This window comes from Salinibacter altiplanensis (assembly GCF_002894645.1).
GTDB classification, from domain to species: Bacteria; Bacteroidota; Rhodothermia; order Rhodothermales; family Salinibacteraceae; genus Salinibacter; species Salinibacter altiplanensis.
The window spans coordinates 1-57,671 of record NZ_NCQY01000003.1; the positions used below are offsets into that span (position 1 = coordinate 1).

The following is a 57,671-nucleotide window of genomic DNA, read 5'->3' on the forward strand; positions in this document are numbered from 1 at the left end:
AACCCCCCGAAGCCGCCTCCACCCCCAAAACCACCCCCGCCCCCGCCGAATCCGCCGTCGTGCGAGCCCCCGCCACCCCAGATGAAGATCGGCGCGGTCCCGCGGCGGCGTTTCGACACCTGGGCTCCGTTCCCCTGGCCTCCGCCCCTTCGCCAGAGCGAGCTGCCGATGAAGTAGGCAAAGATCAGGAAGATGTAGACGAGCGTGGTGGAGATGCCACCGTCGTCGGAAGACGAGGCAACGGTCTCCGCCGTGGCGGTGTACTCCCCCGCGGTGGCCTGGATGATGGCGTCGGTGCCCCGATCAAGCCCCGCGTAGAAGTCGCCGGTCCGGAACGCCGGCGTGATGACACGCTCCACGATGCGGTTGGCGATGGCGTCCGGGAGCGCCCCCTCCACGCCGTAGCCCGTGGCGATGAACATCTTGCGGTCGTTCTTCGACACAAGCACCACCACGCCGTTGTCCTTCCCCTCCTGCCCCACGCCCCAGTCGCGCCCCAGCGAGATGGCGTAGTCGTCCACGGGCGCCCCGTCGAGGGAGGACAGGGTGACCACCACGATGGACGTCGACGAGGTGTCCTCGTACGCCACCAGCTTGCGGGCCAGCGCGCGTTCTTCTCCCCCAGAGAGCATACCGCCCCGGTCCAGCACCGGGCCACTCGGCTTCGGCGGAACGTCGTAGCGCTGGGCCACGGCCGGCGACGCCCACGCCACGGCAAGGAGCCCGAAGGCGGTGAGAAGGAGCAGAATGTGGCGGAGGCGGTGTGGCACGGACCGGGGCAGGTCGAGTACAGAATTGCGAGCGGAACGGAAACGTGACCCGTAAGACGGGATGCGCAAGAGTTTCTCTGTCACGCTCCATTCCTTTCGTTTCACGCGTGACGCATCACTCATCCCCAAAGTTCACGTCCGGGGCCTGGTCTGCCCCTGTCTCCGCCTCGAACGGCGTCTTTGGCTGAAAGCCCATAAGGCCGGCAAAGATCACGGTCGGAAACGAGCGCACCCGCGTATTGTACTGGCGCACGCTGCTGTTGTAGTCGCGCCGCGCCACCGTGATGCGGTTCTCCGTCCCTTCCAGTTGCGCCTGCAGGTCGCTGAAGTTCTGCGTGGCCCGCAGTTTCGGGTAGTTCTCGGAGACGGCCAGCAGGCGGCCCAGCGACTTGCCGAGGGCCGACTGGGCCTCCTGAAATTGCCGGAGCTGTTGCGGATTGTCGAGGTCGTCGGCGCTGACCTGAATCGAGGTGGCCTTCGCCCGGGCCTCGGTCACGGAGGTCAGGGTCTCCTGCTCAAAGTCGGCCGCGCCCTGCACCGTCTCCACGAGGTTCGGAATGAGGTCGGCCCGTCGCTGGTAGGTCGTCTGCAGATTGGACCACGCCTCCCGTACTCGTTCGTCGTTCTGCACAAGGCGGTTGTACGAGCTCGTGGCCCCACAGCCGACGAAGCCGAGGACGACCACAAGGACGGCGAGGGTGATGGCGCCTTTGCTTCGCATGGACGCAGGGAACGTTGAGGGAAAAAGAGCAGGTCGCGTATGGAATCGCCCTTACGGATCACGAGGCTCGGAGTTGCGGCCCTGACTTGCATCCGCGACCGTACGTCCACGGGAAACGTGTTGGCCCCAAGATACTCGGCCTTAGGGTACAGTTCCTATCGGGCACGCCCCTCGGCATTTTGGGAACAGATTTTGCTGCCTCAGAGGCAAGGAACCTTTCATCTTTTTCTTCTAGAACCTACACTTTTTCTACGGGCACCAGTGGCCCCACCGGTTGGCAGACAAGCAGGACGAAGCTCCCCCCTTCACGCACGCCCCCCGATACGCTCCGCCATGGAGTCAGACGAGCCCCCACACGCTCGCGCCTCTCGTCCTCCGTTCCCGGCGTCCCCCTCTCCGTTCTCGGCGACGGCCCCCTCTGCGGAGGTGCCTCCCTATCAGGGGCTTGACGAAGAGGGTGAGCGCGCGTTCGACCGTGCCCTCGACCTTGCCACCCGCCTCTTCGAAGCCCCGATGGGCATGGGGACCCTTCTTGCCGACGGGTCCCCCCAGGTCGTGGCCACCAGCGGACTTCGCGAAGCGGGATTTGAGGCCCAGGACGACAGCGTCAGCCCCCGGTTCTGCACGCAGACGCTTCAGTCACCGGGAACGACAGTCGTCACAGACGCCACGAACGATCCCCGGTTTGCCGACCACCCGTGGGTGACAAAAGAGTCCGGGCTCCGGTTTTACGCCGGCGCGCCGCTGGTGGGCCCGCAGGGCCGCCCGGTTGGGACCGTGTGCGTCTTGGGGACGGCCCCACAGTCTCCCGCCCCCGCCGACCTCGACCGGCTTGAGGGCCTTGCCGAGACGATCGTCAATGAGCTGGAGCTACACCGTCGGACTCAGGAGCGGGAACAGGCCCGGCAGCGGTACACCGCCATCTTCAACCAAACCTATCAGTTTACCGGGCTGCTGACGCCGGATGGCACCCTCGTCGAAGTGAACGACACGGCCCTCGACTTTGGGGGGCTGGCGCGGGCGGACGTTCTCGGCAAGCCGTTCTGGGAGACACACTGGTGGCAGACCGGTCCGGACGCAAAGAAGAAGCTCCGAGAGGCGATCGAGCGCGCCGCCCGCGGCGAGTTTGTGCGGTACGAGGCGGAGGTACAGGGGACGGAGGAAACACGAACGATCGACTTCTCCCTCCGTCCGATCACCGACGCGGACGGAGCGGTCACGATGCTGATCCCCGAAGGCCGGGACATCACCGAGCGGAAGCGGCAGGAGCGACAGCTCCGACGGGAAAAGCAAAACACCGAGGAGGCCCTTCAGGCTCGGGACACCCTGCTCGGGTCCATCACCGGAAATATTTCGGAGGGCATCTACCGGTCGACGCCCAACGAGGGCCTCGTCTACGCCAACCGGGCCCTCGCCGACATGCTAAGGTACCCGAGCGTCGATAGAATTTTGGAGGCCGATCCGGTTGACTTCTACGCCGATTCGAGTCAGCGGGCAGACGTCCTTCGACGGTCCAACCGGCATGGCGGAATCGACGGGGTGGAGGTCGAATTTCAGCGGAGGGACGGGACGACGTTCACGGGTCTCCTGAGCGGGACGACCGTCCGGGGCCCCGACGGGAAGGTGCAGTGCTACGACGGGGTCGTGACCGATATCACCGACTGGAAACAGCAGGAGCAACGGCTCCGGCGAAGCCGCGAGCGGTGGCGCCGCCTCGTCGAGAAGCTCCGGGACGGACTTCACATCTCCGTCGACGACGAGATTCGATACGTCAATCCGGCGGGGGCCGAGATTATAGGGGCGGACGAACCGGAGGACGTGATCGGCCACTCGCTCTGGGATTTTCTGGCCCTGGAGAACACACAGCAGGGCACCATTGAAGATCGTCTCCAACAGGTCTACGGGGACCGGGCGTCGACCCCTCCTCGGGAACTAACGATTACCGACGTAGACGGAGACCACCGCATCATCGAGACCTACACGGTCCCCATCGAGTTCGACGGAGAGGCGGCCGGGCAGACGGTGTTTCGAGACATCACCGAACAGAGGGAGATGGAGCAGGAACTCCGCGAACGGGAGAAGCGGTTCCGCTCGATCACCGAAAACGTCTCGGATGGCATCTACCGGTCCACCCCCGATGAGGGACTTGCCTACGTCAATCGGGCCTTCGCGGAGATGTTTGGATACGAGAGCGTCGAGGAGCTCCTCCAGATTGACCCGATTCAGTTGTATGCACACCCCGAAGACCGACGGAAAAGCCGACGCATCACGCAAGAAAAGGGGCACATAGACGCGGTGGAGGTGCTGTTCGAGCGCAAAGACGGATCGACATTCACCGGCCTCGCCAGCGCCACCACGGTCCGCGACGAGGACGGCGAGGTGGTGTACTACGATGGGGCCATCATCGACATCACCGAACAGAAGCAACAGGCCCGGACGCTCCAGGACCGGCAGCAAAAGTTGGAGTCGCTGTACGAGGCGACACGCCGTCTTCTGAAGTCCGAGACCGCCGACGCGGTCGCGTCTCGCATCCAGGACGTGCTCCGGGACGTGTTCGACTATCCCGTCGAGGGCGTTGACCTTGTCCGCGAGGGACAACTTGCCCCCGTCGAGGTCGCGACCGCAACCACCCATCAGGTGCCAACGATCTCCCCAATCCCGGTCGATGGGGACAGCGTCCGGGCTCGGGCCTACCGGTCCGGGGAAACGGTGGTGGTGGAACATGTGGAGGCCCTCGACAACGACCCGGAGTACGGCGACCTGTGCTCGGTGGCCTGCGCGCCGATGGGCGAACACGGGGTCGTGTTCATGGGCCAGGTGTCGTGCGACGAGTTTCCCCCGTTCGACCTGCGCCTCATCGAAGTGCTATCGACCTACGCCGCTGTGGTGCTCGACCGCCTGGCCCGGGAGCGGGAGCTCCTCGCGGCGAAGGAGAAGGCCGAGCAGGTCAACGACATGAAGTCGGCGTTCCTGGCCAACATGAGCCACGAGATTCGCACGCCCTTGACCTCGATCATCGGGTTCGCGGAGGCCATCGGGGACGAGGTGGGAGGCGGGGACACGACCGTGTCCCAGTTTGCGGGCCTCATCGAGCAGGGAGGCCGCCGCCTGCTCGAAACGCTCGACGCGGTTTTGAACCTGTCAAAGCTGGAGGCCGAGGAGATGGAGCTCACCTTCGCGCCTCTCAACCTGGCGGCGCAGGCCGCGGACGCAGGGGCCCTGTTTGAGCAACAGGCCGCGAAGGCCGGCATCACCCTCCAGGTTGATGTCCCCTCGGAGCCTCTTTGGGCACGGGCCGACGAGGGCGCGCTGCGCATCGTGCTGCGCAACCTGGTGTCGAACGCGGTCAAGTACACCGGCGAGGGCGGCCGGGTCTGGATCCGCGCTCGCAGGGCAGAGGACCAGGCGGTCCTGGAGGTAGAGGACACCGGCCAAGGCATGGATCCGGCAGCGGTTTCGACCCTCTTCAAAGCCTTCAACCAGGCCTCGAAGGGCAAGGGGCGGGAGTACGAAGGAACGGGCCTGGGACTGGCCGTCACCAAGCAGGCCGTCGACCAGATGGGGGGCACCATCGAGGTCGAAACGGAAAAGGGAGTGGGCAGCCGCTTCGTCGTGCATCTGCCACGGCCGGACCAGGACCCGGCGGACGCGTAGACCAGATCTACGCCTCTGATGAATTGGCGCCGTTCCCCCGGGTCTCACCCGAAGCGGACGACAAGGTCGACGTGCTCACCGGCCCAATCAACGTGGGCCTCTTTTTGAAACGCAATGATGACGACGCCCTCGTACGCCACCACGCGGTCGAAGAAATATTCGACGGTGGACGGCACGGCCCGATCCTCCCCGTCGTCGGGCGTGTCGACGTGCGAGTGCACAAAGAGGGCGTCCGCGGCGTCAAAATAGACGAGCGCCGATTCCTCCGCCGCGTGATCGAAGGCCTTGCGAAGGGCATTTTGGGTCTGCATGCGCTGCTCGTTCAGCAGGGACGGCACTCGGAACTGGTGCACATTGGCGGGGGTGTGGCGCGTGAGCGTGGCCAGGGCCTGCTGCCGCGTCTCGCGCGCACCACCATGAAAAAGGATCCGGGCCGTAGACGGCTCGCCCCCCTCGCCCAAGAGCGCCTGGAGGGCTTGCTCAAACGCATCGGTGTCGTGTTGGACGAGAGAGACCCCCTCTGCGTCGGGCGTCGAATCGGAATCGGCCATGGCATGCCGAACGCTGGACAAGAGAACTGGACCGCTCTTAGTTCCGGAGAAACGTGCTTGTTCCCCGGTCGGAGCGGAAAGGCGCGGGGGAGTGTGGGCGTGGGAGAGACGAGAAAGGGGAAGGGGAAGGGGAAGGAGAAAAGAAACACGCACACGTCCCCGCGCGCCCCGTTTTCCCCATCCGCCCTTTCGCCTGTTCGAAGCTCCCCCGTGCTCTGCGCGGCGACGCCGTTGATGCTCAGAAAGACGGCCTCGCAGAGGGCCTCCCGGTCGGCAATCTTGAGAATGGACTCTTCGGCCCGCTCGTAGTCGTTCACGACGGAGGCGTAGAAGGCGGTGCCCGCGTTGGTGAGGCCCCGTACCGCCCGGCAATGGGACGGCGAGTGCGAGCCCTCTCACGCTGAGCACCGCCGGCCCCCCACGGCCTCATTTCCAAAGCGGGTCGTCCCACGAAAGAAAGTACCCGAGTGTGAACGTCGAGCTCGCAGGAAGACGGTTCGAGCGGGTCGACTGACCATGCACGGGAATGCGGACGCCGGCCTGCAGTGCACCCGGCCCGAGGCGCCATCCCACCGTCGGAGTGATCTGCACGAGCTCACGGGGCGCAAACGCGAACCCCGTTCGGGTATCGAGCGCGGACTGTCCAAAGAGCCCGTCGACCGCGATCTTCCATTCGAACCGATCCAGAGAGCCCCCGGCTGCCGCATTGAAGACCCACTCGTTTCCGGGGTCGCGGGCAATCGCTTCGTTCTCCTCCCGCCACCGGTACCCGGCCCACCCGGACACGTACATCGGCCACGGATGCAGGCTCTTCCCCACCTCCAGCAGCACACTCCAGTCGCGCTGTCCCTGCGAGAGAGAGATCGTCTCGGCGTCGTTTTCGAAGGTCCCGGTCGTGAGCGTAACGCCGCCGCGGAGGGCGACCGCCACCGGCAGACTGCCCACGCCAAACAGGCTCGGCCCTGCCCGAAGAAAGAAGCGCGGATCGCCCAGCCCGGTGGACAGGAGGTCGGTCCCCGCCCCGTTGAACTCTTGGCGGTGGAGGGGCAGGTCGACCCACGTGTCGAGCCCCCGGACGAGGCCGAGCGCGCCGGTCAGCCGCGCCGTCGTGATGATCGACCGCGCACTCGGGTCAAGCTCATCGAGGGGCACGACCGTGCCCGTCTGCCCGAAGCCTTCCTTCGTGCTCTGATGAGCCACCTGGAGCTGCACCCATCCCGTGCCCGGCGCCTCCACCCACTGTCCGTGGCTGGGGGCCGGGAGGACGGCACCGAGAAGGACCGCAAGTCCGAGGACAACTGCGTGGCGCATGGCACTACCCCTGGTCGGTCCAAAGGGCCGTCTCTGGTTGAAAGACCGGCCACGCGAACCAGAACGACATGTAGGCAGTCTCGACCGGATCGAGCCGGGCGGAGCCGTCCAGGGCGCGGCCGTCGAGCGTCCAGGTGCGGCCGGTCTGGTCGTCGACGAAGCGTCCCTCCCCGGTGACCGAGAAGGACAACGACTGTCCGTCGAGCCGCGGCCGGTAGGCCATCGCCCCGCGGGCGTCCTGGTTCCAGAAGACGACGACCTCTCGTCCCCCCACGGTCACCTCTACGGCCCGGGCCGCCGACCCGTCGTCGAGCTCGCCGAAGGGAATCGCAAGCCCTCCGTTCTCCACCGGAAGGCCGAGAACCCGCTCCTTCGGCGGGCGGCGGCCGTCGATGGGGGTATCGAAGAGCAGCCGCTCATTGCTCGGGGCGTTGTAGTTGCCGTAGGGGTAGCCGCGTGCGGTGTAGTCGCGGCTGTGGCCGGTCTCCGACGAGACGACCTTCGTGTCGGGGTGGAGTTCTTTCCAGTGCTCCCAGGTCATCCCCGTCACCGGCAGCTGGTTCAGGTCCGTGCCGACGTCAGCCCCGCATCGCGCCCCCCGGCTCATCTGGGGCCAGAGCGACTCGTCTTCACCGCGGTCGAACATCAGGAGGTTGTTGTTGAACAGGAGCCCGGACACCCCGAACTCGGCCCCGTCTACCGTGCTCCGGTCGAACGCCAGCGTGCTTCCGGTAAGGGGACAGAGCGTGACCGCAAAGGTGCGCCCGGCAAAGTCATCGATGTTAATAATCTCGTGGTGCCACAGGATGTTGTGCGGAACGGCCAACGGCTGATCCCCGAAGAGGAGCCCGATTACGCGGTCCCCATCGGCCAGATAGCCGGCGTCCTCGGAGCCCGGCTCCACGAGCCGATCGTCGCCGGTCGTGTAGCCGTTGAGGGACGGAATCCCGTTTCGGGGAACCCCCCCGTCCGCGAGCTGGCCCGTGGGAATGGTGCAGTTGCTGAGATTGAAGTTCGACCGGTCGCCGCCCCCGTCCCTCTCCACGCCGCCCGCATCGCAGCCGACGAGCAGCCCTCCCCCCAGGAGCAGTCCAAGGAGAAGCCGGGGCGCCGCACGAAAAACCATCATGGGAAGTCGAAATTGTCATCCAACAGTCAGTGTGAAGGACACGGGGCACGGATGGACTCAGGAGTCCCCGCGGTCGTCGTAGAGCGCGGCATCGGGGCGAAAGGCCAACCAGGCGAACGCGAAGTAGTCGCCGTGCTGGAGGCGGTCGAGCTGTGTGCCCTCCAACGGCCCGTCGAGGGCCGTGCCGGTCACCGTCCACGTGCTTCCGGTCTCTTCGTCTCGGAAGCGCCCGTCGCCTGCGTAGGCAAAGTGCAGCGTGCGCCCGTCCACCTGACGGTCAAACACCCCGGTCGAGCCGGTCTCTTTCGAGTTCTCGATCCGCGCCGCGTCGAGGGCCGAGACGGTCCCCGGCGCATGAAAGACCGCCAGGGACTGGTCCCCAATCGTGTCGTGAACGACACGCTGCTCCTCGGTTGTCGAGTGGGGATAGGCCTTGTGGCGGTCCCCGACGCTCACCGCCACGACCTTCTCCATCGGCGGGAGGCGGTCATCCGTCGGGCCGTCGTAGGCGAAGGGCTTGCTGTCGATGTCGTCGTAGCCGGCGTACGGATTGCGGCCGTAGGGACGGCTGTGGCCCGTGTCGCGGGAGAGCACCTCGCCGTCCGGGTGAGCCTCTTCAAACTGGCGGAAGGAGACGATCTGAGACGGGAGCTGCTCCAGGGTTTGGCCCGTGAGGTCCCCGACGACGGCCGTCCCCGTCAGCTGCTGCCACAGCGTTTCGGTCTTGCGGTCGTACATCACGAGGTCCGAATTGCGAAGCAGGCCCGACACCCCAAACTCAACGGCCTCCCCATCGAGCGTGCGCTCGAACACCAGGGCACTGTAGCAGAGCGGGCAGAAGGTGACCGCCACCGGAGTCCCCGCCACCCGGTCGTTCACGATCTCGTGGTGGGTGAGAATCTGAAGCGGATAGGCCCGGGCCACGCCGTCGTGCTCGAAGGCAATCACCGGCTCCTCCGGGGCAATCCAGTCTTCGGCCGCCCCCACCGACACGAACGACGGAGCGTCGACCGACGGGATGCCGTCCTTCGGCGGCCCGCCCGACCTCAACGTCGCCAGGTCAATGCTGTGTGCCGAGTGGTCCGTGTCGAACTGCTGCAGCGCCGGCGGTGCCCCGGCGGGGAGCGACTGGGCCTGTCCGTTCGGCACGACGACAAGTGCCCAGAGGCCCATCGAGACCAATGCGAGAAGCAACGGGTGTTGCATAAAGAGACAAGTATCCGTTGGAGGAGCGCACGAGACAGGCAGCGAGCCGCGCTGGGGCTTAGGAGGCCTCCGCGCAGGAAGTGTTACGCACTGTGAGTAGATCGCGCCAGGGACACCCTCTCAACGGCGCGCGCACTCGAAACCGCCCCGGATCGGCAAGCCCCCGTCCGGGACCGCAGCACAAACGTGGACGCCCCGACTTTTCCCAGCCCTCCGGCGGACACCGGGGGCCTCTGGGCCCGTCGCCGCCCCCCTAGACGTCCGGCCGTCCCTGGGCTGCACTGAAGAAACGCCCCCGGCCGCCGATAACCTACGACGAGTGGAGATTGCAAAATGACCCGATGGCGCGAACTTCGGGCCCGACGCTCAACCACCAGGAGGCTGAATTCTCCCCCTCTCAGCGCCTAGGCCCGCCCCCCGCCAGACCACCGGGCCGCCGGGCCTCGCCCTGCGTCGCTTGGGTAATCCCGCTTGGGCACTCCCGTGTCGTCACGTCTGCTTTTTCCTGCACACACGAGAACATGCACCGGACATTAAACCCAAGTGGACTGGTCATCGCCCTTCTGGGGTTTGTGTTGACCCGCTACACCGTCACGTTCGCCCACGTGGAGGCACCGATGACCTTCGTGGTCGGGGGAGTCATCCCCCTCGTCCTGGGACTGTCGCTGTCGGTGTGTGGGGTAGCCCTCACCATCGGCTCGTTCGAGGCCTGGTACGTGCGCACCATCGTGCAGTGGACGGTGCTCGGGACCGTCGCGATTAGCGTCCTCATCGTGGCGACCCTCTACGGAGGACCGACGTCTTTCTTGGAAGAGGTCCGGACGGTCGGCATCTTCTCGAATGTACTGATCGGGGGAAGTGTAGGAGGAGCCCTTACGGGCCTGTACGCCGCCCAGAACAGGGCCGTCCGACGGAAGCTGCTCAATCGTCAAAATCGCCTCGTCATCCTCAACCGCCTATTGCACGACCGGGTGATGAATGCCGTGACGGTCATCAAGGGAAGCGCCCCGTTGCTGCGAGACGGCGCGGACTCGGGCCTGGAGCCGGTGGACGCCATTCTGGAGAAGTCCGAGTCCCTTGAGGCCGTCATGAGCAGCGTGCAGGACCTGGCGGAGCCTGGCACCGAGGCCGAGCGGCAGCCGGTGGACGCCACCGATGCCATCGAAGAAGCACTGCGGCGGGCACGGGCGGATCATCCCAACGCAACATTTGTGGCCCCGCCGCTCCCCTCTGAACTTTCGGTGTACGCCAACCACCGGCTGGCAGACGTGGTCGGTCAACTGCTCAAAAACGGGGCGGAACACGCCACCGTGGACGCTCCCCGTGTGGCCCTCACCCTCGACACGGCGCCCGACACGGTGACGATCTCCGTCTCCGACGAGGGACCCGGGCTTTCGGATCGGAACCGGGAGGCCCTGGAGCACGGCACGACCATCTCCGAACATGGGGACCCGACGACGGGGCTTGGGCTGTACCTCGTGCGGCTGTTCGTACGCACGTTCCGCGGAACCGTCCACACCGAGGTGACCGACGAGGGAACCACCGTCTCGGTCTCTCTCGAGCGGGTTCCCGACTCCACACCGGCCGAGTTCACCTCCCCGGTGGACGCCGTCGGCGTTGCGCCGACGCGGCTCGGGGCCCTCGCCCTCTCGGGCCTAGCAGCAGGCGTGGTCATGGGGGCGTACATGCATCTCACGACCGGAGCCGTGCCGGTGATCGGTGCCCTCTACGGCACGAAGAGCCTCCTCATCGGCGTCCTGACCCATGAGTTTCACAGTCTCGTGTTTGGTCTGATCTACGCCGGCATTCTCACTGCTCTTCCCCACTGGTGGCAGGCAGATTGGCGTGGAAGCGTCGGCGTGGGCGCCGCGTGGGGGGGCGCGCTGTGGCTCGTGGCCAGTGGACTGGTCATGCCGATCTGGCTCAATCTCGTCGGGGTCACGTCCCCGATTCCAACCCTCCGCCCGAACAGCTTACTGGCCCACCTTCTGTGGGGCGTCGTGCTTGGGCTTGGGCACTACGTGAGTCAGAAATGGCTCTTCTCGTAGTGGTCTCTCGTGGTGGTCTCCCAGGGCCGCCGGGCCCGCCCCGACCGCTCATCGCCCCCATTCTCGTGGCGTCTCCGGATGGCGACCGCAGTGGGACCAGCGTGCCTCCGTCCACTTCGCCGTGAGGGCCAGGGCCTAAGGACGGGCCCGGTCTCCGCACGCGTCCTGCTCAGTGCGCCGGGGCGGGCGCGGGGCGAGGCCCCCCAGCACGATGAGCGGGGTGGGCCACGGTGGCCGCCCCCACCACGCCGGCCTGTCCGCCCAGGTCCGACGCGACGACCTCAAGGTCCGTCACGGCGGCGCCCAGCGCCCGCCGGCGGACGACGCCCGCGGCCCGGTCGACGTACGGGGGATGGCCCTCGATCATCCCGCCCCCCATCACCACGCGCTGTGGGTTGAAGGCATTCACCACGCCCACCAGCCCGAGCCCGAGATACTCGGCCGTCGCGTCAACGAGACGCTTCGCGAGGGGGTCTCCTTCCTCGAAGGCCGCGTGGACGGTCCGGCCCGTGATGTCCTCGACGGCCCCGCCGGCCCTGTCGAGAAGCCCGGCGCCCGCATCCGGGTCCGTCCGGACGGCCTCTTGCGCTCGCTCTTCCAGGGCCCACCCGCCCGCGTAGGCCTCCCAGCAGCCCCGGTTGCGACAGTGGCAGGCCCGCCCGTACGGCATGATCGTCGTGTGTCCCAGTTCGCCCGCCAGGCCCCGGTGCCCCGCCAGCACCTGCCCGCCACTCACGACGCCTCCCCCGATGCCGGTGCCCACGAACACCACGACCAGATCGTCGATGCTTCGACCGGCGCCGTGGCGCCACACCCCCCAGGTAACGGCGCGCACGTCGTTGGTGACCGTTACGGGCAGGCCGAGCGCATCGTGCAGGTGCGCCTGGAGGGGCACATCGGTCCACCCGAGGTTCGGGGCCGACCGCACAACCCCAGACTCGGCGTCGACCTGTCCGGCCACCCCGACGCCCGCGGCGACGGCCTCGCCCGCGGACTGCGAGAGACACTCCTCCACACACGTCGCGATGCCCTCAAGGACGTGCCGGGCCCCCTGGCGGGCATTGGTGGGATGGCGGTGGCGGGCCTGAATGGCACCGGACGCATCGACCAGGGCGGTCTCAATCTTTGTCCCGCCGATGTCGATGCCAAGTGTAGAAGCCGAGGAAGACGAAGACACGGTGTCAGAGGGCGATGGGGAAGAACACTCGTCGACAGGGACGGACCGCAACTGGGGCCACCCGCTCACGGAGACGATGCGGACGCGGCACAGCCAAACAGGGCGTCTACGCCGTCCGCCCCCACGATCAGGAGCTGCTCCGAGGCATCCCCCGCCCGGACGAAAATGGCCTCCTCGGCGTGACACTGAAGGCACGGCAGCACCTGAGACTCCGGCAGGCCGAGCCGATTTGCGAACTGGCGCACCGTCCCGATGGCCTCGCCGTCCTCGGCGAGCGTGACGTCCTCTTCGGGGTGGGCTTGATGGGAGCGCTGTGCGGTAGGCATGGCACGATTGGGGATTGGGGAAACAGATGCGAAGGCCCCGGGCAGACGTTCGTTCACGCCGCCATTTCGTACACCTCCTCGTAGGCCTCATCGAAGCGCGACTCCAGCTCATCGCGCAGGGCCGTGCGGGCCCGGTGCAAACGCACGCGGACGTTGACGCGGGTGAGCCCGAGGGCCTCCGCCACCTCCTTCGTCGACTGCTCTTCAAGGTCCCGAAGACGCAGCACTTCGCGGTACGACTCAGAGAGCTCCTCCATCGCGTCGTAGAGGAGCCGGTGCTCCTGTCCCCGCTCGGCCTCTTCCACCGGCCCGCGGTACGAGGGAGCTTCTCCTCCCTCCGCCCTCGCATGCATGTGTTCGAGCGTGTTCTCGTCCAGGCAGCTGCGGCGCTGGTCATCCCTGTAGCGCGCAAGCGCCACATTCTTCGCGATGCTGTGGAGCCACGTCGTGATCTTCGCGTCGCCCCGAAAGTTGGGGAGACTGCGGAGGGCCTGAAAAAAGACCTCCTGCACCAGGTCTCGGGCCGCGCCGGCGTCGTTGGAATACCGGCGGAGCACCCCCTCGATGTAGTCGCGATGCCCGTAGATCCATCGCCGAACGGCATCTGGATCGCGGTTGCGGAGGGCCTGGAGGGCGGCGTCGCCGGGCGGACTGTCGGGCGCGCCGGCGCTGTCGGAAACGGAGGAAGGAGACGAGTCGGGCATGGGCACGGAGACAAGAACGATCGGGAGTAGATGCGGTTGGTAGCACAGCGCTTTTGCCGGCACTCCATGTACGGGTCAAAGACTGTACCAGGCGTTCATCGCGTCGTCCCTATTTCTTGTAAGTAGTTCCAGGACAACGAGATACGGCATTCTCGCTTCCCTCTAGGCGTCTCGGTAGTGACGATATATAGACACTAAGTCGATATATCGTCACTATGCCCTCCCCCTGTGGTCCCGCACCCGGCGTCCGCCGGCGAAACGAGAACGGGCCCGTGTGCGCTCAACTGGGACACACAAGGGCCAGCGAGGCTCTCCGGCCCTCGTAGGTTTCCCTTGTAGGTTTCCCTTGTAGATTTACGGGCGGGCTTGTAACACTGGCTCGTGCTCTTCGACCGCAAGGATGGGCCACAGGCCCTCTCTTTGCGCCCCTTGTCCTCGTTTTGCTCTCCGCACGCCCCATGCTCGACGCGCTCGCCCGCTACGCCAACTGGCTCCACCTGCAGTGGCCCGCCGGCACGCCCGAAATGCTTCCCAAGGTGGACGACCACTTCCGCACAAACATCGACGGGGTGTACGTCGTGGGGGACTTAGCAGGGGTGCCGCTCCTCAAATTCTCGGTCGACGGCGGGGCACGGGCCGTCCGGGACATCCTCGCGCAGGGCATCGATCCGGTGGAGCCGGAGTCGGAGGACGGGCCCTACGACATCGTCATCGTGGGGGCGGGGGCCGGCGGCATGGCCGCGGCCCGGGAGGCCGAAAAGAGCGGGCTTTCCCACTGCGTGCTGGAGTCGCAACGCCGGTTTGCGACGATTAAGGACTTTCAGGCCGAGAAGCCAATCTACACCTATCCGGAAGCGATGACCCCGGAGAGTGACCTTGACATTACCGCGGGGGTCAAGGAGGCGCTCGTCGAGGAGTTGGAGGCACAAACCAAGGATCTTCCGGTGCGCCACGCGACGGCCCACCGGGTCGACCAGACCCCCGAGGGGCACGCGGTGGTGACCACCGACGGCGATCGCATCCGTGGCCGGCGCGTGATCGTGGCCATCGGGCGGAGCGGCAACTTCCGCAGCCTGGGCGTGCCGGGCGAGGACAAGGATCATGTGCAGCACCGCCTGCACGACCCCACCCGGTGCCGCGGCGACCGGGCCCTGGTGATCGGCGGGGGCGACTCGGCGGCGGAGGCGGCCACTGCGCTGACGGAGGCGGGGGCCGACGTGACCCTCTCGTACCGCCGCGACGACTTCGTGCGGCCCAAGGAGGAGAACGTGGAGCGTCTCTACGAGCTCGCGACCTACCACGACGGTGAGGGCTCGCTGACCCTCAAGATGCCGACCGACGTCGAGGAAATTCGGGAGGGCGAGGTCGTGCTCTCCGACGAAAACGACGCCCCGGAAACGGTCGACGCGGACCATGTCTTTGCGACGATCGGGCGGGAGGCCCCGCTCGACTTCTTCCGTCGCTCCGGCATCGAGCTGCGCAACGATTGGGGCAGGGTGCCGGACTCTCTTCAAGACGCCGTGTCGGGCCTTGCGTGGCTGAAAGACCTGCGCTGGGACCGAATCACAGCCTTCGCGGCCTTCTTTTTCTTCATGGCGGCCGTCTACAGCTGGAAGGACGGCGGCTGGATTGGCCAGTGGGCACAGGCGACCGGCTTTTTCCCGTTCGGCTGGTCCCCGGACACGAGCGGGACGGGCGCCTTCGACATTCTGCTGACCTCGATGCAGAAGCCGGGCTTTTACTACACGTTCGCCTACTCGGCGCTCGTCGTGGTCTTTGGGTTCAAGCGCATCCGAAGGCGAAAAACGCCCTACATCAAGGTGCAGACGCTTACCCTGATGGGGATTCAGGTCCTGCCGCTCTTCATCTTGCCGGAGTTCGTGCTTCCCTACCTCGGGGCGAACGGCCTGCTGCCGGTCGGCTTTCTCGACGCGCTCTTTCCCACCAGCGAGTACGCGGTGCACGGGCGCCAGTACTGGCGGGCCTACGGGTTCATCCTGGCGTGGCCCCTCTTTATCTGGAACGTGTTCACCGCCGACCCGCTCTGGTGGTGGCTCGGCATCTGCTTCGTGCAGACCTTCGTGCTCATCCCCGGAATGATTTACTTCTGGGGCAAGGGGGCCTACTGCGGCTGGATTTGCACCTGTGGGGCCCTGGCCGAGACGCTCGGGGACCAGCACCGCGAGAAGATGCCGCACGGGCCCGGCTGGAACAAGCTCAACCTGGCAGGGCAGGTGATTATGGGCGTGGCGTTTGCGTTGCTGTTTCTGCGAATTGGGGGGTGGATCTGGCCGGGCGGCTGGGCGGCGGAGACCTACCGCGCAGTGCTCCACGGCGGGAGCACAGGGCTGGGCTACAGCTGGGTGGTGGATGTGCTGCTGGCCGGCATGGTGGGCTTCGGGGTCTACTTCTGGCTCAGCGGGCGCTTCTGGTGTCGCTTCTTCTGCCCGCTGGCGGCAATCATGCACATCTACCACCGGTTTAGCCGCTTCCGCATCCTGGCGGACAAGAAGAAGTGCATTTCGTGCAACCAGTGCACGAGTGTCTGTCATCAGGGGATCGACGTGATGGCCTACGCCCAGAAGGGCGAGCCGATGGACGACCCGGAGTGCGTGCGCTGCTCCGCGTGCGTGGAAACGTGCCCGACCGGCGTGCTGGAATTCGGGCAGGTGCGGCCCAACACCGGCGAGGTGATTCACCGCGATGCACTGGAGGCGTCGCTCACCCGCATTCAGGAGCACGAGAACGGCACCGCGGCGTAGTCGCCGTCCACCCGGCCCCTCTCTGTTCCTCGTCTTCGTCCCTCACACTCCGACACACCCCCCCCAGGGCCGTTGTCCAAGCGGACTGTTTTTTATCTCTGTAACGTGCTCGGTCCGTCAGAAACACATCTTCTCCCCGGAAACGAGCCGCGGGCCCCCGCTTCCAACGGATCTTACAGGGACGACGGTTTTACACGTTGTGTGCCTTTTTCCCTCTGGATGTCAGCCCTCCCCCGTTGCCATGCACACGAACGCTGGTCCGAATTCGTCCCCCGACTCCGACGACGCGATTCCCCTCGGTGTAGGCGGGGTGGAGGCCGCCGTCGGCGACCACATTGCCCACTTTTTCCGGGGGGAGGACCAGCGGTTTTCGGTCCTCGGGCCGTATATTGAGACGGGGCTTCGGCGGGGCGACCGGTGCGTGTTCATCTCCCAGCCGGAGGTGGGAATAAGCCTGTGCGACTGGCTCTCGGAGCGGGGGATGGACGTGGGCAGCGCCCGCGAGGCCGACCGACTGATCCTGGACCCGGGGCGGGACACGACGGGCGACATGAAGCGCCTCGCCGACCGAATCGACGCGAGCGTCGACGAGATGGACGATTCCTTCGTGCGGTGGTCCGGCGACGGCGAGTGGTGCCTAGCCCGTGATATTACAGTGGAGGAGATGCTCCGCTGGGAGGCCCTCTACGACGAACATTCGTCCCAGTGGCGCATGCTGGCGCTGTGCCAGTTCGACCTGACCACATTCGAGAGCGACGTCATCATGGATGCGCTCCGTACACACCCGTACTGCGTGATGGGCGACGTGGTGGTCCCCAACCCGTTCCACGAGTCCCCGGACGCGGTGCGCGAGGCCCTCACCAGCAGCACGTAGCCCCCCGCTCTTGCCCCACCTCCCCTCAAGGACCGTCGCGGACTGGGGCCCCACCGCCGCGTCCGGCATTGACTACGAGCGATTAGTTCCGGTAGCATGGAGGCTTCCCACCACACATCCAACCTCGACCCCTCGTCGGTTCTCGGCTTCGGGTCGGCCCTGGCCCTGCTCGACTCTACCGAGGAGGTCGCCCGCCTCCTCACGGGCGCCCTCCGGTCGATGGGCCTCGCGGACCTGCAGGCGGTGATCCTGACCGGGACGGACGGGGAAGCGCCGTGTGTGCTGGGCAGCACCGGCACCCACCCACTGCCCGATCCGGTCGTCGACGAGCTGCGTCACGGCCTCCCCTTCGACGACGCCGCGGACGAGGGCACGGCCCCATCCAGTCGCCGCGTGGCGGTGCCTGCGGAGAGTGCCCTCGCCGCTCAGGGAATCGACCGCCTCGCGACCGCCCGCCTGGGCACCCTCGATCAGGAGTTCGGGGTGGCCGTGGCGGGCCTTGTCGAGGGCCATACCCACACGCCCCTGGAGCAGTCCTCGCTGCAGATGATGGCGGCCCAGACCTCAATGGCCCTGCACCGGATCGAGCTCGACCAGGAACGAGCGAGCCAGGCGGAGGCCCTGCGTGAAAGCGAGGCCCGCTACCGGGAGCTGTACGAAAACGCACCGGTCGCCTACGTCTCTGCCACCGCCGAGGGCGAGATCCGAATGGCAAATCGGCGCGCCACCGAGCTGTTCGACGTTCCGGAGACGGCACTCGTGGGGCGATCGATTCCCAACTTCTGCGCGGACACCCCGAAGGGCCGCGAGGCCGGCCGGCGGCTGGAAGAGCGCCTCCGGAGTGGGGCACCGGTGCGCGACGATGAGGTGGAGCTGTGCCGCCTCGATGGGACGCGCATCTGGGTAAGCCTCACGATGCGCCCCATCGAGGCGGACGATGACAGAAACGATCGCCTCATCATGATGGTCGACGTGACCGAGCGGCGACGCATGCAAGCGGCCCTGCGCGAGGCCCGCGATGAGCTCGAGGACCGGGTGAACGCCCGCACCGCCGAGCTGGAGCAGGCCAATGAGCGACTTGAACAGCGCACGCAGCGGCTGAAGGCCCTTCGCAACATCGATCAGGCCATTCTCGCCGCCGAATCGCCGGAGGAGATTGCGTCGGCCACCCTCCGGCGCATCCGCCGGATCGTTCCCTTCACCCGGGCCAGCGTGTCGGTAATCGACTGGGAGGCAGACCGCGCTCACGTTTTGGCCACCCGCCAGGACGACGAGGTCCTGGCGGGCGGGACGACGATGCCCCTCGATGACTTTTACATGACCGACGCCCTGCGGGCCGGCGAGACGGACGTGATTCCCGACCTCGCCGATCGGCCGCACTCCGGCACCGCGGAGACGGTGCAGGACCTCGGCGTCCGGTCGGTTCTCTGTATCCCCATGACCGTGGGGGAGGACCTGATGGGCGTTTTGAAGGTGGGGCGTGCCCAGCCCGACGCGTTCACGGACATGGACCACCGCGTGGGGGCAGAGCTGGCCACCCACCTCGCCATTGCCCTCCGGCAGGCCCGCCTGCAGGGACGCGTGGAGGCCCGCACCACCGAGCTCGAACAGGCAAACGAGCGCCTGGCCCACCAGGCCCACCGGCTGCGCACCCTCCGCAACATCGACCAGGCCATTCTCGCGGCGGAGTCCCCGGAGGAGATCGCGACGGTCGCCATCCGGCGCGTCCGGGACATCCTTCCGTACAAGAGCGCGACCGTTACGGATGCGGACTGGGACACCGGAACGGCCCGTGTGCTAGCGGCCGAGGACAACGTGCTGGATCCCCCCGCGACGCTGCCCCTCGAGGAGATCTACCTGAGCGATGCCCTGCGGGCCGGGGAGACAGAGGTTCTCTCCAGAGCAGACTACGCGCCGGTGCCGGAGGCCCAGGCGCGCATGGACGAGATGGGCCTCCAGTCCATCCTCTGCGTGCCGATGGTCGTCGAGGACGAGGTCATCGGGATCGTGCACGTGGGCCGCTCCCAGCCGGACGCGTTTACGGACGACGACTGGCGAATCGGGCGCGAGCTGGCCGACCACATGGCCGTCGCGCTCCGGCAGAGCCGGCTTCTGGAGGAGGTGCAGACCCAGCGCGAGCAGCTCGAAGAACGGGTGCAGGAGCGGACCGAGGAGCTGGAGTCGTTTACCTACTCGGTGTCGCACGACCTGCGCACCCCCCTCCGTGCCATCGACGGATACACGCGCATCCTGAAGGAGGACCACGCCGATCAGCTCGGCGAGGAGGGCCAGCGCCTCCTGAACGTGGTCTACGAGAGCGCGCAGACGATGGGCACCCTCATCGACGACCTGCTCACGCTCTCCCGGCTGGGCCGCCACGAAATGACCCACGGGACGATCGACATGGAGGCCCTCGCCCGGGAGACCATCGACGAGGTGCGGCGGGCCCACGACGTGGCGGCCGAAACGTTCAATCTCGCCGCTCTCCCCGACGCGGCCGGAGACCGGTCGATGCTCCGTCACGTCTTTTCCAACCTCTTCTCCAATGCCGTCAAGTTTACTCAGAACGAGGACTCCCCCCAGATCGACGTGCATGGCGAGGTGCGCGACGGCACGTGCGTGTACGCTGTGAACGACAACGGCGTGGGGTTCGCTCCGGCCCGGGCGGAGGAGCTCTTCGGGGTGTTCGAACGGGCCCACGAAGCAGACGCCTTTGAGGGGACGGGGGTCGGGCTGGCCGTCGTTGAGCGCATCGTCCGTCGTCATGACGGCCGCGCATGGGCCGAGGGCCGCGAAGGCGAGGGCGCGTCGTTCTTCTTTTCTCTCCCCCCGCCGGAGGCCGCGTCGTAGCGTGCCCTCGTCGCGCTCCTCTCATGTGTTCCCACACTCTCGCTCGATGATGTCCGTGGGCCCCGGCGCGTGCTCCCGGTCCCCCCGACGCTTGCGGCCCCGGCAGGCACCGATGCTCAACCTCCTCCTTTTTTCCGTCCTTCCCTTTGCGGCCCTTCTCGGAAGCGCCGCCTACACGCTCGTGGTGTCCTACCGGCTTCGGGACTGGCGCCCGGGGCTCTTCGTGGGGGTGCTGGTGCTGATGGCCGTTCACCAGGGGAACGAACTCTTCGTGTTTGTGGAGGCCGGGCCGGGCCGGGCGCTCTCCGGGTTCGGCGAGTACCCCGAGACGACCGCCAACCTCCTCGCAAGCGCCGCCACCGTGCTGCTGCTCCGGTTTGTGACGCGGGAACGACACCTGGCCGAGCAGCTCCAGGGCCTGGCCGGGACGCTCGAAGAACGCGTACAGGAGCGGACCGAGGAGCTCAACGCATTCGCCTCGTCGGTGTCCCACGATCTGCGCGTGCCGCTCCGCGCCATCGACGGCTACACGCAACTGCTCAAACAACACCACGCCCACCAGCTCGACGAGGAGGCCCAACGTCTTTTGGACGTCGTCCGGGAGAACACCCAGAAGATGGGGACGCTCATCGACGACCTGCTTACGCTTGCCCGCCTGGGCCGCTGCGACATGAATGTCCAGCCCCTCGACATGAACGCCCTCGTGCAGAACACCTACGAGGACCTGGGGCGAACGGCCCCCGCCACCGACAGCGTGGACTTTGAGGTTCATTCCCTCCCGCCCGCCGCCGGCGACCCGTCGATGATCCGCCAGGTGGTCCTCAACCTGCTGTCCAACGCCGTGAAGTTTTCCCGCAACGAGCCGACGCCCCGTGTCGAGGTGACGGGAACGCAGACCGACGCGGAGACCGTCTTCTCTGTGCGCGACAACGGCGTGGGGGTCGACATGAACTACGCCGATAAGCTCTTTGGGGTCTTCGAGCGCCTTCACGACGAGGAGGAGTTCGAAGGCACCGGCGTGGGGCTGGCCATCGTTGACCGCGTCCTGCGCCGCCACGATGGCCGGGCCTGGGCCGAAAGCACCAAGGGCGAGGGCACGACGGTATACTTCTCACTTCCGCACACCGCCGATACGCATGAGTAGTGCAACCGCGACCCAGCACGTTGACCTTTTGCTGGTGGAGGATCAGTCGTCCGACGCCGAGCTCGCGCTCCGCGCGCTCCGCACCCTCGACCTGGGCACGCGCCTGCACCGGATCGGGAACGGGGCCGAGGCGCTCGACTTCATCTTCGGGCGCAACGCCCATGCCGACCGGAGCGCGGAGGCGCCGCCGGGCCTCATTCTGCTGGACCTGAAGCTGCCGAAGGTGAGTGGACACGAGGTGCTTCGCGCCCTCAAGTCCGACGAACGGACCCGGCAGGTCCCCATTGTCGTGCTCTCCTCCTCCGGGGAGCGCAGCGACGTGGAGCGGTGCTATGCGCTCGGCGCCAACAGCTATGTCGTGAAGCCGGTCGACTTCAACGCCTTCACGGAGACCGTCCAGCGCATTGGCACCTACTGGCTGCAGACGAACGAGGGCGCGGGAACGTGCATGCCGTGAGGAGGAGCCACGAACAGGCCACGAACAGGCCCCGCAACGACACGCGCCCCACCCCTCAGAGCCCGTTCTTCCCTGCGACCGCTACGCCCATGTCGACCGACGAGCCGCTTCACATTCTCATGCTCGAAGACGTGGCCACCGACGCCGAGCTCGTCGAGCGTGAGTTGGACCGGGAGGGGTTCAACTTTGAGGCGCGACGGGTAACGACCGAGGATGCGTTCCGGGAAGCGCTCGAGGCGCTGGATCCCGACATCATCCTGGTCGACTACTCGCTTCCCCAGTTCGACGGCATGGCGGCGCTGGGGGTCGCCCAGGCGGAGTGCCCCCACGTCCCCGTCGTCTTTGTGTCCGGTGCCATCGGCGAGGAGCGAGCGATTGAGACGCTCAAGCAGGGGGCCACGGACTACGTCCTCAAAGACAAGCTCTCCCGCCTCGGCCCGGCCGTGCGCCGTGCCCTTCAAGAGGCCGCGGAGCGCCGCGCTCGCCGGGAGGCGGAGGCGGCCCTGCGCCAGGCCCACGACGAGTTGGAGCAGAAGGTGGCCGCACGAACCGCGGAGCTGCGGGAGGCAAACACCGCCCTGAAAGAGGAGGTCGACGAGCGCAAGCGGGCGGAGCGCGCCCTCCGGAAGAGCCGCGAGCGCCTCACACGCATCATCGACTCGGCGATCGACGCCATCATCAGCATCGACGCCGACCTACAGGTGCACCTGTTCAACGAGGCCGCCGAGGAGATCTTCCAGCGCTCGGCGGAGGCGGTGGAGGGCACCCCGCTGGCCCCGTTCTTGACCGACCCGTTCGAGGCAGTGGTGCACCGCCACATCGACGCACACCAGGAGGCGCAGGGGAGCGACGGAGCCCCCGAGACAGACGGACGCTACCTGGCTGCCCCGGAGGGCCTGGAGGCGCGCCGGGGCGACGGCACGACGTTTCCCGTAGAGGCCACACTCTGTCCCATCCAGCTCCCCGCAGAGGACCGCTACCTCATTATTCTCCGCGACGTCGACGACCGCAAGCAGGCCGAGGAAGAAGTCGCCCAGCTCGAGTCGGAGCGATCCTACCTGCAGGAGGAGCTCGAAAGCGAGTACAACTTCGACACGATCGTCGGCACGTCCGCGCCCATGCAGGAGGTGTTCGACGCCATCGACCAGGTGGCCGACACCGAGACGACCGTCCTCGTCACCGGCGAGACCGGCACCGGAAAGGAGCTCGTGGCCCGGGCCCTCCACGCCCGCAGTGCCCGCAGCGACCAGGTGTTCGTTACTGTCAACTGCGCGGCCCTCTCGACCGACCTGATCGAAAGCGAGCTGTTCGGGCACGAGAAGGGGGCCTTCACCGGGGCCACCACCCGGCGCGAGGGCCGATTCGAGCTGGCGGACGAGGGGACCATTCTCCTCGACGAGATCGGCGAGCTGCCGCTCGAGACGCAGGCAAAGCTGCTCCGCGTCCTGCAGCAGCAAACCTTCGAGCGCGTCGGCGGCAGCGAGACGATTGAGGTGGACACCCGCATCCTGGCGGCGACGAACCGCGACCTGGCCGCGGCGGTGGAGGCGGACGCGTTTCGATCGGACCTGTACTACCGACTCAACATTTTTCCCATCGAGCTTCCCCCCCTCCGGGACCGGGGCGACGACCTTCCGCTGCTGGCGGAGCACTTCCGCGAGACGTACGCGTCCCGAACGGGCACAGACATCGAGGGCTTCAGCGCAGGGGCCATGGCAACACTCAAAGACTACGACTGGCCCGGCAACGTGCGGGAGCTGGCCAACATCATCGAACGGGCCGTCATTCTCACGCGTGGTCGCCACATTCGGGCCGAGCACCTATCGGTCACAGGCTCGGCTACGGACGGTGGGAACGTCCAGGGGCCCTCCTCTCTCGCGACACTGGAGGAGGCCCAGCGGCGCCATATCGAGCGGGCCCTGGAGCACACCGACGGTGTGGTGGGCGGAGACGAGGGGGCCGCCCAGCTCCTTGACGTGAAGCGCACGACCCTTCTCTCCCGAATGGAACGACTGGGCATCGCCCCCAGCGAATATCGGGCGTAGCCCCCCACTACAGACTGGAGCCCCTGGCCTCGGCCGCGCCTGCTCGCGGTGTCTTTGCGTCACCCCCCATGACGTAGTGGAGCCGCTACCATCTTGGCATCAATCTTGCTCCTATTTACGTTCCATACGGGCTCTTGCGGCGTCTGAATCGTTGCCCCGAGAGGACCGTATACAAAGTCAAACACGCGATGGAGGAGAGCGAGCGTCCGGCCGACCGGAGGCGCGTTGCCTCCGCTTTTCTCTCCAGCCCTTGTCACGATGTCTACGAGCGAGACCCAGGGTGCCCCCCTGCCCAGCAATCGTGGAGATCCGGAGGCAGCCCCTTCTCTGCCCGAGCAGTCCGGGTTCGCAGATGCGGTGCTCGCGGCCATCCCCAGTCCGGTCTTCGTCTTTGGCCCCGACGATACGCTCGCATGGAGCAATGACCGTCTGCAAGACGCCGCGGGCGATTCGGCCCGGGCCCTGCGCGGGAAGCACCTGCCCGAGCTATTCGGGGAGGACGATGTCGCGGCCGTTCGGCAGGCCCTCGACGCCGCACGGACCGGGGACCGAGCCGCGGCGGTGGAGGCTGCACTCCGTCCCCAAGACGGCCTGCCCCGCCCGTGCACGTTCACGGCTCGGCCGATCGATGGGGGCTCGTCGGGGTACGTTATGGGCATCGCCCGGATGGAGCTCTTCTCCGCGGCCCAGAACGAAACACTTCGCCTTGAGCGCGATCAGTTGGCGGCACTGTACACGGGCCTCCCCAGCCCGGTGGTGCACTACGAAGTACAGAACGGAACGGCCATTGTGCGCAGCATCAACAAAGCCTTCGAGGAGGTCTTCGGGGGCTCACGAGCCGAAATCGTCGGTCGCAACCTGGATGCCCTCCTCGCCCCCGACGACTGCCGGTCCGGGGCCGAGGCCCTGACTCGGCAGGTGAAGAACGAGGGACGGGTGCAGGCCGAAGTGGTTCGCGAAACGGACGAGGGGCCCCGACACTTCCGGCTCGACTCGGTGCTCTTCTCCGACGGCGAGACGCCGAGGGGATACGCGATCTACACCGACATCACCAAGCAGAAGGCGCGGGAGCAGACGCTGCGCGATGAGCAGGAGGCCCTGCGGGCAATGTACCGCATTACCGCCGACCAGGAGGCCTCCTTCGAGAACAAGGTCAGCCGCCTCGTCAATCTCGGGTGTGCGTACCTGGACCTCCCGTACGGATTTTTGACGCGCATCTCGGACGACGCGCAGCACATCCTCTCTTCCACGGGGAACCATCCACTGCTTCAGACCGGCGCGTCGTGCCCCCTCTCCAAATCGTACTGTCAGAAAACGATGCAGGAGGAGGGCTTGCTGGCCCTCCAAGACGCCGCCAGTGCGGGATGGACGGAGGAGCCGGCCTACGAGGAATTCGGGCTGGGCACCTACATCGGCTCACAGATCTTGGTGAACGGGGACGTCTACGGCACGCTCTGCTTCGCCGCCTCCGAGCCCCGCGCCACCGCCTTCACCGAGCGGGAGCAAACCTTCGTGGAGCTGATGACCCGCTGGACCAGCTACGAGCTCGAACACCGTCGCGCCACGGAGCGACTTGAGCGCCAAAACGAACGACTCGACAACTTTGCCGGCCTGGTGGCCCACGACCTGCGCAACCCTCTCAACGTGGCGAAGGGGCGCCTTGAACTCGTCGACGACACGGAGGACCTCAGCCACCTCCCCGCCATCGATCGGGCCTTGATGCGGATGGACGCGATTATCGAGGACCTGCTGGCCATCACCTGGGGGAGCCAGCGCCTCGACCCCGACAACCTCGAAGACTGCGACCTCGGCCGCCTGGCTACATTGTGCTGGGAGCGGGTTGACATGCCCGAGGCCCATCTCGCCCTCGATGCCGCCCCCCGCGTGCACGCCGACGAGAACCGCCTCCAGCGGCTTCTGGAAAACCTCTTCCGCAACGCCATCGAGCACGGCGGCGACGGGGTGACCCTCCGCGTGGGCGCCCTCGACGACGGGTTCTTCGTCGAGGACGACGGCCCCGGCATCCCCCCCGACCAGCGCGAGCAGGTGCTCAAGGCGGGATACTCGTCGAACGAGGAAGGGACGGGGCTCGGCCTAAGCATCGTGAAGACCATCGTCGACGCCCACGGGTGGTCCCTCTCCCTCACGGAGGGACGTGAGGGCGGGGCTCGCTTCAACATTACCGGCGCCGACGTAAAGGCGTAGGCCCCCTGCAGAATCCGTTCGGGCGCTGCGGGAGACTGTGGTACGGGGACTGTGCCTCGCAACGGCCGCCGGGGCGGCCGGCCGGACCCCTCAGTGCAGTCCGGCCTCGAAGAGAAGCAGGCTCGCCGTGATGGTAAAGAGGATTCCAAGCCCAACCTCCATTACCCGATCCGGGACCCGCTCTGCAAGGATCGGTCCGAGCTGCGCCCCGGCGACAACGCCCGGCACTGTAAAGAGCAACAGGTTGCCCATCGTTGCGAGGCCGGTGAGCCCCCCCTGCCCGATTTGAATCATGTGCCCCACCGACGCGATGAGGGCTGTGATGGCGACCACGAAGACGCTCGTGGCAACCGACACGCTGCTGGGCACCCGGCATCGTTGCAGCAGGAAATACCCGTTCAGTTCGCCGAGGCCCGAGGACACCATCCCGAGGAACAGCCCCCCGACCCCAGAAATCAGCCGGCCCTCCACGGTGTTGCAGACCGTGTAGCAGATCTCCTCGCCCTCGGCCGTCACGAGGCACGTCTCGGCCGACTCTGGGTCTTCGCCGGCCATTTCTTCGAGGGCTGCCGTCTCCTCCTCGTCCGGCGCCCGCAGAAAGCTCACCGCCACGGCAAACAGGCCCATTCCGAGGATGACCTTGAGAATGTCGGCGTCGGCGAAGTGCGCGATTACAACCCCTGCAACGGCGGCCGGCACGGTGGCGGACAACAGCATGCCCCCCACCCGGTAGTCGACGAGCTGACGGCGCACGTAGGCGTACACGCCGCTTCCAAACCCGAACACCTCCACCACCAGCCCCGATCCCACAGCGAGCTCCGGCGGCAGACCAAGGCCCAGGATAAACAGCGGCGAGAAGAAGGTCGCCCCTCCTACCCCGGACGCCATCGCGATGGTGGCGATGACAACGCCAGCGGGAAGCATGTACCAGAACTCAGCGGTCATGGGCAGTCGGTCCAGCGGGTTTGAAAATGCAGACGCAAAGTCCCCTACGAGATGGATCAGGCAGGGGGCGCGGAGGAGGAGTCCTCACTGCCTTCAGCCTCGGTCGCCGGCTCCTTCGGCGAGGACGTCTTCTCCCGCACGGTCTGGACGGTCGAGTAGGCGCTGTACCCGATGAGTCCCACCACGAGCAGGTACACCCAGATCGGAAGGTTCTCGCCAGCAATAAACAAGTAGATGTAGGCCGACAGGACACAGAGCGAGGTGGCCACCACCGGGAGAAACGGCGACCGTCCCTGCCGCAGGTTCCGCACCAGCCACGCCACCGACAGCCAAAAAAAGGGAATGGCCCCGACCGAGATGCTGCCAAAGATCATGGGATTCACCCCGTACTGCGCCCCGAGACTGAAGAACCAGTCCTTGAACGCGGTCCAGAGTCCAGCGAGCACAATGCCTGCGAACGGGTCCGTCATGGCCTCATGGCGTTTGACTGAAAACGTGGCTGTTCTACGTTTTCTCTGTCCGGCGTCCGTTACGAGGGGCGACGCGAGCCCCCCAACGGGACCACGCCGATGGAGATATTTGTCGAGTGCAGGGATCGGCGGCCGGGCCGATGCGGGTGCTGGTGGGAAAGACCGGCGCCGTAACGCCCGTTTGGGACGGCACACCGAGTGAGGCGCCACGCTGCGGCACTGCCTCTTTGTCTCCGATGCGATTCGTTCTGCTTCCGCTCCTCGTACTGTCGCTGGTTCATCCTGCCCATGGCCAGTCCGCCCCCACCGAGGAGGCCTCCGCCCCGTCGTCATTTGCACGGCTGAGCGATGCGGCACAGTCCCTGGCCCAGCAGGTGCGCCGGGCCGTCGTGCAGGTCAAGGTGCGGCGGGTGGAGGGCCTTCAGGGCTCCGGGGAGGGCTCGACGCAACTGGCGGAGGTCTCAGGGAGCGGCTCAGGAGTCATCGTGGACTCGACAGGATTTATCGTCACGAACGCACACGTCGTCTCGGAGGCCACAGAGGTGTGGGTACAGCGGGCAACGCCAACCCCACCCCCGCCCGGGGAGAAGTCCATCCTGCGCCGACGCGGCTCGCTTCTGAAGGCGGAGGTGGTGGGGATCGATCCCGAGACGGACGTCGCCGTACTCGACGTGCCCGGGACGGACTACCCCACACTCCCCTTCGGCAACTCCGACCGGTTGCGGCGCGGGCAGGTGGTCTTTGCCTTCGGCAGCCCCATGGGACTGGAAAACTCCATGACGATGGGGATCGTCAGCGCCACGGCCCGACAGATGCGCCCGGGCGACCCGATGGTATATGTGCAGACCGATACGCCCATCAACCCCGGGAACAGCGGCGGCCCGCTGGTCAACCAGGACGGCGAGATGGTGGGCCTCAACACGTTCAACGTGTCACAATCCGGGGAGAGCGCGGGGCTCGGGTTTGCCGGGCCCAGCAACATCGTGGAGGCGGTGTATCGACAAATCCGGGCCCACGGGTCCGTGCGACGGGGGGTGATCGGGGCAAACGCACAGACCGTCACCCCAGAGTTGGCCCAGACGCTCAGCCTCAGCCAGGGCTACCGTGTTATTCTGGCGGACGTATACCCCGGCAGTCCCGCGGAGCGAGCCGGACTCCGGCCCGGCGATGTTGTGACCCACCTCAACGGAGAACGAATGCACAACGGCCGCGAACTCGACGTCAACCTCTACCCAAAGGCGGGCACGACCGTCACACTGGGCATCGTGCGCGAGGATTCTACGTTCGAGGCCCGGGTGCCCGTCGTGCAACGTCGGGGAGGGTCGGCGCGCTTCGCCGAGATGGCCACCCCTGAGGAGCACCTCGTGGCTCGGCTCGGCATTCTGGGGCTGCCCCTCACGGACGAGGTGGCGAAACACCTGTCGAGTCAGCGGCTGCCCAGCGGCGTAGTGGTGGCCGCCAGCAATCGCCCCCCCGCGCCCTGGGGAGACGGGTTGCAGCCCGGCGACGTGATTTACACCATCGACGGGCAGCGAGTCGAGAGCCCTTCTGCGCTCCGGTCCCTGATCGACGCAAAGGCGCCGGACGACCGCGTCCTGGCCCATGTTCTCCGCGACGGAACGATGCACTATCTCGTGCTGCCCGCGGGGTAAGGCACAGGCCCCTCCGTCCCGGCGTTCACCTTGCGGCACGACGGGAATGCGACGTGGGTTGTGCCGGATGCGTGTCCTCGAGCAGCCTGATTCTCACCGGGACGGAGCTCCGTTCGACCCGCTGTCCCCCACAGCCGACGGGCTTGCTCCCACTCCCAGCACGGGTCTCGCACACTGGGGACTTCCGTGGGTCGGCTTCGACGGGGAGTTCCGTTCTGCCGCTTGCCTGCACATGTGAGCGACAAGGACGCTCGGCCGGCGGCAGGGCATCCATCGCCCGCTCTGGTCACCTCTTCTGGAGGAGACAGGTGTAACAGCACACCGCGGGCCCAAACGAAGCCAGGCCTACTCGTGCGCGTGGCGTTCGCGCTTCACGTGCGTTCGACCCGATGACGAAAAGCCCCCTCCCCCGCGAAGTGGCATACTCCCCCATTGAGGACTACGGGCTCATCGGCGACATGCATACCGCGGCGCTCGTCGGCACGGACGGCTCCATCGACTGGTGCTGCCTGCCGCGGTTCGACGCCCCAAGCGTCTTTGCCCGCGTCCTCGACGCCGACAAGGGCGGCTACTTCCAGGTTGCCCCCCGGGGCGGGCAGGGAACCAGCACGCAGTTCTACTGGCCGGAGACGAACGTGCTGGTGACCCGCTTCCTCTCGGACGACGGCGTGGGAGAGGTGCGCGACTTCATGCCGGTGGCCGGACGGGCCGATGAGGCCGACCGCCGGCAGATCGTCCGGATGGTGCGGGCCGTGCGCGGAGCGGTAACCTTTCGGGTCGCGTGCCATCCCGCCTTCGACTACGCCCGGGCCGACCACGACACGGACCTGACAAGGAATGGCGCCTGCTTCCGTGGGGCCGACCAGGCGCTGAGCCTCGCTACGGAGGCCGACCTGGCACGTGAAGGAGACGGGGTCGTCGCCGACGTGACACTGGAAGAGGGCGAGAGCACAACCCTCCTCCTCCGCAACATCGACCCGGGCGACGGCTGCGCCCCCACGTTGGGGGCCGGGGAGGCCGAGCGTGCCTTCCGCGATACGGTGCAGTACTGGCGCGACTGGCTCTCGCAATGCACCTACACCGGCCGCTGGCGCGAGCAGGTCCACCGCTCGGCCCTGGCGCTGAAGCTTTTGACCTACGAGCCGACCGGCGCCATCGTGGCGGCCCCCACCTGCAGCCTGCCGGAAGACATCGGGGGCATCCGCAACTGGGACTACCGCTACACCTGGGTCCGCGACGCAGCGTTCACGCTGTACGCGTTCCTGCGCATCGGCTTTACCGAGGAAGCGCGCGAGTTCATTGGCTTTCTCTCGAACACGTGCCGGTTGGAGGCGGCGGGCGAGGGGCCGCTCCAGATCATGTACGGCATCGATGGGCGCACCGAGCTGCCCGAAGAGACCCTGGATCACCTGGAGGGCTACTGCGGGTCGGCCCCCGTCCGGGTGGGCAATGGGGCCTACGACCAGCTCCAGCTCGACATCTACGGGGAGATCACTGACGCGATCTACCTCCACGACAAGTACGGCGCCCCCATTTCCTACGAGACGTGGCAGTCGGTGCGCCGGTTTGCGAACTGGGTCTGTGAGAACTGGGACCGGCCCGACGAGGGGGTGTGGGAGGTGCGCGGCGGTCGCCAGCAGTTCGTCTACTCGAAGCTGATGTGCTGGGTCACCGTGGACCGGGCGCTCCGCCTGTCCCGAAAGCGCTCTCTCCCCGCCCCGGAGACCGAGTGGCAGCAGTGCCGCGACGCGATCTACGAGACGATCATGGACGACGGCTGGAACGAGGAGCGACAGGCGTTCACGCAGCAGCTGGGTGGCGACACGCTCGACGCCTCAAACCTAATGATGCCGCTCGTCCGGTTCATCTCTCCGGGCGACCATCGGATGCTGAGCACACTCGACGCGACGCTGCAGTCGCCCGATCAGGGCGGGCTCGTCACGGGCGGGCTCGTCTACCGCTACAACGTGGACGAGACCGAAGAGGGCCTGGAGGGCGAGGAGGGCACCTTCAACATCTGCACGTTCTGGCTGGTGGAGGCGCTTACCCGAGCCGGCCAGGTGGAGCCGGAACGGTTGGAGAACGCACGCCTGATCTTCGAGCAGATGCTCGGCTACTCGAATCACCTGGGCCTCTACGCCGAGGAGACGGGCACCCACGGCGAGGCGCTGGGCAACGTCCCGCAGGCCTTCACCCATCTGGCCCTCATCAGCGCCGCCTACAACCTCGACCGCGCCCTGGACGAGGACAAGGCGACGAACAGCCGTGGCGGGGGCTCCTGAGCGGAAGAGGCCGGACCGTTGAGAAGCAGCCTCCCCCCTCGCCGACCGGCCCGACAGGGAACGACTCATCCTCCCCCCATCCCTCTCGGGACCTCCACCCTCGCCGTTTCGGCCTCCGGAGGCCCGGACGTGGGAAGCCGCACGGTAAATCGGCTGCCTGTTCCCTCCTCCGTCTCGACCTCGACCTCCCCTCCCATTTTTTCGGTCGCCTTCTGGGTGACGGCCAACCCCACGCCACTGCCCTCGTACGCTCGGCTAATTCCCTCCGACGCCTGCCGAAACGGTTCGAAGAAATCCTCGGCCAGCGCCGGGTCCATTCCAATTCCACTGTCCTCAACCTCGAGGACTGCACGGTCGTTCTTCCGGGATACCCGAATCTGTACGCCCCCCTCTTCGGTGTACTTGATGGCGTTGGAAATCAGGTTCTGCAGGACGATCTGCACGCTTCCCACATCCCCCCACGCCCACACCGCCGGCTCGTCTGCCTGAACCGTCACGTTCAGTCCCTTCCCCGTCGCCCAGGGCCGCAGTTCCTCGGCGGTCCGGCGGGCCCTCTCGACCAGATCCACCGGCTCCATCTCAAGCTCCATCTGTTCCGCCTCCAGTTTTGACAGGTTCAGCACCCCGTCGAGGGTGTCCAGCAGGCGGCGTCCGCCCTGTTCGATGAGCTCGGCAAACCGACTGCCATTGCCACACCCATCCCCGATCTCGTCCCCGAGGGCGTCGGCAAAGCCGATGATCGACGTAAGCGGCGTGCGGATTTCATGGCTCATGTTGGCCAGAAACGAAGACTTGAGACGAGCAGCCTCCTCGGCCCGGTCCCGCGCCGCCTCGGCCTCCGCCCGCGCCTCTTCCGACTCCTCCTTTGCCGCACGCAGGGCCCGCTCCCGCTCAAGACGACCAAGCACCAGTGCCGCGTACCCCCCGAGCACCTCAATCAGGTACGTGTCGAACCCGCTAATCGCTTCCGGCTCCGGAGAGGCCGACGCAAACGTGCCGTACTCGCCGATTGGGGCAACGATGACCGACCGCAGATCGCCGTAGTCGTTGGGGTCGTCCACCTCCACGTCCTCCAGGTCGTCGACCGCGAACGTCTCGCCGCTGCGGTACACCTCCGCGACCACGCTGTCCCCCGTGACGTCGAAGGCGGGGCGCTCGGGCATGAAGCGAAAGGTGGACTCCGCCACGCTGACCACCTTCAGAGCCCCCTCCTCCACGAGCCGAACCGACACGCCTCGGTACCCGAGCACCTCACGCACGAGCCGGACCAGGCCCTCCGCCACCTCGTCCCGACTGCTGGCCCGTAGGAGGTCGTCGGTCGCCGCGTAGAGGGCCTCCACCTTCGCCTGCCGGTCCTTCAGCTCCTTCTCTCGTCGTTTTAGCTCTTGGGTGCGGCGCCGGACGGCAGACCGCAGGAACAGGATCACGGCAAGGCACACCAGCCCGCCCCCGCCCCCTCCCAGAAAGGCCCACCACAGGTATGTCTCGGTCAGTCCAATCTGCACTAAGTCATCGTCGTCCCGGGGAAGGATCTGGTAGGAGAGATCGTACTGGCCGATGATGCCTGTTACTTCCACCTGGTCTCCTTCCTCGAACCGCCCGAGGCGAATGCGGTCTGTGTGTCGACTCGACACGAAGACGGTGAGTTGAGCGTCCCCGCCCCTCTCCTCGCGGAGCACAAAATAGTCGCCCCCACGGTTCGCACTGCGTGCCGTAATCGTCCCCGAGACGCGCGCAAGTCGGCCCTCGTGGCGGTCTGTGGCCGCCGATGGGACGGAGAGGGGAATCGGATCCATCGCCCGCGGGGACGCCGCCACACGCTCGTACCCAAGCCCCTCGATCTCGGCGAGTCCGTCCTCGTACTTCAGCGTCCCCCACACCCGAGCGCTGTCCCCACGGCCGAGATCCGGGGCGGCCGGCAGACGCACGTGAAGCTCCCCCGTCGCATCCTGAAGGCTACCGACGCCCTTCTCCGGAAGGGGCAGCGCACCAGGGGCGGCGGCCACACGTCCCGCCACCGCCACCGTGTCGCCCACGCGGTCCGGCACGCCATCGTCGTCGAGGTCTTGCCGGACCTGCGCAATAGGAGCGGGCGCCTGGTGCCGGAGGCTGTCCACCGGCGAGGCATGCCCCACCGGGACACCGCCCCCGCCCAGCACCAGGCCCACGGCGAGCAGTCCCCAGGGAATCGGGCAACGCACAACAAACATCACATCAGCAACAACAGGCAATGGGGAACGGCGCGCCGAATGGCGAGGCCGTGCAACACATAACCTGCGCAAAAAGTGCTCCATCTTCAGTGCAGATCTGCACACACGCCCGGTCATGAGGTTTTGCAACGCGGTCGGGGTCGTCAACCGTAGCCGTTCCCACAACGATTTCTTCGGCCCTACACACAGCCTTGGGCGCACCGGCAACGTTCGGGCGCAGGGCGGAGCGCGTCGTGCAGTCTCGCGGCCCGAAGAAACGACTCCCGGCCCTTTCAGAACTTCACGCTGCGTGAAGGCACGTCCGTGCCATCGATGGGCCACGCGCACAGCCGAGCGGGGCACCGTCCCCGTTGTGGGCTCCCCGTTGTGGTCTGCCTCGTGGGCCAGGCCGGGCGCCGGACTGTTCGCCCGTGCCTTTGCGTCTCGGCTGCCCGTCCGGGACCGCTGTGCTAGCGTTCGGGGTACGGGAGCCGTTCGACGCCGAAGAAGATGGCGTAGAGGACGGGCACCACGATCATCGTAAGCACCGTGGCGAAGAGGAGCCCCGACGTGATGGTGACGGCCATGGCCACGAAGAACGCGTCGGTGAAGAGAGGGATCATGCCCAGCGCCGTCGTGATCGACGCCATCATGACCGGGCGCAGCCGGACGACGCTCGCGCCCACAATGGCCTGGTAGAGCGACGCGTCCTGCCGCCAGATCTCAATCTCATCGATCACGACCACGGCGTTTTTGATGAGGAGGCCCGACAGGCTCAGGAAGCCCAGCAGGGCCGTGAACCCGAAGGCCGCCCCCGTTACGAGCAGGCCGGCCACCACGCCGATCAGGGCCAGGGGCACGGTGAGCCAGATAATGAGCGGCTGGCGGAGCGCGTTGAAGAGCGCGATCGTGATCAGCACCATCAACACGAGGAAAATCGGAACGGCCGAGAAGAGGGAGGCATTGGCCTCGTTCGAATTTTCGTACTGTCCGCCCCACTCAATGTCATACCCCCGCGGAAGCGAGAGCTCCTCTACCGTCGGCCGCACCCGCTGGAACACCGAGGTCGCCGTCCCCGAGATGGGGTCGGCAAACACACTCATGGTGGGGGCGCGCTTGTGCCGCCACACGACCCCGTCCTCGAAGCCCGTCTCGAACGTGGAGACGACCTGCCGGATCGGAACGTACTGGTCCGCCACGGGACTCCACACCTGTGTATTTTTCATGTTGCTGGCACGGGCCCGCTCGTCGGAGGGGGCCCGCATCACGATGGGCAGCAGGTCGTTCCCCCGTCGATACACGCCCATGCGGGTGCCCTCGAAGGTGCGCTGGACCGCACGGGCCACGTCGGGGCGCGTCACACCGAGGGCACTTGCCGCATCTTCTGCCATCTGGGGACGGGTAACCTCCACGCGGCTGCGCCAGTCGGTACGGACGGCCTTGGTGTTGTCGTCCGCGCGGAAGATCCCCTCCACCCGTTGGGCAATGGCGCGAAGCGAGTCGGGGTTGGGGCCGCTGATGCGCGCCTGAATGCGTCCGTTGCCGCCCCCGGGGCCAAAGACGAACGGAAAGGCGTACACGTTGGCCCGCGGGAGCATCCTCGAGAGACGGGCGTCCACCGAGTCCTTGAGGCTCGCGATCGTCCGCCAGTCGTCGACGTCCACAATGAGCTGGCCGTAGGAGGGATTCTGTCGCTCCGGGCTGTAGGGGAGCACAAACCGAAGCGCCCCCTGTCCCACCACCGAGCTCACGTGGGTGACGGCGTCGAGATCCTGCACGTACTGCTCCGCCTCCCTCACGGCCGCCTCGGTGTCGCGGATGTGCGTGCCCTGTGGCATCCACACGTCCACGAGAAACTGCGGGCGCGTGGAGTCGGGGAAAAAGCTTTGCTTGACGAACCCGGCGCCCCACACCGACAGCCCCATGAGCCCCGTGATGACCGCCACCGTCACCCAGCGGTAGTTCATCGCGCCCTGGAGCAGGCGCCGGTAGACGGTGTAGACCGGCCCGTCGTGGGCGCTCTCGACCGCGTCGTCCGGGGCGGGCTTTTTCAGAAAGTCGACGCCCAGAAGGGGCGCGAGGGTCACGGAGAGCACCCAACTCAGGGACAGCGAGTAGAGAATCACGAGGAACAGCGACCCCAAGAACTCCCCACTGCTATCGGAGGACGTTCCGATGGCGGCGAAGCCGAGGACGGCCACGGCCGTGGCGCCGAAGAGGGGCCACTTCGTCTGCTCCACAATCTCCGACGCGGCCTCCACCCGCTCGCGCCCCTCCTTCAGGCGCGTGAGGATGCCGTCCACAATGACCACGGCGTTGTCCACGAGCATGCCGAGCGCAATGATGAGCGCACCCAGCGAGATCCGCTGCAGCACCACGTCCGTCGCGTACATCAGGATGAAGGTGCCCAGGACGGTCACCGCGAGCACAAACCCCATCAGGAGCCCACTGCGCCACCCCATCGCCACCAGCAATACGAGGATCACGATTGCGATGGCGGTGACCAGGTTCCAGACGAAGCCGCTCACCGCCTTGCTCACGTCCTCGGCCTGAAAGTTAACGTAGTTGTACTCGATGCCCAAGGGCCGGTCGGCCTTCAACGCGTCGAGCCGATCCTTTACGGCCTGCCCCATCGTGACGACGTTGCCCCCGTCGACGGTCGACACCCCGAGGCCAATGGCCGGCTGCCCATCGTACCGCATGAGCGCCCGGGGCGGCTCGGCATAGCCGCGCCGCACCGTGGCGATGTCCTCTAGGAAGATCTGGGTGCCACTCGAGCTCGCAATCAAAATCGACCGCAGATCGTCCAGCGACGCCGTCGCCCCCGACGGACGGACCGAGATGTGGCTGTCCCCCACCCGCACGCGCCCGGCATCGACGACAATGTTGTGCGTGCGCAGCTCCCCGGCAATCCGGTCGACGCTAATTCCTAGATTCGACAACCGATCACGGTTCGGCTCGACGTAGATGGTCTCCTGCCGGTCCGCAAAAATTTGGACCTTGGCGACGCCGTCGACCTGCACCAGCGCCCGCTTCAGCTCCTCCGCGTGATCTTCCAGTTCCTGTTTGCTGTAGCCCTCCCCGGTAATGGCCATAAAGATGCCGTACACGTCCCCGAAGTCGTCCTCCACCAGCGATGGGCCCGACCCGGGGGGAAGCCGCCCCTGAACGTCGTTCACCTTGTCGCGCAGGTCGTCGAAGGCCTGTGTTACGGCGTCCCCGATGACGTCGCTTTTCATCTCGACCTCCAGCGTCGAGCGGCCGCGGCTGGAGCGGGACGTGATCTCCTTCACCTTCCCCATTTCCTGGACGGCCTCCTCGATGGGATCGGAGACCTCCTCCTCGACTTCGTGGGCCGTCGCCCCCGGATACGGGGTCACCACCAGTGCACGCTTGATGGTGAACTCCGGGTCCTCCAGACGCCCCAGGTTGAGGAACGCGACGACGCCTCCCACCACCACGAGCACCGTGGTGACGTACGTCAGCGTCCGGTTCTGAATGGCTGCCTTGGCGATGTCCATGGTTGCTCACAGCGGAACACGTGAAAAGAGAGGGCGGCCGTGGAGGGCACAGCCTCCGGGCTACTTCAGACGGCGAACGGGGCGACCGTCACTGAGCTGATGGACCCCAGTTGCGACGATGCGGTCGCCGGCCCGCAGGCCCGCCGTAACGACCACGGTGCTGTCGCGCATCGTGCCCAGCGACACCGATTGGCGCGTCACCGTCATCGACGAGTCGTCCACCGTCCAGACGGAAGTCGTCCCGCTCGATGCTGAGAAGACGGCACTGGTCGGAATTTCGACCCCCTCCGACGCCTCGGGGCGTGCCCCCGGGTCTCCCCCCACGACGGCCCGAGCGGTCATGCCGGGGAGGAGGCCGGCGTCGTTCGGCGGGCGGATCGTGAGCGTCGCCTCGTAGGTGCGGGTGCGGAGGTCCGTCGTCGTCGTGATCTCCGTGAGCGTGGCGGGGAACCGGCGCTCCGGGCGCGTCGAAACGGTGACGAAGAGGGAGTCCGATTGTAGGGCGCGGCGCATCCGGCTCTGCTCCGGAACGTCGACCTCCACCTCCATCTGGGAAAGGTCCTGCACGGTCACGACGGCCTGCTGCGGGCCGACGGTTTCGTTCAGCTCCACCATCGTCTCCGCCACACGCCCATCGAACGGGGCCGTGATGCGCGTGTCTCCGACCTGGGTCTGGGCCTGCTCGAGCTGAGACTGGGCCACCTCGTACTCGCGCTGCCGCGCCTCCAGTTGCTGTTGCGACACGATGCCCTGAGCGTACAGGGACTTGGCCCGCTCATACGCCGACCGGGCCGCGTTCCGGGTGGCGCGGGCAGACTGCCGCCGCGACTGCGCGTCGGTGCCGTCGACCCGGGCGATGAGCTGCCCCTTTTCGACGCGCTCCCCCGCCTGTACAGGCAGAGCCACGACCGTCCCCGGCACCTCGAACGAGAGGGTGGCCGTCTCGGCGGCCGAGACCGTTCCCGGATACTCACGGGCCGGCGCAGTTCCCGCCCCCTGCACGGTGTGTACCTTGACCGGCCGCACCGACGGTTCCAGGGACGGAGCGGACGCGCTCTCGGCACCACACCCCCCCAGGAGCACGGCCGCCCCAATGATCAGCGCGAGCACGGTGCCCGGGGGCATGGGGGCACGAGAACAGAAAGCATCAGACGTAGGCATCGACAGATCGTGGCGTCGTTGAAGAAAACAGTGGACCCGAACGAGTGCTTTACCGTCCGTCCTTCATGAAGGCACGGAGGCGCTCACGGACGGCCGCCCGCTCGTCGGCGGTCTGCAGCGGCCCGATGCGCGAGATGGCCCGTTCCGTCTGCAGGAGCCGAAGCAGGAACGAGTAGCGGGCGTCGACCTCCGCCAGGCGAGCATCCAGGACCGCCTCCTGGGCGTCGAGAAGGTCGAGCACATCGGCCGCCCCGGCGGTGTAGGAATCTTGGACAAGCTCAATCGTCTCTTGGGCCGTGCGCCGACCGGCCTCCGCCTCCCGCAGGCTGAGGTAGCCGGCCGTGGCCTGCTCAGTTCGCGCCCGGATGCGCTCTTCGAGGCTGGAGCGCACCTCCCGGCGCTGGGCCGTGAGCTGGCTGAGCCGGGCCCGCCCCTGCTCGATCTGCGCGTCGCGCTGGAAGCCTGTGAAGAGCGGCAGGCTGAGGGAGAGCCCCACGTTCCAGGTGGTGCTGGGCGTCTGCGGAATGGCGGCGCCGGCCGGTCCTCCCGGCAGGGAGATCGACTCGGTGCCCGCCCCGCCCTCCAGCACGCGACTGTTGAGCTGCCCCTCCAGGGCCACGGTGGGGGCCCAGTAGGACTGCTGCCCCGCCTCCACGCCCCGGCGGGCCGCCGCGATCTGTTCGTCGAGCGCCTGGAGCGCAGGGGCATTCGACACCCCCTCCTCCAGCAAAAAGTCGGTAAGGCGCTGGCGCGCGGACGGGGTGTGCCCGTGCTCCGCAAAGACCGACTCCGGGAGCGTCAGGACGGAGGCGGACGGCGACAGCCCGGCCACTCCCGCGAGGCCTTCGGGGGATCGGGCCAGCACCTGCGCGAGACGCGCCCGCGCCACCTCGACCCGCGCCTCGGCGTCGAGAACCGTGCGCCGCGCCTGGGCCGCCTGGGTTTTGAACCGCAGCACCTGCTGACGCCCTGCCTGCCCGGATTCCTCCTGGGCCCGGGCCAGGGACAAGTTTTCCCGACTAAGGGCGAGGTCGCCCCGACGGACCTCGGCCAGCGCGCGGGCCTGGAGGACCGAGACATAGGCGCTCGATACCTGGAGCGCAACGTCCTGCTCGGAGCGTTCCACGTCGGCCGCACCGGCCGCCCGCTGGCGCTTCGCAATCTCCAGGTCGCCTACGTCACGGGGCGAGAACAGGGTCTGTGAGAACGAGACCGATCCGCTCAGCGCCCGCTCGGGCTGGGCCCCAAAGCTGGCCGCGGCCTGGTCGGCATCCACTTGGCGGGCCCGCGCCCCCGCCTGCACCTGCGGGAGCAGGTCGGCCCGCTCCACCCGCACGTTCTCGCGCGTCGCCGCCAGCCCCGATCGCCGGGCACTCAGCTCGTGGTTGGCCCCCACGCCCCGGCGCACCGCCTGGGCGTACGTCATCGAATCCGTAGAGGCCGGGGTGGGCGTGCCGGTTAGGGTTGCCCGCAGGCGCAGGTCGCTCGGCACAGAGAAGCCGAGCCCACGGGCCGTCGACTCGTTGACGTAGGGCGTCCGCGGGGAGGGGAGCTTCACAGAGAGCGACTCGGCGGCCGCGCCCCGAAGCAGGTCCACGGCGTGGAGGGCCACGCGTCGCGAAATGGGATCGGCGGAGGGGGCGGACGCCGTCGCCAGTGCCCCCCGGTCCACGAGCTCACGCCCTCGGTGGACGGCCGTCGGAATCTGGCGCGTGCGCAGGCCCGAGATCAGCCGGTCCTTCTCCACCGACGAAAGCGGCAGCGGCGTTGCGAGGTAGGCCGCGTCTGTGTCGGGGGGCAGGGCGTTCAGCGTGGCCTCGGCCGTAGACCGGGCCGGCACCACGCGCCAGCTCACGTTCGACGAGTCCCGCCGCTCGAGCCGGTCGCGCATCTGCTCGGCGAGCGCGGGCGCCCCCTCTATCATACGAGCCGGCACCAGGAGCGCCGGGGCCGACGCCGGCGCCAGCGACCGCAACAGGTCCATGTTTTCACGCACCAGGCCCGGCTCGGTGACGTAGGTCAGGTTCGCCGCGCCGCTGGCGTCGTCCGCCATCGGAATTCCCTGCAGGCCCGGGTCGAGGACGTGGGCCGCCACCACCGGCACGCTTCGTGTGGACTTTAGCGAGAGCCGATGAGAGGCCGACAGGCCCACGGCAATGATGACTGCGGGGCCCGGCCCGTCGTCCGCGAGGCGCCCGAGGGCCGTGCTATCACTCGCGCTCAGGACTCGCCGGTACCGCTCCGGAAACCGCACGCGGCGCTCCGGGCCCACGAGAGATCGGACTTCTCGCCGAATGGTTTCGGCGGCCTGGCGGTGCGCCCGCGAGGAATCGCTGAGTACGAACCCGATTTCCACGTCCGCCTCGGGCGCCGGCTGGGCGGCTGCTTGCGGGTGGGAACGAGACAACGCCCCAAGGACACTCCCCAGGAGCACCACTGCGAGCACCCGTCCCCACGACACGGAGGCCGTGCCGGGACGCCAGTGGTCGGCGGACAGACGAGCGAGAAACGTCAAGGAGTCCATATACAAGCGGTAAACATTGTCGATGACAGGATCCGGCACTCGAATTCGGGTGCCCCACTGCAGCATGCATATATCATACCACCGCAGGGAAAACGTCCGACACAGGAGACACGCCCTTAGTGTCCGTCGTCCGGCGAGGCGGTCTCGGGATCCACCGATGCGTTCGTGTAGGCGGCCCAGAGCATCTCGAAGGACTGGTCAATCAACGCTTCGTCCAGTTCCGGACCGTCGTTGAGATGCTCCTGCACCAGGTGCGTAACCGTGCCGATGAAGAACGACCCGTAGACCGACTGCGGGAGATCGGGAAAGAGCCCCTGCTCCACTCCGTCCCGGTGGATTTCTTGAAACGGGGACCGCAGGTCTTCGGGCTGAGCCCGCTGGGCACGCCGGAGGTAGGCCGACGACTCGTACTGCAGAATAAAGCGGTAGAGCCGGGGGCACTCCATGTAGTTCTGGATGACGGCCCGCCACGTCATCCGAAGGCGGTCACGCACCGAAGCGTCCTCGTCGAACCCCATGTCCAGGATCGACTGGTGCGCCTCAGCCCGTGCCTCCGCGTACAACTGGTCGACCAGATCGTCCTTGCCGTCGAAGTACCGGTAGATGGTTCCGGCCCCGACCCCCGCGGTCTCGGCAATCTCCGACATGGACGTGCCGTGGAATCCCTGCTCGTCGAACAGACAAAGCCCCGCCTTGAGAATGTCGCCTCGCTTGCCCGGTGTGTCTTCGATCGGCTCACTTTGTGGTTTGGAATGAACGTTCATTCAGTTAATTCAGAATGCCCCTGTGCGTTTCGACCGAGCCACCGATTCACGCGGACCTTCATCCCCCTTCATGTTTTCTCTACCACGCAGCCGGCTCGCGATGCCCCCGGCAACGAACGGCCTCCACGATTCATGCGCGTATGAAACAAAAAAAGGACCGCCCCACGGAGGGGACGGCCCTTTGGTGTCCGGCGGATGTAGAACTAGAGGTCGAAGCGCAGGCTCAGTGTGCCGGTGAACGCACTGGTGGAGACGTCCTCGAAGTTGTTGGCGTCTCCCAGATCGGTGAACCCAATGTTGTACCGCCCGTCGAGGGCGATCTCACTGAGCGGGCCCTTGTTCAGCGCGTAGGCGATCTCTCCACCCACGACGCCGCTGAACTCCGCGTCATTGAAGCCATCGTCGGCGTCTTCGCCGTCGATCTCGCTATTGGTGACGAAGCCGAGGGCCGGCCCGACGTATATGCGCGGGGTCACCGGCGCAGTCGGGGCGCTCAGCTTCAGCAGCACCGGAATCTCGATCACGTCCTGGCGGACGCGGATGTCATTTCCCGCGGCGCTGTTGTGATTCTTCGTGCCCCGTCGGGAGTAGAGCACCTCCGGCTGAACGGCAAAGGCCTCGTTGACCTGGTAGTTCAGGAAGACCCCGCCCGTGAAGCCCGGCCGAAAGTCATTGGAGGCCACGTCGTCGCCGTAGAAGGTCGCCTGCGTGACGCCGCCCCGGACGCCGAGGTCAATGGGCGACTGGGCCTGGCTCGACATCGGCAGGGCGAACCCTACCAGAAGTGCCAGGGTTGCGATCGAGGCTGTGAGTTTCGATGTTACAGTTTGCATGGTCTACAAGTGGTTGTTGTGCTGTGGATTGTGTGACACAGGGGTGCTGCGACGGATAGGGTGGTGCCGTCGGTCGCAGCGCGCCCTGTGTTTTCTTTTGTGGGCACCGGAGCAGCCTCACCGGTGCGGGGGAAGGCCTTGACCCGAGCAGCATCCTCGATGCGGACGCTGCCCATCGGCCTACTTGGCGTAGCGGAATGAATGTTCATTCAGAAAACCCGCATGTTAAGTGGTCGTTCCTCTGCCCGGGAGGCTTCACGGGGTTTCCCACCGTCTCTCACAGGGCTTTCGGCGAACCGCCGTGTCCCGTCGTCTCCGGGGGGCTCGGGCGTGTCCGCACGGCCCAGCAGGCAGAATGATTGCGGGAGAGTCTTCACGGGAGGCGCTCCGCGATCCGATGAGTAGCAATCGATGAGTATCAATTCGGGCTTCTGTCCTACTCAACGGTCCTTCGTTACGCCGGGGTCGTCGCCTCTTCTCACATCTCTTTCCCTCCGACGCATCCACCGGGGGCCAAGGGGCGGACGCCGACGAGACGGGTCCTTCCCCGCTGTAACGGGCCCGAAGGCCCCTCAACGAACAGCCCAGTTGCGCATCCGCGCCCCAGTGTTTTTGCCATGCCTCGTGCAGGCCGTTCCCACCGTTGTCCCGTCTCTCCCTTCCCTTCCTGACCTCGCATCATGACCGCCGAACACGACCGCCTCGACGCCTCGGCGGCCCCTGGGGCCGACTGGAAGACGTGGGGCCCCTACCTCGCCGAGCGCGCCTGGGGCACCGTTCGCGAGGACTACAGCGCCACCGGGGAGGCCTGGGAGCACGTTCCCCACGACCATGCCCGCAGCCGCGCCTACCGCTGGAACGAGGACGGCCTGGCGGGATTCTGCGACCGCGACCAGACCGTCTGCCTCGGCCTCGGCCTCTGGAACGAACGGGACCCGATCCTCAAAGAGCGCCTCTTCGGCGTCACCGGCACGCAGGGCAACCACGGCGAGGACGTCAAGGAGTACTACTACTACCTGGACTCCACGCCGACCCACTCGTACGCGAAGATGCTCTACAAGTACCCGCAGGTCGCGTATCCGTACGCCGACCTCGTGCACGAGAATGAGCGGCGGAGCACGGACGATTCGGAGTACGAGCTCGTCGACGCCATCGGCGACGCCCTGAAAGCAGGTCGCTACTTCGACGTGTTCGTGGAGTACGCAAAGGCGGGCGAAGAAGACATTCTCTGCCGCATCACAGCCCACAACCGCGGCCCGGACGCCGCGCCGCTCCACCTCCTCCCGCAGGTCTGGTTTCGCAACACGTGGTCGTGGACGCACGACGCCCCGCGGCCGGAGATGGAGGCCACGGACAACCGTGAGGTGCGGCTCCGACAGGAGGCTCTCGGGGAGCGGTGGTGGTACGCGGAGGCCCCCGACGGGGCGGCGGTCGACCTGCTCTTTGCCCACAACGAGACGAACCGCGAGCGCCTCTTCGGGGCACCAACCCCGAGCCCCTACGTCAAGGACGGGATCAACAATTGCGTGGTGGAGGGAACCGCGGACGCCGTCCACCCCAAGCAGCGTGGCACGAAGGCGGCCGCACACATCCACACCGAAGTGCCCGCCGGCGCGGCCCGCACGGCGGAGATCCGTTTCACCCCCGAGCGCAAACAGCGCCCCTTCGTGCACTGCGACCGGCTGATCGACGACCGGCGGGACGAGGCCGACGCGTTCTACGACGCGGTGCAGCGCGACGATCTGTCCGACGACGAGACGCGCATCCAGCGGCAGGCCTTCGCCGGGCTCATGTGGTCGAAGCAGTTTTACCACTACGACGTGGACCGGTGGCTGGAGGGCGATCCGGCCCAGCCCGACCCGCCGGAGGGCCGCTGGCGCAACCGCGGGTGGGAGCACCTCAACAACAAAGACGTCGTGTCGATGCCCGACGCCTGGGAATACCCGTGGTACGCGGCCTGGGACCTCGCCTTTCACATGATTCCGGTCGCCCTCATCGACGCGGAGTGGGCCAAGCGGCAGATGGTCCTCCTCACCCGCGAGTGGTACATGCACCCGAGTGGCCAACTGCCCGCCTACGAGTGGGCCTTCGACGACGTAAACCCGCCGGTCCACGCCTGGGCCGCGTGGCGCGTCTACCAGATCGACCGCAAGCAGCGCGGCACGGGCGACACCGAGTTCCTGGAGAAGGTCTTCCACAAGATGCTGCTCAACTTCACCTGGTGGGTCAACCAGAAGGACCGCGACGGGCAGAACATCTTTCAGGGCGGCTTCCTCGGCCTCGACAACATTGGCGTCTTCGACCGCAGCCAGGAACTGCCCACGGGCGGACACCTGGAGCAGGCCGACGGCACCGCCTGGATGGGCATGTTCTGCCTCAACATGCTGGCAATGGCCCTGGAGCTGGCCAAGACGAAGCCGGCCTACGAGGACGTGGCCACCAAATTCTTCGAGCACTTCGTCTACATCGCCCACTCCATCAACGACACCTGCGGGGGCACCGGCCTGTGGGACCCGGAGGACGGGTTCTACTACGACACCGTCCACTGCCCGAGCGGGGAGATGATTCCGCTCCGGACCCGCTCGTTTGTGGGGCTTATTCCCCTGTTTGCCGTCGAGACGCTGGACAAGGAGCAGCTGGCGGAGCTGCCCGACTTCCGACGCCGCATGAACTGGTTTATCGAAAACCGCCCCGATCTCATGGAGCACCTCACGCTCGATGCGGGGGACGACGACAAGCCGCGCGTGCTGCTCTCGCTGGTCGATGAGGACCGGCTCCGGCAGGTCCTCGGCCGCATGCTGGACCCCGACCAGTTCCTGTCGGACTACGGCCTGCGCTCCCTCTCGAAGGAGCACAAAGACGCCCCCTTCACGTTCAATGCCGACGGGCAGCAGTTCTCCGTGCAGTACGAGCCGGCGGAGTCGCGGAGCGGCCTGTTCGGCGGCAACTCGAATTGGCGGGGCCCGGTGTGGTTTCCGGTCAACTACCTCATGATCGAGTCGCTACAGAAGTTCGACCACTACTACGGCGACGACCTAACCGTGGAGATGCCGGAGGCCGACGAGCCCCAACCGCTGTGGGACGTGGCCGGGCACCTGTCCCGCCGCCTCACCCGCCTCTTCCGGAAAGACGAAAACAACGAGCGTCCGGTCTTTGGCGACGAAGAGCTCTTTCAGGAGGCCCCACACTGGCAGGATAAGCTGCTCTTCTACGAGTACTTCCACGGGGACAACGGGGCCGGCCTCGGCGCGAGCCACCAGACCGGCTGGACCGCCCTCGTGGCCAAACTCCTCCAGCAGAGCGGCGGCTCCAAAGATGATTAATGTTGTGGGGTGCGAGTTGGTGGGGCTTTGAGTTCGAGTTTGAGAGATTCTGCATTTCGCACGCCCCTCGTTGCTTCCCTGTCGGCATTGTCCCCCTGGAGCCCCAAAACCCCAAGGCCCCCCACAACCCTTAACGAAAACGCCCCCATCCCCAAGCGCTCCCACACGCAAGATGCTCGACGTGGCCCGTGATCGTTGCAGTGATCTGGACATCGCCCAGGCCCGCGAGTGGCTCGTCACGAATGGGATCGGCGGGTACGCCTCCGGCACCGTGGGCGGCCCCCGGACCCGCGCCTACCACGGCCTCCTCGTGGCCGCGCTCGATCCGCCCCTCGGCCGCACCCTGCTCGTCTCGCACGTCGACGAAACGATCACCCACGACGACCGCGACTACGACCTGGCCACCCACCGCTGGGGCGACGGCACCGTGGCGCCCCGCGGCATCGTGCACCTGGATCGCGTCCGCCTGGAGGGCACCGTGCCGGTGTGGACGTACACGCTCGGCGATGCGCTCCTGGAAAAGCAGGTGTGGATGGACGAGGGTGCGAACGCGACGTACGTGCAGTATCGGCTCCGGCGGGCCCGGGCCCCACTGACCCTCCGGGCCAAAGCGTTCGTCACCCACCGTGACCACCACGCCCCCACGCAGGCCGGCGACTGGCAGATGAACGTGTCGGCGGTTGACGAGGGCCTGCGCATTGACGCCTACGATGGAGCAACGCCCATTTTTCTGCGCAGCACCAGCGCCGAACTCACGCCCGCCCACACCTGGTACCGCGACTACGCGCTGGCCGTGGAGGCGGACCGGGGCCTTCCGGACCGCGAGGACCTGCTCCACGCCGCCACGGTCGAGGCCCCACTCGCCCCAGGCGACACGCTCACGCTCACGTTCAGCACCGAGCCCAACGCCTCCCTCGACGGCCCCGCGGCCTGTGCCCGTCGACAGGATCGTGATAAACAGTTGGTGACACAGGCGGGCCTCGACGACGCCTCCGCCGACATCCAACATCTTGCCCGCGCCGCCGACCAGTTCGTGGTGGACCGCCCCACCGCGGAGGACCCGGACGGCACGTCCATCGTCGCGGGCTACCCCTGGTTCGGCGACTGGGGGCGCGACACGATGATCGCCCTCCCCGGCCTCACGCTCACGACCGGGCGGCCCGACGTGGCCGAGCAGATCCTGCGCACCTATGCTCACCACGTGGACCGGGGCATGATTCCGAACCGCTTTCCCGACCAGGGCGACACGCCGGAGTACAACACCGTGGACGCGACGCTCTGGTACATCGAGGCCATTCGCGCCTACGTCCACACGACCGGCGACACGGAGTTGCTCCGCGACCTCTTCCCGGTCCTTCACAACATTGTAGAATGGCACGTGGAGGGCACGCGGTACGGCATCCAGGCGGACCCGAACGACGGGCTCCTGCGGGCGGGCGAGCCGGGGGTGCAGCTCACGTGGATGGACGCGAAGGTCGGCGACTGGGTCGTCACGCCCCGCATCGGGAAGCCGGTGGAGGTGAACGCCCTCTGGTACAACGCGCTGCGGAGCCTGGAGGCCTTCGCCGAGACGCTGGGCGAGCCCGCCGATGCCTTTCGCGAACGGGCCGACCGGGCCCGGACGGCGTTCGGGCGCTTCTGGGCCCCGAAGTGCGGCCACCTGAAGGACGTGATCAATGGCCCGAACGGCGACAAGCCCCACCTGCGCCCGAACCAACTCTTCGCCGTGTCGCTGCCGTACAGCCCCCTTTCGCCGGAGAAGCAGCGCGCCGTTGTCGAGACCTGTGCCGCCCGCCTCTACACGCCCCACGGCCTTCGCAGCCTGTCGCCCGACGATTCGGACTACGTTGGCGCCTATCGGGGCGGCCGCGAACACCGGGACGGCGCGTACCACCAGGGCACCGTTTGGAGCTGGCTCATCGGGCCGTTCGTCAAAGCGCACCTGCGGGTGCACGACGACCCGGCGACGGCCCGTGCCTACCTTGCGCCCCTGCGTCGCCACCTAGCGGGCCACGGGGTCGGGAGCATCAGCGAGATTTTTGACGGCGACGCCCCCTTCACGCCCCGCGGCACGCCGGCCCAGGCCTGGGGGGTGGCGCAGCTGCTGGAGGCGTGGGCCGCCACCGACGAGGCGCAAACAGCTTCGTAGAAACGAGGCCCCACGGTTGCCTCCCAGCGCCAGGGCAGGACCGCTCCCCTGTAACACTCGTTTTGTTTCTTGGACCTCCTGTGGAAGGAACGGCCGCGGAAGAACAGACCGGCGTCCGCCCCGAGCACGACCGTAGAACATCCGTCATACTGATTCGCCCCGTGAAAAGCGCTTCTCCCGTCGAGCACGCCGTCCCGACCGTGCTCCGTCGCTGCTGCTGGCTTGTTGGTCTTTGCCTCGTGGTGGGTGTCGGTGGGTTTTCGGAGGAGACCGCTCCCCCCCAGACACCTTCTACAGAGGCAGAGTCGGATTCAATTTCTGCCCTTCCCCTTTCGGAGAGCCCGCTCTCGAAGCAAACCCTCACGGCCTGTACCGACAGCACGCTCCAGAAGCAGCTCCACCAGGAGATCAGCCGATCCGAGTGGACGGAACTGATGGAGCAGGGCAACCTGGCAATCGGGGTGGTCGACCTGTCCGTGCCGGCGGATCCCCACTACGCGGCAGTGAACGGACACCACATGCTGTACGCCGCGAGCCTGCCGAAGATTGGTATTTTGTACACCGCCGTTCGCCAGATGGAGTACGGAGGCCTGCGGCCGTCGCCCGCGGTGCGCAGCGACCTGCACAAGATGATTCGGGTGTCGAGCAACGCCGCCGCCACCCGCATGATTGACCGAGTGGGCGGGCTGCGGGCCGTCAACCAAGCCCTGGAGCACGCGCCCGCGTCCCTCTACGACCGGGACCGGGGCGGCGGAATCTGGGTGGGCAAACGGTTTTCCTCGGACTCGCGCCGCCGGCCCGATCCGCTTGAAGGCCTCTCGCACGCCGCCACGGTCCATCAGGTGGCCCGCTTCTACACGATGGTCGCCACCGGACGCCTCGTCAATCGGGCGCGCAGCGCACAGATGCTGGAGATTCTTTCCAATCCGGGCCTGGACCACAAATTCGTCCACGTGCTCCGGCGCCGTGCCCCGGAGGCCTCCATCTACCGCAAGTCCGGCTCGTGGCGCACCTGGCACGCCGACTCGGCCCTGGTCTGGGGCCCGGAGCGCCGCTACGTAATCGTCGCGCTCGTGAAGGACGCGCAGGGCGGCCGCGTCGTGCGCGAGCTGCTTCCGATGGCGGAAGCGGCCCTTGGCCTCTCTTCCTCTCGCTCGAACTCCTGAGCCCTGGCCTTTCCATGCAGATCTCCAAGTCCCTCAAGACCGTCAGCCCTCGTGGAGGTCCGCGACGATTCGCTCGATGAAGGTGGCCAGCGATTGGTGCTCCACGGCCGAGTTGACCCGAAGCACGTTCGACATCATCGCGACCATGTAGACGCGCCCGTCGGCCGTCTCGACGATGGCGATGGAGTTCATGTAGTTGAACCGGTTGCCGGTGTAGGGCTCGCAGGTAAACCCTTCCTCCTCCTCGCAGCTGTAGAGGCTGCCGGACTTGAAGTAGACGGCGTCGTCGCGCAGGGTGGGGGCCGAGGCGTAGCGGATTCGGTTTCCGGTCATGTAGAGGAGCCGCTTCAGCTCGAGGCTCGACCACGGGTCGACGATCCGCCCCTGTTCGAGGCGGAGCATCCACCGCATCAGGCCCTGCGGGGTGCCGATGCTGCCCCCCGGGACGTCGATGCGGCGACTGGCCGTGTGCGTAAAGAAGCTGCCCAGCCGCCACATGCGCTCCGGAATGCCGGCGGCGTCGAGCGGCTTGTGGACGACGCGGTGCGCAATCCGGCCGAGCGAGTCCGCCGGGGTCGACTCCAGAAACTGCTGCTCCCGCTCCTCGGACGCCGGATACTCGTCGCCGAAGGCCCGCATGAGGGTTGCCTCCTTCCACACCACACTGGCCGCCGCGTTGGAGCTCGGCGAGAGCATAAAGTCGACCCACTCGTAGAGCGAAAAGACGTCCGAGGGCCGTGGCTGACGCCGGGTGTATTCGTTGGTCTCCGGGTCGAAAAGAGGGATGGTGTGGTGGTCGGACACGATCCACTGGCCGGCCTGGACCGTGTGCTCTTTGAGCAGCGCCCGTCGCCGTTCGGGGCGGTCCGGGTAGCGGCGCCTCAGCTCCGCGAAGAAGCCAGTGGCGATGGCGAGCTTGCCGACGCTGCCGGGCTGGTAGCGATTGGTGGGGCGGAGCTCGGCGTAGCGGGCCGGGGCGCCGGGCGTGATGTCGAAAACCGTGATGCCGTAGCTGTCGTCCCGATCGGCAAAGAGCCGCTCCAGACGCCGCTGCAGGGCCGGGTCGGGCGCCGGAACGGTGTCGAGGGAGTCCGCCCCGGGGAGATGCAGTTGGATGTCCATCAGTGACTTGCGGGCGCCCTCGGGCGGCAGGTCGCCCTCCAGCTCGCCGTTCTGCACTCGCTCCAGGTACAGCAGGCGGCGGATGCCGGTGAGGTCGTACCCGTCAATCGGGTACGGGAGGTGGAACGCGGCGAGGAACGCAACGAGCCCGGCACAGAGGGCGACAATCAGCGAACGGCGCATGACACAGCTCATGGATTTGATTCGTGGCGTTTCGTGTGAGCCCGACGACTCCACTCTCGTCAGCGGGGCCGCGGGGCCGTGAGGTCGACGGTCGGGCGCGGCTCGGCCTGCGCGTCGAGCGTTCGGTAGTAGGATCGAGCCTTGCCCGGGCCGGCCTCCACAAAGGGACGGACCTGAAAGAGCCAGAGCGTGCCGTCGCGGAAGCCCAGCTCCACGTCGTACGGCCCCTCGGAGGCGACGCCCGGCACGGAGGGGAGGCGGTCGCGCAGGGTCTGAGCCAGGCGGCGCAGGCGCTCCCGATTGGCCGCTGTCAATACTGGTCGGTGGAACGAGGTGGCCCTCGTCTCGACCCCGCCCTCCGGCGGGAGTACCGTAATGGTGGGGGTGCGAAGCGGCGAGAGCAGGGCGGCATCGTGTGCGTCGTCGCTGTCGTTCTCGCGGGGGCGCACCAGCGTCATTTCAGTTGCCTCACCCTTTACGGCCCCCGCCACCCCTCGACTAAAGGAAAGAGTGAGGGCCTCGGGACCGCCCTCCGACACGCCCGTCGTAATAAGGACGCCGGACTTGTCCGCGTTGACGCTCTCGGAGAGGAGCACAGACGGGTAGACATGCTCCGGATTTTTGAGGACGCGCTGCCGCCATCGGTAGCTGCGCTCGGTATAGGGGGAGGCCCAAACCTGCCGGACGGCGTCGAAAATCGCACTCGAATCGACCACGTTGGGCCTCGTTAGGTTGAGGCCGGCCCCGGTAAAGGTGGGCAGGTCCTCCATGTTGGTGTCGCTGCGGACGAAGACGCCCACCTCTCCCATCGGCCCGCCGAACACATCGCGGAACGTGCGGGTCAGTGCGGCCCGGAAGTCGTCCCGCAGGGGCATGTCGCGGATGGCCATCCGCAGCGTGTCGAGCCGGCGTCGCACCCGGAGAGGCGGATCCCCCCGGCCCGCCGGGGCCGTTTCGAAGGTCGCCGTCAGGTAGTCCCAGTACGACCCGTTGGTCCCGGGCATCGGCTGATTCATGTGGGCGCGGAAGACGCCGAAGGGAATCGCGAGGCCCGGCGAGACGTGGTCGGGGAAGAGGGCGTTGAGCTGGCCGAGGTTGGCCGCCTTTGGGCCCACGATGCGCCCCCCATCGGAGGCCCGGAGGTCTCGGAGTGGGCGGAGATCCGTCTCGGCCAGCTCCATCGCCTCGGTCTCCACCGTGATCAGGGTGTCGGCGGACGCGGGGGCGACGAGGCGGCGCTCGATCTCGGTCATGCGCTCGGCCGGCACCATGCGGACCGTTCCCTCCGGCGACACGGCGAGGAAGACGCGGGTGCCGTCGTAGCGTGTCAGGGCCTCGATCTGATCGGCGGTGATCGCCGCGGTGGGAATGCCGAGGTTGCGGGCCAGGAGCTGCACGTGCGAGACCGCATTGCCGCCGCTCGACGTCAAGAGCCCGGCCACCGGCGAGAGGTCGGGGGGCACGTGCTCCAGGACGTACAGATCATCCTCGTCGAGATCGGTCGCGGGGGGCAACTCGGTGACGACGTGCAGGGTGCCGGCGGCGACCCCGGCGGTGAGGCCCCGGACGCGCCCGGTGTCGTCGAGGTCGAGGAGGCGATGCTCGCGCCCGGCCACGCGTGCCTGGAGGCGACCCAGCGTGCCCGCCACCCGCCCAAGGGGAAGCAGCACCGAGTTGCGGATCCGATCGTCGATGAAGCCCCGGGCCGCCGGCTCGAAGGCCGCGTAGCGGTTCACGACGTGCTGGTAGTGGGCCGTCGTCATGGCGGTGCCCCACTCCGCCACGCGCCGGAGTGCATCGACCCAGCGGTCAAAGTCGGATCGAGAAACCGTAGACGCCGCCGGGAGGGCCAGGCGGTCGGAGACCCGTTCCCACTCCCACAGCTCAAGGTGCCCGGCGCCGGCCGCGGCCCGGGCGAGCGCCGCTCCTTTCTCGAGCAGGCCGCGATGCCGGTCGGGGGTCCAAGCGGCGGCGCGGCGGAGCAGCTCGGTTTCGAGAGATACGGAAAGGGCCAGGGCCGTGCGTCGGTAGTCGGGGTCGAGGGTTGGGAGACCGCGTCGTAGACGGAGGAGCAGCCGGCTGCCCCGCTGCACGCGCTCGTCGGCCGCCAGCGACGGCCAGTCCGACACCAGGGAGCGGGCCGCGTCCGTGAGGGCGTGGTCGGCAGGCAGCGACGCGACGTGAGACTCCAACCGATCGGCCCCGTCGGAGGCGTAGACGGCGGTGAGGTCACGCTCCAGTTGGGTCAGCTCGGAAAGAAGCTCGTCCGAAAGGGTATCTTCGCGGGCTCGTCGAAAGTCACGAACCCGGCCGAGCACCGACGAGTCGGGCTGGCCGTGAATTCTCACGCGGAGGGGCATGAACGCCGACAGGGAGTCGGCAATGGCCTCCGAGGTGGCGCGGATGCGCTGCTGCACGTTGCCGGCACCCCCCTGCGGAAGGTCGCGGACGGCCTGGCGCAGGAGATAGAAGTGCGAGCGGACCCGGTCCTCGTCGCGGAGCATGTGCCGGAGAAACGAGCGCCCCCATTCCGCCTCGTCTTCTGCCTGGAACGCCCCGCGGTAGTACTGGGCGCGGCGCAAAATCCACCCGTCGTCGACGGCGTAGAGGTACCGGCCGAGCTGATACTGCTTGAGACGGCTGTGCCGGTCGCCTGCATCCCAGAAGGCGTCCGTGTCGGTCCCCGCCAAAATCTGCCCGAGGTACAGCCCGTGTCGCGTCTGCAGGGCCTTCGCCTCCGGCTTCAGCATCGCGTGCTGGAGGCCGCCGGGCGTGTCGCAGCGCTCCCGCGCTGGAATGACGCTGCCGTCCGGGCAGAACCACCGGATGCCGGCGTACGGCCCGCGGCGGTCCTCCTTCCAGGACGCAACAAGGGCCTCGATGCGCTCGGTCGACGCGGGAGCGACATCGGCGGACGGCGACTGGGCCGTGGCCGAAACAGGAGCTCCAACCAGAAGGCCTACGACGAGAAGAATCTGCGGTGGAAGGAGAAGGGAGCCGTCATTCACAGTGCCGGGAGCAGGATGTCCGTGGTGTAGAACCAACGAAGGGTCGGATGTGTGCTCCGGAGGGCCAGAACGTTTCGTTCGCCCGGAGGCCTTCGAATTCGGGAGAAGCGCCCTCCGGGAAGAGGCGTCAACCGATCGTCGACATTCCCACGACGAGCGTATACACCACGGCACCCATTACCAGGAGGGCAGCGCTGCCGTGCACCCACCGCCGGTCGGTGATGATTAGCCCCCCCAGGAGAGACGCGAGCCCCACGTTTACAGCGATATTTTGTACCAGGCGCGCAGTTTCAACGATCTGGGTGTCCTGCACGGCCCACGCGGCCCCGCTGAACAGCTGGCTGGCGACCAGCAGCCCAATGAACGCCCCGAAGAACCACCGGCGGTGGGCCGCCGAGAAGTAAAAAGCCTCCAGGTCGAGAGCCGCCTGCGAGTCGCTTGTCCGGCCCCGATCGGTTCCCAGACGCGTCCGGTCCGGGTCCGGGAGGGCAAACGCGCAGATCAGGTACAGGAGCAGAAACCCCAGCAGCACGGGCGTGAAGACGGCGGCGTGCGCCAGCGCCTCCTTTTGGAGAAACCGGAACGACTGCCACCAGATCTGCACGATTACCAGAAAGGCGATGGCCGCCCAGGCCAGGGGAAGCCAGTGCCAGTGCACCGTCCGGCTGGGCCGCACGAGCTCGCGGAGGCTCCGGGCCAGATCCGTGAGCCCGAGGCCGACGATGATCGAAACGAGGGCGATCAGGTATTCGAGTTGAGACATGAAAACGGGGGCCGCGGGGCAACCGGAACGCACGCTGTCGACACGTAACCGTACACGACGCACAGGTTCGGGGCCTCGGCGACCCTACGAATCCGTGCGGGAGGCTGCCCTCGGCCCGGAACCGAGACGATTTTCCAACACGAGACGGTCGCCCAAGCGATCCCCCCTCACGTCTCGAGACAGTCGATCGGCTCTTCGGCACCGTCCCCGGAAGGCTCTGCCTGGACGGCGGCCTCCTCATCGAGCGTCTGGTTGAGGGCCACGAGCCCGGTCTTGAGGCGCTGGACGAGGCGATCGCGCGTGCCGGGACTGAGCGAATCGTAGCACCCCTCGCGCAGTGCCCGAAGCGCGTGGCGGTGATGACGGCGTGCCTGCTGCAATTGGTCGGTCACGGGAGCAAGGAGACGGGTGCGGGGGACGGGCGGCCGTGGCCATTCTGCCACGGGTCAAGGCACAGGCGGGGGAAAGTCGTCGGGACTGTTGGCTACCGATGCGTGTCACACATCCTCACGGCGTTTCAGGTCGCCTTGCCCAACAGTGGGCCGCGGCCTCCCAGTCGGGCACGTCCTGAAGTGAGATGCCGACGTCAGGTGTAACGCCCCCGATCGTCCCAAGACGCAAGGATCGCCGCGCTTTGAGCAGGGGGCCGCGACGAGCCGCCCCCATGACGCCGACGGTTTCGTCTACAGCCCCTCCCCCATTCACCCCCATGCCGCCCCATTCAACGAGCAACACGACGCACATCGGATTTTCGGCCACGCTCCGGGTCATGTGCGCCGCGGAGCGGCACGACGAGATCGAACAGGTTACGGGGCTGACGGCGACCCATCAGCACGAGCACGGCGAGCCGGGCTTGTTCGGGCAGCCCTGGCCGAAGGACCTCTGGGCCCTGGAGTCGCCCCTGCCCCCGGACACGGCCCTCGGTGAGCACCTGGAGTGGCTGTGGACCCGGGTAGAGCCCCACCAGGACTACTTTCGGGGACTTGCCGCGGAAGAGGGCGTAGACGTCGACCTCTTCTGTGGCTACCGCAGCGATTGTGACGAGTGTGGCTTCGAGGTGCAGCCCGACGCGCTCAACATCGTGCAGGCGCTCTCAGTGCCGTTGGAGGTCTCGGTGGTGTTTACCTGAGCAGCCCCTCCACCGCCGTGCCGGCCCGTTCCCAACCGCCCCGCCCCTCAGTCATTCTCACAGCTTCTATGATCAGCGCCCTCGCAAGCAAAGTGGTGACGCTGTTCCAACACGTCGGGCGGTTCGTGAGGCTGCTGGGAGAGGCATTCGGAAGCCCCATCTACGACGGCCCCACCTACCGGCAGAACCTGGCCCGGGAGATGAAGCAGGTCGGCGTAGAGTCGCTGCCCATCGTCGCCATCGCCGCGGCGTTCACGGGGGGCGTGACGACCGAGCAGACGATCTACCAAATGCGCTACCCACTCATTCCGGAAAGCACGGTGGGCGCCATCGTGGTGCCGTCCGTCATTCTGGAGTTCGGGGCACTTATTACGGCATTCATCCTGGCGGGCCGCGTGAGCGCCCGGATCGCGGCGGAGCTGGGCTCGATGCGCACGAACGGCCAGATCGACGCGCTCAGCGTGATGGGCATCAGCGCATCGGGCTATCTGGTCTGGCCCCGGGTGCTGGCCGGCGTGATCACGTTTCCGTTCCTGTACATCGTCGCGAGCGTAGTGGGCGGGGCGGCCGGGTTTGGGGTGGCCGCCACGTCCGGCACCGTCACGCCCGCGGAGTTCTTGTCCGGCGCCCGGTCGTTCTTTACGGGGTTCATGGCGGTCTACGGCCTGGTGAAGGCCGTCGTCTTCGGGTTCTTGATTACCGCCATCGCCTGCTACGTCGGCTTCTACACCGAGGGCGGGGCCCAGGGAGTGGGACGGAGCGCCACCCGGGCCGCCGTAACAACGTGCATGTTCGTGCTGGTGGCCGACTACCTGCTCGCCCTCCTCATGCTTTGACGAGCTCATGCTTTGACAAGCCGTTCGCCCTGCGCGTCCCATCGCGCTGCTCCCCCATCGCGCCCCTCTGCTCCGACGCCCACGTGCCATGATCGAGGTCGAAAACGTCCACAAAGGGTTTGACGGAACGCCCGTGCTAGAGGGGGTCGACTTCGAAATCGACGAGTGCAATCTCTTCGCGATCGTCGGCCACTCGGGCTCGGGCAAGAGCGTGCTGCTCCGTCACCTGGTGGGCCTGCTGCAACCTGATCAGGGCCACGTGCGCGTCGGGGACACGGACCTGGCCACGCTGTCGGACGACGAGCTGGAAACAGTCCGTACGCGCTTCGGCATGCTCTTTCAGGGCGGGGCCCTGTTCGACTCGATGACGGTCTACGACAACGTGTCCCTTCCGCTCCGGCTCCACACCGACCAGCCCGAGTCCGAAATCGAAGCCCGAGTGATGGAGGAGCTGGAGCGGGTGGAGCTCCGGGCTGCGGCCGATCAGACGCCCGCGTCGCTTTCCGGTGGGCAGGTCAAGCGGGTGGCCCTGGCCCGCGCCATCGTTCGGAAGCCCCAGTACCTGTTCTACGACGAGCCCAGCAGCGGCCTGGACCCGGAGACCTCGAGCGTGATCGATGCCCTCATCAAGCAGCTCTCCCGCACGCTCTGCCGCATGGGGGTGATGGTGACGCACGACATGCACTCGGTGCTCTCGATCGCCGACCAGGTGGGCTTCCTGCACGAGGGGCAGATGCGGTTCGTGGGCACCGTGGAGGAGCTCCGGGCCTGCACCGACCCCGTGCTCTGCGACTTTCTGGAGGCGAATGCCTACCAGCTCTGAGGCCGTCTCGGAGCCGCCCCAGGACTTCTTTTTGTCTTTTCGACGCGATTCTTCCGTGCCATGAGCTCAGACCGCAGCGACGAAAAAGAACGGGCGCGTTTCTGGAACGAGTTTCGGGTGGGCGTCCTCGCCGTCACGGCCCTCGGGCTCCTGGTACTGGGCGTCCGATTTCTGCAGAGCACCGCCCTCTTCGGAAGCACCTACACGCTGACCGCCCGCTTCGAGCAGGCGGAGGGCGTGGCGGCCGGCACGCCAGTCACGGTGCGGGGCATCTCTGTGGGCACCGTCGATCGGGTTGCGCTCGCGGAAGATGCGGGCGTCCGGGTGCGGATGCACATTCAGGACGACGTGCAGCTGCGGGAGGGCACGACCGCGTCGGTCGGCGGCATCGCGGCCCTCGATGATGTGAGCGTTTCGCTCAATCGGGCGGACGCGGGCGATCCCCTTGCCACTGGGGCCCGCCTCCCCACAGTGGAGCAGGGCACGCTCGACGAGCTGCAGGAACGGGCCCTGCCAATTGCCGAACGGATCGACAGCGTACTGGCACAAACCTCCGGCACACTGTCGGAGGCGCAGCGCGTCCTCACGGGGTCGGAGCCAAACGTGCAGCGCCTGACCGAAAACCTCCGCTCGGCCTCGGCGGGCATCGATGCGTTCGTGCAGCGGGAGCGTGCGCCCATGCGCCGCGCCATCGGCCACCTCGAACACACCACCGCCACCCTGGAGGCGCTCGTCGACACGCTCAACCGCGACACGCTGGCCCGGGCGGTGGAGGACGCAGAGCGGACCCTGCACTACACCCGCCGCACGGCCCGGTCGCTCGAACAGGGCGCTCAGGACCTGGAGGCGATCCTGGCGGACCTGCGGGCGGGACGGGGCACCGCGGGCAGGCTC

The 57,671-nt window shown here is 67.1% G+C and carries 39 protein-coding genes (1 of these 39 running past the window's edge); 18 read left to right on the plus strand and 21 right to left on the minus strand.

The genetic code is table 11. The features are described from left to right. Both B7R93_RS02175 and B7R93_RS02180 read right to left on the minus strand, forming a co-directional pair. Positions 1-770, minus strand: a 770-nt coding sequence (locus tag B7R93_RS02175) for a TPM domain-containing protein (protein ID WP_232797922.1), incomplete at its 3' end; no start/stop codon positions are given. 115 nt (positions 771-885) lie between these two features. Next, positions 886-1,491: a LemA family protein gene (locus B7R93_RS02180; protein WP_103019217.1), complete on the minus strand. Its 606-nt coding sequence runs from the start codon at positions 1,489-1,491 to the stop codon at positions 886-888. A gap of 333 nt (positions 1,492-1,824) precedes the next feature. Between B7R93_RS02180 and B7R93_RS02185 the strand changes: the two genes are divergently transcribed. Next, positions 1,825-5,145, plus strand: coding sequence for a PAS domain S-box protein (locus B7R93_RS02185; protein WP_103019218.1), 3,321 nt, complete (start codon positions 1,825-1,827; stop codon positions 5,143-5,145). A gap of 44 nt (positions 5,146-5,189) precedes the next feature. On the opposite strand, the gene B7R93_RS02190 is transcribed toward B7R93_RS02185, so the two are convergent. From B7R93_RS02190 to B7R93_RS02205, 4 genes are all read right to left on the minus strand, one after another. Then, the gene (locus tag B7R93_RS02190) at positions 5,190-5,696 is read right to left on the minus strand and encodes a hypothetical protein (RefSeq protein WP_103019219.1); all 507 of its coding nucleotides are present in this window, start codon (positions 5,694-5,696) and stop codon (positions 5,190-5,192) included. 426 nt (positions 5,697-6,122) lie between these two features. Continuing rightward, complete coding sequence (locus tag B7R93_RS02195) at positions 6,123-7,007, minus strand: transporter (RefSeq protein WP_103019220.1); 885 nt, start codon at positions 7,005-7,007, stop codon at positions 6,123-6,125. Positions 7,008-7,011: 4 nt separating this feature from the next. Continuing rightward, complete coding sequence (locus B7R93_RS02200; protein ID WP_103019221.1) at positions 7,012-8,136, minus strand: DUF3179 domain-containing protein; 1,125 nt, start codon at positions 8,134-8,136, stop codon at positions 7,012-7,014. A 57-nt stretch (positions 8,137-8,193) separates the two neighbouring features. Then, positions 8,194-9,342 (minus strand): DUF3179 domain-containing protein, encoded by a 1,149-nt coding sequence (locus B7R93_RS02205; RefSeq protein ID WP_103019222.1) that lies wholly within the window; start codon positions 9,340-9,342, stop codon positions 8,194-8,196. Positions 9,343-9,863: 521 nt separating this feature from the next. On the opposite strand from B7R93_RS02205, the gene B7R93_RS02210 reads away from it, so the two are divergent. Continuing rightward, positions 9,864-11,390, plus strand: coding sequence for an ATP-binding protein (locus B7R93_RS02210; protein ID WP_232797923.1), 1,527 nt, complete (start codon positions 9,864-9,866; stop codon positions 11,388-11,390). A 169-nt stretch (positions 11,391-11,559) separates the two neighbouring features. Here B7R93_RS02210 and B7R93_RS02215 read toward each other — a convergent pair whose 3' ends face one another. The 3 genes from B7R93_RS02215 to B7R93_RS02220 form a co-directional block, all read right to left on the minus strand. Next, complete coding sequence (locus B7R93_RS02215) at positions 11,560-12,567, minus strand: ROK family protein (RefSeq protein ID WP_157942155.1); 1,008 nt, start codon at positions 12,565-12,567, stop codon at positions 11,560-11,562. A gap of 65 nt (positions 12,568-12,632) precedes the next feature. Beyond that, the gene (locus B7R93_RS15125; protein WP_157942156.1) at positions 12,633-12,893 is read right to left on the minus strand and encodes a hypothetical protein; all 261 of its coding nucleotides are present in this window, start codon (positions 12,891-12,893) and stop codon (positions 12,633-12,635) included. Positions 12,894-12,946: 53 nt separating this feature from the next. Then, on the minus strand, positions 12,947-13,597 hold the full coding sequence (locus tag B7R93_RS02220; protein WP_103019225.1) for an RNA polymerase sigma factor: 651 nt from the start codon (positions 13,595-13,597) through the stop codon (positions 12,947-12,949). 458 nt (positions 13,598-14,055) lie between these two features. Here B7R93_RS02220 and B7R93_RS02225 point away from each other — a divergent pair, with 458 nt between their 5' ends. The 7 genes from B7R93_RS02225 (at position 14,056) to B7R93_RS02255 (ending at position 25,934) form a co-directional block, all read left to right on the plus strand. Then, entirely contained in the window at positions 14,056-16,359 is a 2,304-nt protein-coding gene (locus B7R93_RS02225; protein ID WP_232797924.1) for an FAD-dependent oxidoreductase, read from the plus strand. Positions 16,360-16,600: 241 nt separating this feature from the next. Then, positions 16,601-17,233, plus strand: coding sequence for an MEDS domain-containing protein (locus tag B7R93_RS02230; protein WP_157942157.1), 633 nt, complete (start codon positions 16,601-16,603; stop codon positions 17,231-17,233). A gap of 96 nt (positions 17,234-17,329) precedes the next feature. Beyond that, positions 17,330-20,083: a GAF domain-containing protein gene (locus B7R93_RS02235; protein WP_103019227.1), complete on the plus strand. Its 2,754-nt coding sequence runs from the start codon at positions 17,330-17,332 to the stop codon at positions 20,081-20,083. Between the two features lie 112 nt (positions 20,084-20,195). Then, complete coding sequence (locus tag B7R93_RS02240) at positions 20,196-21,227, plus strand: sensor histidine kinase (RefSeq protein ID WP_158666601.1); 1,032 nt, start codon at positions 20,196-20,198, stop codon at positions 21,225-21,227. After that, positions 21,220-21,684: a response regulator gene (locus B7R93_RS02245; RefSeq protein WP_103019229.1), complete on the plus strand. Its 465-nt coding sequence runs from the start codon at positions 21,220-21,222 to the stop codon at positions 21,682-21,684. Before B7R93_RS02240 ends, B7R93_RS02245 begins: the two co-directional genes overlap by 8 nt. 89 nt (positions 21,685-21,773) lie before the next feature. Further along, a complete protein-coding gene (locus B7R93_RS02250; protein ID WP_103019230.1) occupies positions 21,774-23,729 on the plus strand; it encodes a sigma 54-interacting transcriptional regulator in 1,956 nt (651 codons plus the stop codon). A 258-nt stretch (positions 23,730-23,987) separates the two neighbouring features. Next, entirely contained in the window at positions 23,988-25,934 is a 1,947-nt protein-coding gene (locus tag B7R93_RS02255; protein ID WP_103019231.1) for a PAS domain-containing protein, read from the plus strand. Between the two features lie 90 nt (positions 25,935-26,024). On the opposite strand, the gene B7R93_RS02260 is transcribed toward B7R93_RS02255, so the two are convergent. After that, the gene (locus B7R93_RS02260; RefSeq protein ID WP_103019232.1) at positions 26,025-26,879 is read right to left on the minus strand and encodes a sulfite exporter TauE/SafE family protein; all 855 of its coding nucleotides are present in this window, start codon (positions 26,877-26,879) and stop codon (positions 26,025-26,027) included. Positions 26,880-26,935: 56 nt separating this feature from the next. Further along, complete coding sequence (locus tag B7R93_RS02265; protein WP_103019233.1) at positions 26,936-27,349, minus strand: hypothetical protein; 414 nt, start codon at positions 27,347-27,349, stop codon at positions 26,936-26,938. A gap of 236 nt (positions 27,350-27,585) precedes the next feature. Between B7R93_RS02265 and B7R93_RS02270 the strand changes: the two genes are divergently transcribed. Together B7R93_RS02270 and B7R93_RS02275 are read left to right on the plus strand one after the other, a co-directional pair. Continuing rightward, positions 27,586-29,001, plus strand: coding sequence for a trypsin-like peptidase domain-containing protein (locus tag B7R93_RS02270; RefSeq protein WP_198598557.1), 1,416 nt, complete (start codon positions 27,586-27,588; stop codon positions 28,999-29,001). Between the two features lie 416 nt (positions 29,002-29,417). Continuing rightward, a complete protein-coding gene (locus B7R93_RS02275; RefSeq protein WP_103019260.1) occupies positions 29,418-31,283 on the plus strand; it encodes a glycoside hydrolase family 15 protein in 1,866 nt (621 codons plus the stop codon). Between the two features lie 65 nt (positions 31,284-31,348). Here B7R93_RS02275 and B7R93_RS02280 read toward each other — a convergent pair whose 3' ends face one another. The 6 genes from B7R93_RS02280 to B7R93_RS02305 form a co-directional block, all read right to left on the minus strand. Next, positions 31,349-33,493, minus strand: a complete 2,145-nt coding sequence (locus B7R93_RS02280) for a GAF domain-containing sensor histidine kinase (protein ID WP_103019235.1) — start codon at positions 33,491-33,493, stop codon at positions 31,349-31,351. Between the two features lie 449 nt (positions 33,494-33,942). Then, positions 33,943-36,993 (minus strand): efflux RND transporter permease subunit, encoded by a 3,051-nt coding sequence (locus B7R93_RS02285; RefSeq protein ID WP_103019236.1) that lies wholly within the window; start codon positions 36,991-36,993, stop codon positions 33,943-33,945. 60 nt (positions 36,994-37,053) lie between these two features. Further along, positions 37,054-38,118: an efflux RND transporter periplasmic adaptor subunit gene (locus B7R93_RS02290; protein WP_232797925.1), complete on the minus strand. Its 1,065-nt coding sequence runs from the start codon at positions 38,116-38,118 to the stop codon at positions 37,054-37,056. Between the two features lie 85 nt (positions 38,119-38,203). Next, the gene (locus B7R93_RS02295; protein ID WP_103019238.1) at positions 38,204-40,678 is read right to left on the minus strand and encodes a TolC family protein; all 2,475 of its coding nucleotides are present in this window, start codon (positions 40,676-40,678) and stop codon (positions 38,204-38,206) included. 116 nt (positions 40,679-40,794) lie between these two features. Then, entirely contained in the window at positions 40,795-41,442 is a 648-nt protein-coding gene (locus tag B7R93_RS02300) for a TetR/AcrR family transcriptional regulator (protein WP_103019239.1), read from the minus strand. A 203-nt stretch (positions 41,443-41,645) separates the two neighbouring features. Further along, positions 41,646-42,275 (minus strand): porin family protein, encoded by a 630-nt coding sequence (locus B7R93_RS02305; protein ID WP_103019240.1) that lies wholly within the window; start codon positions 42,273-42,275, stop codon positions 41,646-41,648. A gap of 680 nt (positions 42,276-42,955) precedes the next feature. Between B7R93_RS02305 and B7R93_RS02310 the strand changes: the two genes are divergently transcribed. From B7R93_RS02310 to B7R93_RS02320, 3 genes are all read left to right on the plus strand, one after another. Then, the gene (locus B7R93_RS02310; RefSeq protein WP_103019241.1) at positions 42,956-45,598 is read left to right on the plus strand and encodes an MGH1-like glycoside hydrolase domain-containing protein; all 2,643 of its coding nucleotides are present in this window, start codon (positions 42,956-42,958) and stop codon (positions 45,596-45,598) included. Positions 45,599-45,770: 172 nt separating this feature from the next. Continuing rightward, a complete protein-coding gene (locus B7R93_RS02315; RefSeq protein ID WP_103019242.1) occupies positions 45,771-47,747 on the plus strand; it encodes an amylo-alpha-1,6-glucosidase in 1,977 nt (658 codons plus the stop codon). Between the two features lie 161 nt (positions 47,748-47,908). After that, a complete protein-coding gene (locus B7R93_RS02320) occupies positions 47,909-48,913 on the plus strand; it encodes a serine hydrolase (RefSeq protein WP_157942158.1) in 1,005 nt (334 codons plus the stop codon). A 42-nt stretch (positions 48,914-48,955) separates the two neighbouring features. On the opposite strand, the gene B7R93_RS02325 is transcribed toward B7R93_RS02320, so the two are convergent. The 4 genes from B7R93_RS02325 to B7R93_RS02340 all read right to left on the minus strand — a co-directional run bounded on the left by B7R93_RS02325 (position 48,956) and on the right by B7R93_RS02340 (position 54,381). Then, the gene (locus tag B7R93_RS02325; protein ID WP_103019244.1) at positions 48,956-50,218 is read right to left on the minus strand and encodes a serine hydrolase; all 1,263 of its coding nucleotides are present in this window, start codon (positions 50,216-50,218) and stop codon (positions 48,956-48,958) included. A gap of 59 nt (positions 50,219-50,277) precedes the next feature. After that, a complete protein-coding gene (locus tag B7R93_RS02330) occupies positions 50,278-53,226 on the minus strand; it encodes a PEP/pyruvate-binding domain-containing protein (RefSeq protein WP_103019245.1) in 2,949 nt (982 codons plus the stop codon). Positions 53,227-53,353: 127 nt separating this feature from the next. Further along, positions 53,354-53,989 (minus strand): hypothetical protein, encoded by a 636-nt coding sequence (locus tag B7R93_RS02335; protein WP_103019246.1) that lies wholly within the window; start codon positions 53,987-53,989, stop codon positions 53,354-53,356. Between the two features lie 167 nt (positions 53,990-54,156). Continuing rightward, positions 54,157-54,381: a hypothetical protein gene (locus B7R93_RS02340; RefSeq protein ID WP_103019247.1), complete on the minus strand. Its 225-nt coding sequence runs from the start codon at positions 54,379-54,381 to the stop codon at positions 54,157-54,159. Positions 54,382-54,698: 317 nt separating this feature from the next. On the opposite strand from B7R93_RS02340, the gene B7R93_RS02345 reads away from it, so the two are divergent. The 4 genes from B7R93_RS02345 to B7R93_RS02360 all read left to right on the plus strand — a co-directional run. Then, positions 54,699-55,118, plus strand: a complete 420-nt coding sequence (locus tag B7R93_RS02345; protein ID WP_157942159.1) for a DUF4279 domain-containing protein — start codon at positions 54,699-54,701, stop codon at positions 55,116-55,118. 68 nt (positions 55,119-55,186) lie between these two features. Further along, a complete protein-coding gene (locus B7R93_RS02350) occupies positions 55,187-55,954 on the plus strand; it encodes an MlaE family ABC transporter permease (RefSeq protein ID WP_103019249.1) in 768 nt (255 codons plus the stop codon). 88 nt (positions 55,955-56,042) lie between these two features. Further along, positions 56,043-56,777, plus strand: a complete 735-nt coding sequence (locus B7R93_RS02355; protein WP_103019250.1) for an ABC transporter ATP-binding protein — start codon at positions 56,043-56,045, stop codon at positions 56,775-56,777. A gap of 60 nt (positions 56,778-56,837) precedes the next feature. Next, a protein-coding gene (locus tag B7R93_RS02360) for an MlaD family protein (protein WP_103019251.1) crosses the window boundary here: on the plus strand, positions 56,838-57,671 show its 5' portion. The gene runs 114 nt beyond the window's last position; the window shows 834 of its 948 coding nt (coding positions 1-834); it begins with the start codon at positions 56,838-56,840; the stop codon falls past the right edge of the window.

Coding starts and splice junctions, on each gene's coding strand:
- B7R93_RS02280 (WP_103019235.1), bottom strand. CDS start 33,493: ATGTTTGTTGTGCGTTGCCCGATTCCCTGGGGACTGCTCGCCGTGGGC.
- B7R93_RS02210 (WP_232797923.1), top strand. CDS start 9,864: ATGCACCGGACATTAAACCCAAGTGGACTGGTCATCGCCCTTCTGGGG.
- B7R93_RS02195 (WP_103019220.1), bottom strand. CDS start 7,007: ATGCGCCACGCAGTTGTCCTCGGACTTGCGGTCCTTCTCGGTGCCGTC.
- B7R93_RS02240 (WP_158666601.1), top strand. CDS start 20,196: ATGCTCAACCTCCTCCTTTTTTCCGTCCTTCCCTTTGCGGCCCTTCTC.
- B7R93_RS02200 (WP_103019221.1), bottom strand. CDS start 8,136: ATGATGGTTTTTCGTGCGGCGCCCCGGCTTCTCCTTGGACTGCTCCTG.
- B7R93_RS02255 (WP_103019231.1), top strand. CDS start 23,988: ATGTCTACGAGCGAGACCCAGGGTGCCCCCCTGCCCAGCAATCGTGGA.
- B7R93_RS02355 (WP_103019250.1), top strand. CDS start 56,043: ATGATCGAGGTCGAAAACGTCCACAAAGGGTTTGACGGAACGCCCGTG.
- B7R93_RS02345 (WP_157942159.1), top strand. CDS start 54,699: ATGCCGCCCCATTCAACGAGCAACACGACGCACATCGGATTTTCGGCC.
- B7R93_RS02290 (WP_232797925.1), bottom strand. CDS start 38,118: ATGCCCCCGGGCACCGTGCTCGCGCTGATCATTGGGGCGGCCGTGCTC.
- B7R93_RS02185 (WP_103019218.1), top strand. CDS start 1,825: ATGGAGTCAGACGAGCCCCCACACGCTCGCGCCTCTCGTCCTCCGTTC.
- B7R93_RS02235 (WP_103019227.1), top strand. CDS start 17,330: ATGGAGGCTTCCCACCACACATCCAACCTCGACCCCTCGTCGGTTCTC.
- B7R93_RS02350 (WP_103019249.1), top strand. CDS start 55,187: ATGATCAGCGCCCTCGCAAGCAAAGTGGTGACGCTGTTCCAACACGTC.
- B7R93_RS02260 (WP_103019232.1), bottom strand. CDS start 26,879: ATGACCGCTGAGTTCTGGTACATGCTTCCCGCTGGCGTTGTCATCGCC.
- B7R93_RS02220 (WP_103019225.1), bottom strand. CDS start 13,597: ATGCCCGACTCGTCTCCTTCCTCCGTTTCCGACAGCGCCGGCGCGCCC.
- B7R93_RS02270 (WP_198598557.1), top strand. CDS start 27,586: ATGCGATTCGTTCTGCTTCCGCTCCTCGTACTGTCGCTGGTTCATCCT.
- B7R93_RS02245 (WP_103019229.1), top strand. CDS start 21,220: ATGAGTAGTGCAACCGCGACCCAGCACGTTGACCTTTTGCTGGTGGAG.
- B7R93_RS02300 (WP_103019239.1), bottom strand. CDS start 41,442: ATGAACGTTCATTCCAAACCACAAAGTGAGCCGATCGAAGACACACCG.
- B7R93_RS15125 (WP_157942156.1), bottom strand. CDS start 12,893: ATGCCTACCGCACAGCGCTCCCATCAAGCCCACCCCGAAGAGGACGTC.
- B7R93_RS02190 (WP_103019219.1), bottom strand. CDS start 5,696: ATGGCCGATTCCGATTCGACGCCCGACGCAGAGGGGGTCTCTCTCGTC.
- B7R93_RS02205 (WP_103019222.1), bottom strand. CDS start 9,342: ATGCAACACCCGTTGCTTCTCGCATTGGTCTCGATGGGCCTCTGGGCA.
- B7R93_RS02180 (WP_103019217.1), bottom strand. CDS start 1,491: ATGCGAAGCAAAGGCGCCATCACCCTCGCCGTCCTTGTGGTCGTCCTC.
- B7R93_RS02295 (WP_103019238.1), bottom strand. CDS start 40,678: ATGGACTCCTTGACGTTTCTCGCTCGTCTGTCCGCCGACCACTGGCGT.
- B7R93_RS02315 (WP_103019242.1), top strand. CDS start 45,771: ATGCTCGACGTGGCCCGTGATCGTTGCAGTGATCTGGACATCGCCCAG.
- B7R93_RS02230 (WP_157942157.1), top strand. CDS start 16,601: ATGCACACGAACGCTGGTCCGAATTCGTCCCCCGACTCCGACGACGCG.
- B7R93_RS02325 (WP_103019244.1), bottom strand. CDS start 50,218: ATGCGCCGTTCGCTGATTGTCGCCCTCTGTGCCGGGCTCGTTGCGTTC.
- B7R93_RS02305 (WP_103019240.1), bottom strand. CDS start 42,275: ATGCAAACTGTAACATCGAAACTCACAGCCTCGATCGCAACCCTGGCA.
- B7R93_RS02250 (WP_103019230.1), top strand. CDS start 21,774: ATGTCGACCGACGAGCCGCTTCACATTCTCATGCTCGAAGACGTGGCC.
- B7R93_RS02285 (WP_103019236.1), bottom strand. CDS start 36,993: ATGGACATCGCCAAGGCAGCCATTCAGAACCGGACGCTGACGTACGTC.
- B7R93_RS02225 (WP_232797924.1), top strand. CDS start 14,056: ATGCTCGACGCGCTCGCCCGCTACGCCAACTGGCTCCACCTGCAGTGG.
- B7R93_RS02335 (WP_103019246.1), bottom strand. CDS start 53,989: ATGTCTCAACTCGAATACCTGATCGCCCTCGTTTCGATCATCGTCGGC.
- B7R93_RS02310 (WP_103019241.1), top strand. CDS start 42,956: ATGACCGCCGAACACGACCGCCTCGACGCCTCGGCGGCCCCTGGGGCC.
- B7R93_RS02265 (WP_103019233.1), bottom strand. CDS start 27,349: ATGACGGACCCGTTCGCAGGCATTGTGCTCGCTGGACTCTGGACCGCG.